The sequence below is a fragment of the Amycolatopsis sp. NPDC049252 genome (assembly GCF_043197175.1).
Classification (GTDB): Bacteria; Actinomycetota; Actinomycetes; order Mycobacteriales; family Pseudonocardiaceae; genus Amycolatopsis.
Genome location: NZ_JBICSQ010000050.1, coordinates 1 through 57,010, shown reverse-complemented (window position 1 = coordinate 57,010; position 57,010 = coordinate 1). Strand labels below are relative to the sequence as shown.

Genomic DNA, 57,010 nt, shown 5'->3' with positions numbered 1-57,010 from the left:
CGGCGGCCGGGAGGGTCAACGCGAGGCCGGGGACCTGGCCGGCCAGGGCGCGGAGCCCGGCCGCCAGCGTCATCCGGGCGACGCTGGCGCCGAGGCACCGGTGCGGGCCGTGACCGAACCTCAGGTGGGTTCCCGGCGTTCTGGCCGGGTCGAACCGGTCGGGATCCGGGAACGCCCGCGGGTCCCGGTTGGCCCCCTCCAGGCGGACGATCACCATGTCCCCCGCCGCGATGGTGTGACCGGCGAGCTCGACGTCCGCGCGGGCCCAGCGCGGGAAGGCCTCACCGCTGATCCCGGCCTGGTGCCGCAGTATCTCCTCGACGGCCCGGTCGATCAGCTGCTCGTCGTCGAGCCGGCCCAGTCCGCCCCCGAGCTCCAGGAGCTTGACGACACCGATGGCCAACGAGTTCACCGTGGTCACCTGGCCGCCCGCGAGCACGGCGGCGGCCGCCTGCACCAGCTCGCGGTCGTTGAACCTGCCGTCGTCCGCGTCGTGCACCGTGATCAGGGCGCTGAGCAGGTCGTCCCCCGGCACCGCCCGTTTGGCCTCGACCAGCTCGGTGAGGAACTGGAACAGCTCGCCCAGCCCCTGCATCACGTCTTCGGCGTTTTCGGCGTCATCGATGACGACCACCGACATCAGGTCGGCCCACCGGTAGAACCGCTCCCGGTCGTCCACCGGCACCCCGAGCAGCGTCGTGATCACCGCCAGGGTCAGCGGCCGGCACAGCATCGAGACCAGGTCGGCGGGCGGCCCGGCCCGGCGCATCGCGGCGACGAGCTCGCCGGCCAGCTCGTCGACGGCCGGGCGCAGGTTCGCGATCTCCCGCTGTCCGAGGCCACGTCCGATGATCCGGCGCAACCGCGCGTGGTGCTCACCGTCGCACATCAGCGACTCGGTGTTCACCACTTCGTCCTCACGGGTGATCGCGAAGCGGCGGTCGGACAGCACCCGCTGTGCCTCCGCCGCGCCGATCACGACCCACGCCGGTGTGCCCGCCGCGGTGGTGGTGCGGAAGACCGGCGACCCGCGACGCAGGTCGGCGTACGCCGGTGGTGGTGCCAGCTCGGAAACTCGTTCGAACGGCAGCGTGAACGACTGGACATCCATGGTTTCCTCGTCACCCCCGGCCGGACACGCCGTCGAGAAATCGGCGCACCGTCTCGTTGAACCGGTCCGGTTCCTCCATGTTGACCATGTGCCCGGTCCCGGGGAACACTTCCAGCTTCGCGTTGGGCACGGTGGACACGACCCGCTCGATCATCTGCAGGACGTCGGCGCAGTCGAGCTCGCCGGCGATGCCGAGCAGCGGAGTGTCCACATCGGACAACCGGTTCCAGGTGTCTTCGGCTTTGCCAGGCAGCACCGGGTCCGGCCTTGCGTGCTGGGTGGCGGTGTGGACCGCCATCTCGCGGCACCGCTCCCGGACGGCCGGATCGACCTGATCCGGCTCCCGGGCCGGGCCGTCCACCCAGAGGCGCAGGAACATCTCGATGTACCCCTCGGTGTCCTGGCGGAACGCGTGGTCCATCTGGCGTTTCAACAGGTCGACCACGAACGGGCTCTGCCAGTACTGCTCCGACGTGCCGCAGCCGCTGATCACCACCCCGTCGACCCGGTCCGGGTGGTCCAGGGCGGTGTCGAGCGCGCTCGTGCCGCCCATCGCCTGCCCCACCAGGAGGGCCGACGGCAGTTCGAGGTGGTCGAGCAGCGCGGTGACGTCGTCGCCGCGCCGGTACGGGGTCATCGGGGTGGACGACTCGCCGTGGCCGCGCGCGTCGAGGGAGAGCACCCGGTACCCGTCGAACGCGTTCAGCTGGCCTTCCCAGACCCGCCGGTCGAGGGTCCCGTCGTGCAGGAACAGGACCGGCGGGCCGGCACCGACGTCGTCGTAGGCGAGGTACCCGCCGGGGTACGCGGCGCGGTTCACGCCGCCCCTCCCGGTGTGCCCAGCAACCCGAGCAGGGCCGTGCGCACCTCGGGCCTGCTGGCCACGACCATGGTGAACAGGGACTCCCTGGCCAGCCGCTGCGCGTCGTGCGTGAGCAGGAGGGCCCGCCCGCCCTCGGCGGCCACGAAGGTGGTGCACGCCCGGACCGCCATCGCGGAGCAGGCGGCCCGCAGCGCGGGCATGGCGGGCGGATCGGCCAGCGCCGCGTCGAACCTGGTGCGCAGGTGCGCGGCCTCGGTCCGGAACTGCCCGGCCAGGTCCGCCCGGCCGGCCGCGTCCAGTCCCGCCGCCGCGCGGTGGACCAGTCCCAGTGCGAGCGAGCTGTCGACCCGGAGCCCGATCGCCAGGCCGCCCAGGTACTCCTCGCGGTTGACCCGGGTGGTCACCATTTCGTCGGCCAGCCGAAGGTCCTCGAACACGAGCCGCACGGTGTTGCTCGCCTGTGCGGCAACGAGGTTGAGCGGGTGGACCTCCGTGATGCCGTCACCCGGGCGCGCGTCGATGAGCCCGCTGACGACGTCGCCGCTCTCCTCGTGGAACGCCGAGACGTGCAGCACGTCGACGATGCCCCAGCCGCTGACGAACGCCACGTCGCCGGAGATCCGCCAGCCGTCGCCGTCCCGGGTCGCCCGCACCCTGGGCGGCACGGGGATGACGCCGGAGAACGCGCCGCCGCCGCGCACCTGCCCGCGCACCGCGCGGTCCAGGTACTTCTCGCGCAGGGCCGCGTTCTGGGTCATCGCCAGGCCCATCACCACACCGTGGTGCTGGAGCCAGGTGAACGCGGTGGTGAGGCAGGCGCTCGCCAGCGTCTCCACGGCCTGGAGGAAGACCGGGAAGTCGACGCCGGCGCCGCCGAACTCGGCCGGTGCGATGAGGCCGTAGAAGCCGTCCTCGGCGAGCCGCGCGAAGTGGCTGTCCGGGATCTTCCCGGTGCGGTCGACCTCGCTCGCGGCGGGCGAGAGCACCTCGTCGGCGATCCTGAGTGCTTTCTGGAGCATGTCGGTCATGCGGAACGGCTCCCTTTCGTCGTGACCGCCAACCTCGGTCACCGCGATCGCAGCGGCGTCAGCTCGAGCAGGTGCAGGTGCCATTCGGCGTCCGGGTCGTCCGCGCCCGCCACCAGGTCACCGGGAAACGCGTCGGCGAGGGCCTCGGGGATCTCGGTCAGCTCGATCCTCTTGAGCACGCGCAGCTCGTACCCGATGTCGTCGGCCAGGTCCCGCACCAGCGTGGGATTCCCCAGCGCCTCGCCGAACCAGAGGTAGACCCGGCCGTCGGGGGTGAGCAGGTCGAGCGCGTCGTGGAAGAAGCGCCGCAGCTTCGCGTACGCCGGGTCGAACATCGTCTCGTGCCAGATCGACGAGTCGACGACGTCCTCGGGTGCGTTGAGGAACGGCGGGTTCCAGTAGATCCCGTCGAACCGCTCGCCCGGCGCCACCGCCGAGTACAGGTCGCTCACCCGCGCGGTCACCCGGTCGGCCACCCCGTGGCGTCCGGCGTTCAGCTCCGTGTTGCGCACCGCGGCGGGGTTGATGTCGAGGCCGACCACCCGCTCCACGCCGGAGAGCGCCGCGAGCACCGACATGATGCCGGTACCGCACCCCATCTCCAGGAACGACGACATCTCCATGAACGGGATGAGGTCGGCGAACAGCTCGCCACCGGGAGAATAAGCCGGTGGCCACACGTCGTCCAGCAGATCCCAGTCACGACCGAGCAACTCGAACACGGCCGGTCTGGTCTCGTCCGAATGATATCTGTCGATGATGTTCTGGCCGATGAGCAGCTCGAAATCTCGCGCTTCCATGCCACTCCGTTCCGCACGTCGACACTTTTCACACCGCGCCGGAAATAATTTGACGGGCGGGAGGACCATCCGCATTTCGTGAATGCATTCAAACAGCGCTCATACGGCAGCGCAACATCGTCCGCCGAACGCCTGGCCGTGGTGACCGGCACCGGACTCAGCCGGCCCGTGGCGGCGACCACTCGACCATCGCGTCCATCGATCGGCGGGAGACCGCCTCGGGCAGGAACCCGCCGAGCCAGGTGCCCCCGTCACGGGCCGCCACCGCCACCGGCGAGGACGACTCGGCGAACCGGCCCATCCAGCGCGACAGCACGCTCAACCGCGACGTGCGCGACCGGCGGCTGCCGTCGTAGACGGCGAGACCCGAGCGCAGTCCCGGCCAGGAACGCGCGTCCGCCACCGCGTGCGCGAGCTCGACGGCGTCCTCCAGCGCCAGGTTGGCGGACCCGACGTTCGGCGTCATCGCGTGTGCCGCGTCCCCCACCAGAACCACCCGTCCGTCGAAGAAGCTGTCCACGGGACGGACGAGCTCCTCGATCTTGTCGAAGTACAGCTCCTCCGCGGACATCCGCCGCATCAGCTGGGGAACCGGGTCGTGCCACCGGCCGAACAGCGGTTCCGGCCCTCCTCCGGTCCCGGTCCGCCGCCGCGGCCCGGTCAGCTTGGCCAGTGCGGAGAAGTGCACCCGGTCGCCGGGCAGCGGCAGAACGGACAGGCGCAGCCCGGCGCCCCAGGTCTCGGCCGCGGACAGCGCCAGCCCGGCGGCCGGCACCACGCACCGCCAGCTCACCGAGCCGGTGTCGCGCAGCCCCGGGTGCCCGGGGTGCATCGCGGTGCGGAAGGCGGACCGGATGCCGTCGGCGGCGACGACCACGTCCGACTCCAGCACCTCGCCGCCCAGCCGGACCAGTGCCGATGACCGGCCGTCCTGGGCGGCGACCGGCAGGGCGGCCTCGTCGTAGTGGACCGTCCCGGCCGGGAGGGCGGCGTTCAGCAGGTCGACGAGGTCGAGCCGCAGCAACGCGCGGATCGGCTCGCCGTACCGCTCCTCGACGAACCGCAGTCCGCTCCTGGCGATCCACCGCCCGCTCGGTGCCCGCACCCCGCCTTCGCGCTGGACCACCGAGCGGGCGCGCACCGCGTCACCGACGCCGATCGCGTCCAGTGCCCGCATGCCGTTCGGGGTGAGGCCGATGCCGCCGCCGGTCGTGCGCAGCCCGGGGCTGCGTTCGAACACCCGCACCGACCAGCCCGCGCCCGCCAGCGCGACGGCCGTCGCCAGACCCGCGATCCCGCCGCCCACGATGTGTGCGGTGCGTGTCATGAGACCCTCCGTTCATTCGCGCGGAATTCCCCGACAATATCCACCATTGCTATCGTCCGGAATCATGCACGGGACCTCCCGAATCAAGGCCACATTCCTGACCCACCTCGAGGCGTGCCGTCCGGACACCGTGTTCTACGCGGGACTGGTCGGCTTGAGCGGCGCGATTCTCACCAGGCCGGACGCCGATTCCGGACGGCTCTTCCTGGCCTGGCTCGTGCCCACGCTCGCCTGGATCGCCTCCCTTTACGGCGGCGACTATTTCGACCGGGAATTGGACGCGCTGGCGAAACCGCACCGGCCGGTCCCCTCCGGGCGGATGAAGGCCGGCACGGCGCGGAACCTGATGGTGCTCCTCATCGGCGCCGGCACGGTGCTCGCCGTCCTGCTCAACCCGCTGACCGTGCTGCTCGCGATCCCCGCGGCGGTGTTCGGCATCGCCTACGCCGGCTGGCTCAAGGGAAAGGGGCTCTGGGGAAACGTCGCCCGGGGCCTGCCGACCGCGATGACCGTCCTCTTCGGCTCGATGGCCGTGCAGACGCTGCCCACCCTCGAGCTGGTGCCCCTGGCCGCGATGTTCTGGGTCCACGACTCCGGCTCGAACCTCCTGGGCGCGCTGTGCGACCGGGACAGCGACCGCCGGGGCGGGTACCTCACCTACCCGGTCGTGCGCGGCGACGACGCCACCGTCCGCGGGCTGCTCGGTTTCTACGCCGGCTGGCTTCTCCTCGCGGCAACGTGGCCGCTGTACGCCGGGCCCGTCGACCGCCTGATCTACTACACCGCGCTGCTCGTGATCGGCACCCTCGGCGGGGTGGCGGTGCTCGACGTCGCGCGCGCACCGCGCCCCATCGCCCGGGAGGTGGGCCTGCGCGCCCACGAGCTGGTGGTCGTGGAACGGATCGTCCTGGGGTGCTTCCTCGTCGCCGCGGCCGGGCGGGTGGAGCTCGCCCTGGCCGTCGGCGCTCCCTCGGTGACCCTCACCATCCTGGCCCGCCGCCTGATGCGCCGCCGGTACGAGCCGTCCACCCAGCGGTGAACGGCACCTAGACGTTCTTCAACGCGTTGCGCGGGTGGCCGCCCTTGTAGAGGCCGAGGACCAGCTCGTGCGAGTAGCCGAGCAGCTCCTGCAGCTCGGGCTGCAGCTCCGCCGCCTTCGCGGGCGGGACGCTGAGGGTGCCGTTCTCCACCTGACGCAGCCACGCGACCTGGAAGCCCATCGAGAAGATCTGCCGGACGTCGGACTCGGTGGTGTTCGCGCCGCCGGCGTGGAACAGGTCCGCGCGGAACAGCAGCGCGTCACCCTTGCTCATCTCGGCCTGCACCGCCTCGCTCCAGTCCGGCGCCGGCGCGGTCGGCGGCCCGCCGTGGCTGTCGAGCACCACCCACGTCGCGCCGTTGGCGGCCGTGAAGTCGTCCATCGCCGCCATCACCGTGAGCGCGACGGGGTTCTCCCCCGCTGGGACGTGCCGCCACGAGAAGGTGTCGCAGTGCAGCTCCTGGCGGAACGCACCCGGCTCCCGGGCCATGTACTCGGCGATGGTGAGCAGGATCGTGTCCGACAACGGGCTCAGTACCCGGCGCGCGCAGCCCACGAGGTCCTTCTGCAGCACCATGTCCGGCGCGGCGGGAATGACCCCCACCAGTCCGTGCAGGGTCGAGGTGGTGTCTCCCTGGAAGCCGCCGAGCACCGAGTTCGCCGCGTACTCCGCCTCCTCCGGGTTCTCCGCCAGGTGGGCACGGACCTGGGACAGGAACGTGTCGCACTGCTCGGTCGAATAAGCCGCGGACAGGATCGCGGCGCCGCGGTCGCGGACCGCGGCGTCCAGCGCCGCCTCGTCGTACGGCCTGGTGAAACGGGGAACGGTCTTTTCCATGCTCAGGCACCTTTCGGCTCGATCTGTTCTCTTGTCCGCTGGTCACCAGTCGACGGGCAGCCGCTCGATGCTCACGTCCATGGCGTCCGCCCGCCAGACCACCTCGTGCGGCGGGCCGGCCGGCCGCAGGCCCGGTATCCGGTCCAGCAGGGTGCCGAGGCCGACGGCCAGCTCCATCCGGGCGAGTGCGGCGCCGAGGCAGTGGTGGATCCCGTGTCCGAAGGCCAGGTGCGGGCTGCGCGTGGCCGACGCGATCCCGTCGGGGTCCGCGAACTCCGCGGGATCCCGGTTGGCTCCGGCCCGGGACGCGATCACCGTTTCGCCCGTCTTGATCCGCACGCCGCAGATGTCCACATCGGACTGGGCGATCCGCTGGATCCCCACCTCTTCGTCCTGCAGGCGGAGCAGTTCCTCCACCACCGCTTCGATCTCCAGCTCACCGGCACGCAGGCCGCGCAGCACCGGCGGGTTTTCGAACAGCCGCAGCAGACCGTGCGAGATCGCGGCGGCGGTCGTGATGTAGCCGGCCATCAGCAGGCCCATCGCCATCGACGCGAGCTCCAGCCGCTCCAGCCCGTCCGGCTCGCCGGACCGGCGCGCCAGGTCGCTGAGCAGGTCGTCGCCGTCGGGTTTCGACGCCACGAGCCGGACGACGAACTGCTGAAGGTCGGTGAACGCCGTGGCGACGTCGCCGCCCGAAGCCACGCCCGCGCCCAGCACGATGTCCGCCCAGCCGCGGAAGCGGTCCCGGTCGACGGCGGGAACGCCCAGCAGTTCCGAGATGATCGCGATCGGCAGCGGGTAGGCGAACACCTCCTGGAGGTCGGCGACCGGCCCGTTGGCGAGCATCGCGTCGACCAGGCCGGCGGAGATCGCCTGCGCGCGTTCCCGCAGGTTGGCGATCCGGCGCGAGGTGAACGCCCTGGCCACGCTGCGGCGCAGCCTGGTGTGGTCCGGCGGGTCCTTCAGGAACATGAACCCGGCCGCGAGGTTGTTCTCGTCCACGGCGGGCATGACGCCCGGGTACTGGGTGCCGAACGCCGGGTGCCCCAGCACCGTCCGCACGTCCTGGTACCGGGTCACGAGCCACGCCTCGCCACCCCCGGCCGTGGTCACCTTGTGGATCGGGGCCGCGGCGCGCAGCCGCGCCAGCTCGGGCGAGGGCTCGATGACCGAGTCACGCGCGAACGGGTAGCCGGTCAGCGGCGTCGTCAGTTGGTCCTGCGACACGACGTTTCCCTTCCTGTGGTCGGGCTCTTCAGGGACAGGCGGCTTCGACGGCGTCGGCGAACTCCCCGCCGCCACGGCCGCCCCGCAGCTTCCGCCGGAACTCCGCGAGCCGTTCCGCCATCGCCGTGTCGTGGGCGACCTGCTTGATCAGGTCGGCCACCTCGGCCGCGGTGAACGGCTCACGCAGCCGCACGCCGAGCTCGAGGGCCTCGACCCGGTCCGCGACGGCGTGCTGCTCGCCGATCTGCGGCGCGACGAGCACCGGGACGCCCTGCGCGAGCGCCTCGATCGTGCTCGTCAGGCCGCCGTGGGAGATCGCGACCGACGCGTGGCGCAGGCTGTCGATCATCGGCAGGCTGCGGCGCAGCAGCACCCGGTCCGAGACCGGCCCGACGTCCGCCGGCGTGACCTTGTCCCCCAGTGCCGCCGCGGCGTGCCAGCCGAGCCGCTCGACACCCTCGAGGCAGGTCCGGAAGAAGCCGATCTTCTCGTTGAAGACCGTGCCGAGCGAAACCACCGCAAGCGGCTGGGAAGCACGCAGCCAGCCGAGCTCCGCCGACTCCTCGGCCGGGCGGATGCACGGGGTGATGAACGTGAACCGGGAGTCGAACGTCTCCCCGCGTGGCTGCATCTCGCGCGGAAACAGCGCGATGTTGCGGTCGGCCTCGTTGTCGAAGAACTGCTCCGGCCGCACCTCCGGCACCCCTGTCTCGGCCAGGAACTCCGTCACCGCACCGAAGAACTCCGCCATCGACTCCTCGGTGTCCGGACGGGACTCGTAGTCCTGGTGCAGCGAGAACTCGGAGTTCGACGCGAACACCGGCCAGGTGCGGACCAGCGGGATGCCGAAGGCCTGGCCGAGCAGCCAGCCCGACGTGGCCAGCACGTCGGAGACGATGACGTCGGGCCGCTCCTCGCGCACCAGCTTTTCGAGCACCGCGTAGGACGTCCTCGTCTCCTCGAGCATGAGCGACAGCACGTTCCCCATGTCGGCGAGCTCGGCCCGCGCGGAGTCCATCGGGGACTCGTACGGCACGACGTCCACGGACCGGCCGACCTCCTGGGCGAACCCGGTCGCCGCCACGCAGCGCACCCGGTGCCCGCGCGCGGCCAGCTCGGTGAGCCCCGCCATCACGGGGTAGATGTGCCCCCAGGCCGGAATCGACGCGAACAGCACGTACTTCCCCATCACACCCGCCCGTTCCTCGTGGCCACGCCGACCGTCATCCGTTCCGGGAACCGGTCGCCGAGCATGTTCACCTTCCACGGCACGGCCTTCCAGTCCTCCAGCATGCGGAAATCCCGGTCGCACTCGACCAGTGCGTCGAGGGCGACCTGCAGTTCCAGCCGCGCCAGGTTCGCGCCGACGCAGCGGTGGATCCCGAACCCGAACGCGAGGTGGCGGGCCGGTCCCGGCCGCCGCGGGTCGAACGTGTCGGGACGCTCGAACAGCTCGTCGTCCCGGTTGGCCGCCACCAGCGGCGCGACCACCGTGTCGCCCTTGCGGATCGTGCGGTCGCCGAGCCGGACGTCGGTCGTGGCGAACCGCGGCATCGACTCGCCGTTGTCCCCGGACTGGATCCGCAGGACCTCCTCGACGAAACCCTTGCGCAGCCCCGGATCGCCGGGCGGCTCGGCGCGCAGCTCGCCGAGCCACCCGAACTCCAGCAGGTAGCGCACGGCGACGGCGATCGCGTTGGCCGTGCTGACGTACCCGGCCACGGGCAGGCCGAGCACCATCGTGGCCAGCTCGACGTCGTCGACCGCACCGTCGTCCTCCTGCGCCCGGATCATGTGCGCGAGCAGGTCGCCGCCGTCCCGGCCGCCCGTGCGGCGGCGCTGCGCGATCAGGTCGCGCACGTAGTCGTTCAGCTGTTTCCAGCCCTCGAGCGCCACCACGCCCTGTGCCTCGGACAGCGGCACGAGCAGCTGGTCGGACAGCCGCTGGAACATCCCGCGGTCCGGCTCCGGCACCCCGACGACCTCGGCGATGACGTTCATCGTCAGCGGTTTCGCGAAGTCCGCCATGACGTCCGCCTGCCCGCTCGGGGCGCCCATGGCCTCGAGCAGGGCGTCGGCCTTGCGCCGGATCGCGTCGCGGTACCGTCCGACGTACCCGACCGCGAACGGGCCGGCGACCAGGCCGCGCAGCCGGGTGTGCTCCGGCGGGTCCTGGAAGATCGACTCGTTCGCCTCGGCCGTGCCGCTGCCCCGGCCGGGGTCGATCGGCGACACGCTGAACTCCTGGCCGCCCAGCACCCTGCGGATGTCGCCGTAGCGGCTGACCAGCCAGACGCCGGCGCCGTCCGCGGTCGTGGCCCGCGAGACCGGGCAGGTCGCGCGCAGCTCACGCCAGTCCAGCCCGTCGATGTCCGTCGGCCGGAACCGCTCCACCGGCGGCGGCTCCCGTGAGGTGACCGCGGCACCGGGACCTTCTGGTGATGTCACGGCTTCTTCCCTCCCTCTTCGGTCAGCATCAGCCGTGCCGGGCCACGCATGAGCGTGCCGGCCTTCCAGGTGATCCCGGACTCGTCCGGGACGAGCCGCAGCCCGGGCGCGGCGGCGGTCAGGACCTCCAGTGCCACCCGCAGTTCCAGCCGCGCGAGCGGGGCGCCGAGGCAGAAGTGCGCACCGAGCCCGAAGCCGAGGTGGGGGTTGGGGGCGCGGGCGAGGTCCAGCCGGTCCGGATCGGCGAAGACGCGGGGGTCGCGGTTGGCGATCACGGACGCGGCGACCACGGGCGACCCGGCCTCGACGAGGACGCCGCTCAATTCGACGTCCTCAAGGGCGTACCGCGGCGTCGTGCCGTTCGCCTCCAGCGGCACGTACCGCATCAGCTCCTCGACCGCCGTCGGGACGAGGGACGGATCGGCCACCAGGGCGCGGAACCGCGAGAGGTCGTCCAGCAGCACGTACACGAAGTTCGGCAGCTGGGTGGACGTGGTCTCGTAGCCCGCGACGAGGATGGTCATCACGACGATCACCAGCTCGTCGTCGGTCACCGTGCCGGACTCCCCCTGGACTGCCAGCATGGCCGAGATCAGGTCGTCCTGCGGCCGTTCGCGCCGCTTCGCCAGCAGTCCCGCGACGTAGTCCCACATCTGCCCGGTCGCGGCCCAGCGCTCGTCCTCGGAGATGGACGTGGTCGCGAGGCCGGCCTCGGCCCAGTGCCGGAACTGCTCGCGTTCCTCGTAGGGCACGCCCAGCAGGTCGCAGATCACCTTCAGCGTGAACGGCAGCGCGAAGTCCTCGACCCCGTCGAACGCCTCCTCCGCGAGCGCGTCCTTGACCAGCTCCGTGGCGATCGCGGTGGCGCGTTCGCGCAGCCGGGCCACGGTCCGGGCGGTGAACGCGTGCCGGCACACCGAACGGACCCTCGTGTGCTCCGGCGGGTCCATCGCGACGATCCCACCGCTGAAGTTCTCCTCGGTGACGCGGGGGACGTCCCGCTCGAGCGAGGCGGCGCGGGAGAACCGCGGATCCGTGAGGACCGTGCGGACGTCGGTGTACCGGGTGACCAGCCACGCCTCTTCGCCGTAGGGGAACCGGACCCGGCTCACCGGTTCCTGCTGCTGCAACCGGGAGTACTCCGGTTCCAGGTCCAGACGGGGCGTCCGCGGGAACGGAAACGACCGGACCGGCATGTCCCACCTCACCTTCGCTCCGGTGACGGGGCCGTCAGCCGGTTGTGCACCACGACCACCTCCGCGCCGCGCCGGGGAACCAGCATCGGTCCCTTCGGGACCACCCGTTCCGGCGCCGGCCGGCGCACACCCAGCCGGACGTGGCGCAGGATCGTGCTGATGACGGTGCGCATCTCGACGATCGCCAGCGACGCGCCGAGGCACCGGTGGTTCCCGCCGCCGAACGGCAGGAAGTGCGCGCTCGGTGGTTCGGTGGGGTGGAACCGCTCGATCGAGTAGGTCTCGGGGTCCTCGTGCAGGTCCTCGGACAGGTGCAGCAGGCCCAGCGAGACCGCGAACATGGTCCCCGCCGGGAAGACGTAGCCGTCCGACTCCCACGGGCCGACGGCGATCCGGCCGATGTCCAGCGTCGTCGGCCGGACGCGGATCGACTCGTGGATCGCGGCGTCGAGCACCTTCCAGTCCTCGTCCCGGACGGCGTCCCGCACCTGCGCGAGGGCGCCCGGCGTGCGGAGCACCCGCTCGAAGAACCAGGCCAGCTGCGTGGCCGCCGTCTCCTGCCCGACCGCCAGCAGCGTGACCAGGTGGTCGCGCACCTCCCGGTCGGTGGCCGGGACCCGGTCCTGCCCGGCCAGCAGGTGTGACAGCACGTCGGGACCGCGGCCGCCCGGGTTGGCGGCCAGAGCGGCCCGGCGTTCCCGGATCTCCGCGAAGATGATTTCGTCGACCTCGCGCAGGATCCGCTGGAAGGCCACCCACGGACCGAACCCGCCGAACGAGCGGCGCATCGCCGGCAGCAGGATGATCAGCGGGTTGAGGTCCAGCAGCCGCGGCACCAGCACCCGCAGCCGGTCCAGCCGGGCGGAGTCGGTGATCCCGAACACCGCCCGGATCATCACCTCGATGGTCACCCGCTGGAAGCAGTCGAGCAGCCGGACCGTCGAGCCTTCCGGCCAGCGCCGGACCTCCTGCTCCACGATGGACACCATCACCTCGACGTAGGCCGCGACGTTTTCGCCGTGGAGCGGCCGCATCAGCGCCCGGCGCCGATCGGTGTGCGCCGCCCCGTCGGACATCAGCAACGAGTGCTCGCCGACCACGAACCGGATGGACTCGTTGGCGGCCGCCGCGTCGAAGTTGCCCGCGTCGTCCCGCAGGATGCGGCGGATGCCCTCCGGGGTACTGATGTAGACGACGGTGCCGAAGCCCAGGATCCGCGTGGTGAACAGCGGCCCGTACCGCCGCAGGCAGACCTTGCCGAACCGCGCGGGGGCCGCCGCCCACAGCACGGTCTGGAGCAGCGCCGGCAGCCGCGGACCGGGCGGCAAACCCGGTCCACCCGGCCGCACCGCCGACCGGAACCACCGCGCCGGTACGGCGGTCACCGGTCCTCCCCGCGGCCGGTCATCAGCTTCAGCCACCGGCCGAGGGCGCGCAGCGCGAAAGTGTGGGCGATCAGGTCGTCGGTGTAGCACAGGTCGTCGAAGTACAACCCGACGTTGCTCGGGCGCCACGTGCCCCGGTCGTCCTGACGGTCCACCAGCCATTCCACGGCTCGCAGGATGGCCCCGGCGCGGGGGTCCTCACCACCCTTGAGCAACGCGAACAGCGCCCACGCCGTCTCCTCCGCCGTGCTGCCCTCCGGTGGCAGTTCGTGCCGCAGCGGCCAGCCGCCGTCCGCCGCCTGGTTGGCCAGCAGCCACTTCCTGGCCGCCCCGGCCTCCGGCGTGCCGCCTCGCCCGCAGTCCGTCAGCACCTCGAGCAGGCGGGACGTGCCGTGGGTGTTGTCCCGGAACCACACCGACGCGATGGCGCCGTCGGCTTCCTGGTGCTCGGCCAGGTAGCCCAGTCCCCTGGCGATCGCCCCCGCCGAGCTCGGGACACCGAACCGCCGCAGCGCCATGATGACGTGGGCGGTCACGCCGGGGCACGGCCGGTCGTTCATGATGGTGGTGTTCCGGACCCATTCCGACCACGAACCGTCCCGGTTCTGCATGGTCAGCAGCCAGTGGATGCCGAGCTGGACGGCCGGGTGGGAGCGCGGCACGCCGAGGTCGGCGAGCACGCCGAGCACCACGGCGGTGTCCTCGGACTCCGGCCAGCCGGAGGGGTTGGCCCACCCCCAGCCCCCGGCCGGGATGTCGAACTGGCTGAACGGCTTGTTCCACTGGTTGCGCAGCAACCACTCCCGGGTGCCCCGCAACAGCGGTTCGCCCGCAACCTCCTGGAACTCGCCCAGCGCCATGACCGAGTAGGCGGTGACGGAGATCTCCAGGTCCCGGTCGATGGCCCACGACCCGTCCGCACGCTGGGTTTCCAGCAGGTAGCGCAGGGAGGCGAGCTGCAGGTCCGTCCCGACCCCGGCCTCCCGCAGCCCGAGGTAGACGAACCCGGCGATCATGGGGCACTCCTCGATACCGCCGTTGGTGCCGGAGATCTCCCTCAGCCAGTCCAGGGCCCGCGGTTCGGCGATCCGGCCGAGAAGCCGCCGCGCCAGGCCGCGGTTGATCGTCCGGCTCTGCATGACGCCGAGCGCGAGGATGGCGGGCAGCGCGATCGACACCTTGTTGCGCCAGCGCCGCGGCACGAGGATCGCCTCCACGGGCATGTCGGGCTGCTGGTCGAAGTCCCGCAGCCCGGTGAGCGCCCAGATCGTCGGCAGTGCCGCCGGCCACGTCTTCGGCGCCTCGCCGGTGAGGCCGGGGATGACGTTCATCCCGTCGTTCTCGTCGATGAACGTCCGAGCCCGTTCGATGGCGTCGTGGGAGCTCTCGCGGTCCGTCTCGTGCAACGCGGCGAGCCCGAACGCGGTCATGCCCGGGCTGCTGGGCCATTCGGCGTCCGCCATGGCCCAGCCCCCGTCGTCGCGCTGGTTCGCCCGCAGCCACCGCACCGCGGACTCGACGCGCTCCCGGTGGGCCTGGGGATCGGCGCGGTTGAGGGAAAGCAGGCCGAGCGCGGTGGCGATCGTCGACGACGAGAGCCGGTCCACCCAGGACCCGTCCTCCCGCTGCCGGTCGTACAGGTGGGTGATCGCGCGTTCGGCGGCCTTCTCCGCCCGCGTCCGAAGCTGATCGAGGTTCACTGCCCCGCCTTCCCGTGTCGACAGAGTGCGCTGCTGCGAAAGGGGCTTCGTTTCACCCGGCGACGGCGACGATCCGATAGGTGTTGCCGCCTCGCCGGCGTCTGATCACCTGGTGCAGGAGCAGGTCCAGCACGAGGGCGAGACCGAGGAGCGGGCCGGCGAGGATCATCGCGGCCGCCCTGAGCAGCCGGCCGGCCGGTCCTCCCGGCCGGCGCAGCCACGGCCACGGTCTCGCCGGGGGCAGGAAGTAGTTCAGTGCGGTCAGCAGCGCGGCCAGGTTGTCGAAGGGCTTGTTCGCCGCGCCCAGCTCCACACACGACACGACGAAGCCGGTTTCCTCCAGCAGCTCGCACATGTTGTGCCAGGGCATCAGGTGCAGGTTCTGCGGTGCCATCCAGCAGTACCAGAACCGGCCGTGCAGCCGCGCGTACCGGCTCCGCGGGTTGACCAGCTCGATCAGCACGACCCCGCCGGGACGCAGCACCCGGCGCACGGCGCTCAGCTCCTGGCGAGGCGACGTCGTGCGTTCCAGGTAGTGGATCAGGCTGACGACGTCGAACCCGGCGAGGTGGTCCCCGGCGAACTCGATCAGCGGGGTGCTCTCCGCGGCGTCCACCCAGCCCCGGTCCCGCGCACGCAGGATCTCCTCGCTGGGATCCAGCGCGTGGAACGTGGTGCCCGGGAGCGAAACCCGGGCCTCGCGGCAGAAGTGACCGTGCCGCGCCCCGACGTCGAGCCAGTGCTCCGGCCGCGGCCGGCCGCCGAGCAGCCGCAGGCGCCTGCGGTACGCCGGCCGGCTGCGCTCGGCGATCGAGGCGTAGTGCTCGCGGCCCAGCCCGTCGTAGACGTCGCGGCAGTAGTACGCCAGCCCGGTGTCGGTCAGGCGGGGGTTCTGGAAGACGTGGCCGCACGAGGAACACTCGTCCATGTCGAACGTCCCGGGCTTGCACTGCCGGGTGTCCGCCACCCGGATCCGGAACCGGATCTCCCGGGCCCCGCACCACGGGCACGACTCCGTCCTCGGGTGGAAGAAGTTCCCGCGGTTGCGCTCGTGTTCGTACTCCGCCCGGCGGCGCCGGAATTCGGCGTCACCGGATGCCGGCCTCCGTCCGGTCGACACCATTTCCCAACCTTCCATCGGATGGACCACGGTTTGCTGGACTCGCGCCGGTACCGGTCACGAAGGTAGCCGTCCGCCTTCCGGCCGGGCAAATGTTCGCCCGCCGACGCCGCGATCACGCATGAACGAGCCGATGGTGCGCCGCAGACCGTCCGAAAAGGACACCCGGTTGCGGAAACCGAGGGCGGTCAGCTTGGGGGCCGCGCAGTGCTGCCGGCGCAGGACACTGGGCGAACCGGCGCCGCTGATCACCTCGTAGCCGTTGGCCGCGATGGCGTTCGCGCGCTCCCGGTCGGACGGTTCACAGGCGCGCGAGGCCTCGTCGATCAGCTCCTCGACCAGCTCCAGCGTCGTCCGGTGCGCGGCAGGCGCCATGTTGAACACCTCACCGCGCGCGGCTCTCTCGAACGCGAGCGTCTCCAGCGCCCGGACGACGTCGGAGACGTAGACGTAGTCCCGGCCGTGCCCCAGCGAGTCCTCGTAGATCACCGGGGGCAACGCCCCGGCCGGGGCGAACAGCCGGTCCAGCGTCCGTGGCACGATCCGGGAGCCGGTGTTCGGATCGCCGGGCCCGAAGACGTTGCACAGCCGGATGGTCGTCACCGGCAGGCCGAACTCGTAGCCGTACAGCCGCACCAGGTTGTCGGCGGACAGCTTGCCCACGTCGTAGGCCCCGCGGGCCTCCAGCGCCGAGGTCTCGACGTACGCCTCTCCGGACAGCTCTCCGTAGACCTTGTCCGTGGACGCCAGCACGAACCGCCGCAGGTCCGTGCAGCTCGTCCTGGCGGCCTCGAGCATGTTCATCGTGCCGCCGATGTTGACGGCCAGCGACCCGCGCGGGTCGCGGAAGGCCGAGTCGATCGTCGACGACGCGGCCAGGTGGAAGATGATGCCGGGGTTCACCGCGCTGACGACCTTGACGCAGTCGTCGAAGTCGGTCACGTCGATCTGCACGGAGTCGACCAGCTCGTCCGGCCACCGGACCCGGTCGACGACGGTGACCCGGAACCCTTGCATCGTCAGGCTTCCGGCCAGGTGCGAGCCGATGAAACCGCAGCCGCCGGTGATCATCACCACGGGGCGTGGCGCGACGTCGCCCATACCGTTACCCGGCCCCCTCGGTCGGCAGCGGGTCCGCGTCGAGGGTGGCGACGCGATCGCCGAGCTCGGCCCAGTACTTCGCGTTGTGCTGTGCCAGCGCGGCGATCGCGCTCAAGCAGTGCATCGGGACGTCCCCCAGCGGGGGCGGCGCCTGGCCGGCGACGTTGTGCTTGTCCAGCCAGCGAAGCAGGGCCCGGCCGGCCTCGTTGAACCTCAGCGACGGGTCCTGCCGCAGGGTCCGCATGATCGCGTCGGGCGGCAGGTCGAGCGTGGCGCGGGAACCGCCCTGACGCCGTGGCGCACCCGGGTCCCGTCCCGTTCCGCTCGCCTTCACCGGGTTCTCCCGGCGGGCGGGCACGGCGTCCGCGCCGCGGCTGAGCCGGTTGCGCACGTCCAGCACGGTGGACGGTGCGATACCCACGGCGCGCGCTATGTCCCGGAGTGACCGATTCGGGTTGGAGCGCATCAGTTCGCCGGCCAGCCTGCGCCCCTCGGAGCTGTCGAGCGGCCGGGTCCTGCCGTCCAAGCCGACCCGTTTGTTCGACTGCGTGTCGCTGACACTCGAACACTTGCGCAGCGCACCCACCGTGGTCGCGGCGAGCCCGGCGACCGAGGCGATCCACCGGTCCGATCGCGCCGGGTGGGTGACGATGATCCGCGCGGCCGCCGCCTTGCGGTCCTCGACCGACAGCGCCAGGCCGTTGGCCGTGTTCGCCTCGACCGCGAGCACGAAGGCGTCGTCCTCGTCACCGTCGAAGAACCGCACCTCGATGTGCCGGCGGGCGCGCAGCTCCGCGGCCCGCAGCCGGTGCGCACCGTCGATCACGCGCATGGTGGGCCGGTGCACGATGATCGGCGGCAGCTCCTCATCCATTGTGGCCAGTGTGTGGACGTGCTCCCTGCTCGTTCCCCCCGTGCGCGGAGACGTGCCCGGCCGGAGCAGGTCGATCGGAACGGTTTCCGGTGGTGTGCCCGCCGACTGGTGAACCCGCAGCAACGACGGTGCGTCACCGTCGCCACCCGCGGAGAGAGGCGATGCTTCGCCACGGTCCTGACGGTCCATTGAGCCACCCTTCGGTCCGTCGATGGTGATCATTCTCCGGCGCCCCGTGCACACGGAGCCGCACATTGCGTGCATACAGCCGAAGCCGTACGGTGGGGCCCACTGGGAGGTTCGGGGATGCAGTCGAATCATGGGCTGGAGTTCCAGCTGCTGGGGCCGGTCGCGGTCAACCTCCGGGGGCAGGCACTTCCCTTGGGCGGGCCGAAGCAGCGAGCCGTTCTGGTGGCACTCTTGTTGCGTGCCAACAACGTCGTGCCGACGAGCCAGCTCCTTCAGCTGGTCTGGTCGGACGTCCCGAACTCGGCCGAGTCCAATTTGCGCACGTACCTGACCAGGTTGCGGCGGCTCCTGCGAGTGCCGGGCGAGGAGCAGTCCCGGCTGCTGACCCAGCAGGGCGGCCACCTGGTGGTCGTCCACGACGGCGAGCTGGACGTGTCCGGTTTCGAAGAGCTGGCCAAGAAGGGCGAAAAGGCCGGCGACGATTCCGTTGCCCGCCAGTACTTCGAGCGCGCGCTGGGCGTGTGGCGGGGAAAAGCGCTGGACAACGTGCCCCTGGGCCCGCCGCTGGCCGCCGAGACGGCCCGGCTGGAGGCGCGGCGCGAGCACGTCCACGAGCAGTACCTGCAGGCCAGGCTGGCGCTGGGGGAACACGGCGAGCTGCTGCCCGAGCTACGCGCGCTGGTGTTGTGCCACCCGTTGCGGGAGCGGCTGACCTGCATGCTGATGGTGGCCTTGCACCGGTCCGGCCAGCGGGCCGAGGCCCTGAACGTGTTCCGCCAGGCCAGAACCCGTCTCGTCGAAGAGCTCGGTGTGGAGCCCGGCGCCGAGCTGCGTGAGCTGCACCAGAGCCTGCTCGCGGACGAGGATCCCGACACGGGCGGTCCCCGGCCGGCCAGCGGGCCTGCCACGAAGGCCGAGCCGAGCCGGTCCACGACCGCCGCCGATCCGGCACGGTCCGGCGGTGTGCCGGGCACGAACGGACATGGGCGACCGCACCGGTTCCGGCTGCCGCGGCCGGCCAGGAAGGCCGTGCTCGTCCGGCCCGCCGTGGCCCTCCCCCGGCGCGGCCTCGACCGGCCGGCCCAGGTGCCGGTCGACCTGACGACCTTCACCGGACGGACCGCGGAGCTGGCCCAGCTCGTCGGGCCGCAACCCGCTCCCGCGCCCCACCAGAGCCTGATCACCGCCGTCGACGGCATGGCCGGCGTGGGCAAGACCACGCTGGTGGTCCACGCCGCGCACCAGCTCATGACGAGTTACCCCGGCGGGCACCTCTACCTCGACCTGCACGGCTTCACCAGCGGGGTCGAGCCGCTGACCCCCCATGAGGCCCTCCACCGGATGCTGCGCGCCCTGGACGTCCCGGCCGGCGAGGTCCCGGCAGGCACCGAGGAGCGCGCCAGCCTGTACCGGTCACTCCTCGCCTCCCGCAGGATGCTCGTGGTCCTCGACAACGCGCACGACGAGGCCCAGGTCGGCCCGCTGCTGCCCGGGGCCGGCGACCACCGGACGCTGATCACCAGCCGGAAGCGGCTGACCGGGCTGCCGCAGGCGCAGTCGCTGTCGCTCGAAGTACCGCCACTCACCGAGGCGATCGCCCTGTTCATGCGGCTCAGCACGGCGAACCGGCTGCCGGGCGAACCGCCGGAGCTGATCGAGGAGATCGTCGAGCTGTGCGGCCGGCTGCCACTGGCCCTCCGGATCGCCGCGGCACGCCTGTCCCACCGTCCTTCGTGGAACCTCCGCTATCTGCGGGAACGCCTGGCCGACGAGAGGCTGCGGCTGGGGGAACTGAGCACGGGCGACTACGGTGTCGGCACCGCGTTCGCCCGTTCGATCACCGATCTCGGCCCGGAAGACCAGCGGATGCTCACCGTCCTGGGCCTGGTGCCGGGAAGCGACATCGAACTCCACGCCGCCGCGGCGCTGGCCGGGCTGAGTGTCCCGGCCGCGGATCGCCGCCTCGAGGAGCTCGTCGACGCGCACCTGCTCCGGCACACGGCTCCCGGCCGGTACGAGTTCCACAAGCTGGTGCACACGCTGGTGGCCGAACGCACACGCACCGCGGAGCCGTCCGAAGTGCGCGGTGCGTTGCGACGCGTTCTCGACTACTACCTGCACACCGCGGACGCGGCAGATCGGCTGATCCACTGGGAACGTCCCCGCAAGGAGCTCGGACCGCCGGATCCGCCGGTGACTCCGTTGCCCTTCGGCGATGCCGACGAGGCGCTCTCGTGGTTCGATCGCGCGGAGCCCACCCTGCTCCACCTGATCCGCACCGCCGAGGAGAACGACCTGCTGACCCACGCGTGGCAGATTTCCCTGCGGCTGGAGGGATATTTCGACACCAGGCAGCGCTGGGCGGACGGCATCGCCGCCTATGAGGTCGCCCTCAAAGCGGTACGCCGGCTCGGCAACCGCTTCGCCGAGTGCGAGCTGCTCCTGGGCGTCGCGTTCGGCTGGACACAACTCGGGCAGCACCGGAAGGCCATCGCCCACTACGCGTCGGCCCTGTCGCTCTGCCGGAAGATCGGCCACCACTGCGCCGAGGCGTTCTCGGCGATGGGCCTGGCCGAGGTCTACGGCCGTCAGCACCGGCTCGACGAGGCGATCCGTTACCACCAAAGCGCTCTGGACGTGTACCACCGCGTCGACGACATTCACGGGTTCCTGGTCGCCCTGGATTACCTGGGGAGCGCCTACCGCGAACACGGCGTGCACACCACGGCGATCGAGCGCTACCGGCAGGCGGCCGAGGACAGCGAGCGGGCCGGCAACGACCCGGACGTCCTGCGCTATCTGATCCACCTCGGGGAGACCCACCGGATACTCGGCCGGCACGACGAAGCCGTCGAAATAATCATGCGGGCGCTGGACCTTCGGACCACGGCCGGCGACCGCCGCGTCGTGTCCTACGCCCAAGCCGTGCTGGGCATGCCGAAGAGCACAACCGGCGGCGCGGAGCTGGTCGGACCGCACGGCGCACGGTGAACCCGCGCGGTCACGAGGCGACGTGCGCGCGGACGGTCGTGACCACCTCCCGCAGGCGGTCCGGCAGGGAGAAGTGGTCACCGGTGAACACCGTCAGCCGGAATGGGCCCGTCGTGTGGGCCTCCCAGTCCTTGGCCTCGGCGACCGTGACCGCGAGGTCGGCGTCGACGACCAGGGCGGTCACCGGACAGCGCAGCGGCTCGCCCGGGGTGTGCCGGTAGGTCTCCGCCGCGTGGTAACCGGCTCGCAGCGCGGGTAAAACCGTGCGCGCGAGGTCGTCGTCGAGAAGGACGTCGCCCAATTCCGACAGGCACCGCGCCTCGGCGAGCAGCTGGTCGTCGTCGAGCTGGTGCATCCGTTCGTCCCGGAACGTCGTGGGGCCGCGCCTGCCGGACACGATCAGCGCGGTCACCGCGACACCGGCGGCTTCCAGCCGGCGCGCGGTCTCGTAGGCGATCGTGGCCCCCAGGCCGTGACCGAAGAGGATCAGGCGCCCGCCGGTCCAGGGCTCCAACGCCGTCGCGATCCGGTCGGCGAACGCCGCCACCGTGTCCAGGCACGGTTCGCCGCTGCGGTCCTGCCGACCCGGGTACTGCAGGCACACCACGTCGACCTCGGGCCCCATGGCCCGGGAGAGCGGATAGAGGTAGCTCGCGGACCCGCCGGCGGGCGGGAAGCAGACCAGCCGGGCGGCCGGCTGCGCGGCGGGGTGGAACCGCCGCACCCACACCCCGGTCTCCCGGACGACCACCATCGCTGTCCCCTCGGCGAGGACGAGCCGGTCCGGCCCGCCGGCCGTCCTCGGCGGCGCCACCCGGGCACCGTCGATCGCCATCCCGCCCACCGCGGCGGTGGGCGGGATGGCGGGCAGGCGGTTGCTGTCCTGGAATCCAGGACAGCGGAACGCCGCGCGGGGGGCAACGCTTTTCCCGTCGGCGCCAGCCTGGGGACGACCTTTTCCCGGAGAGGAAATCGACTCGTCAGTAGCCTGTCGGCCGGCCGGCGAAGAGAGCGATCCCGAGGCTCGTCGCCTGGTGCACAACGGACTTGCCGCGGCGTGCGCTGCTGACGAGCCCCGAGGTGGAAAGCACGCCGGCCTGCTTGCTGGCCGCGCCGAGGGAGACGCCCAGCCGTTCGGCCAGTTCCGTCGTGGTGAGCGGAACGAGCAGCAGCCGCAAGCACTCGGCGCGCGTGCGACCGAGCAGCGGGACCAGGTGCGAGGGGAGCTTCAGCCCGTCCGCCCGGACGGCACGATCGCCGGGCGCCTGGTACACCAGCACGGGCGGGAGACCCGGGTCGATCCAGGTCACCGGGCTGCCCCAGCAGAAGTGTGACGGCAGGAGCACCAGCCCCCGGCCGGCGAGATGGACGGTCTTCTCGAGCGGGTAGCTGGTGCGCAGCACACGACCGTCCCAGCTCAGCACGCCCGGCAGGCTGCCGAGCACCCCGCCGACCCCCTGTTCCGCCAGGTTTCGCGTCTGCCGCGACCATTCGTGCGTGACCAGCTCCGTGACCTGCGGCCAGTAGGGACTGATCAGCGCCTCGTACATCGTGTGTATCGCGTTGGCGGTGGCGTGGACGTGCCGGCGCTCCCCGCGTGCCAGCCCCTGCACCCACGACGACGGTGTCCGGTCGGCGAACGTCACGGCGAGGTCGCCCGACAGCCGGTCCGGCGGCGTGGCCAGGAAGGTGTCACATCCCTCGGCTATGCTCGACACGCGCTGGAACGGGGTGAGGAAGTCGGGAAATCCCCCGGTCGCGCGGACCATGGTCTGCAGCAGCCGCAGCGATTCCACGCTCCGCCCGCTGACCCTGCCTGCGATTTCCTGCCGCCAACCGGCAAAGGGTGCAGGCAATTCGTCCGTTTGCGCCTTTTGCAGACCGAGTACCAGTTCCCACATCGGATCGGCCTGGCCGGCTAACCGAACGCGCTGCACATCTTCGCGCTCGAATACCACTTTCAACATGTGAGTCCCCAGGAATTATGTTCCCCCCACGCGCCGAAGCGTACCGATCTTCCACCCGGCAGGCAAACCGGTACGCGCGACGCCCTCCCGCGCACGGACCCGAGGAGAAACCCGCAGGTCACGGCCACGCTGTGACAACTCGCCAGATATTGTCCACCCCGGAATCGGCGGTCGCCCGGATTACAATATGTCAGCTTCTCGGCAATCGACCGGACCGGCGTGGTACGCCCGACTCACAGGCAAACAGATGCGGCGAAGCTTCCCCACGTCAAAGGATTTCGAACAATGACAGGACCCGGCGCGGAGTGTCCGGCCGGGTGACTACCCCTCACGGCGCACCCGGCGGCCGCCGCTGGACCGAACGCGGTCACCTGCGCCAGGAAACCCGGCAGACCCGGCGCTGAGCCCTGGCGGCGCTTGATCGCGGTGCCCGGGGAGCGCCCCTCCTCGACACCACCGACCCGGCCGCCGGCCTACGCGAGGCGGGGACGATCCCGACCGGCATCGTCTCCGCTCCGGGGGCGGCCGCGGTGGCTCAACCGCGCCGAGTAGCACTTCGGCGCCCGAGGGCGATCCCACCACTGGACGGTGCACATCACGCCAAGGCGCCGACGGTTGTCGCGCCGAGAACGCTCAGGGGGAGCCGGTGAACACCGAGGGGTTGTTGCGCATCCATTTCACGGCCGAGGACCAGGGCAGGCTGCGGCTGGCCACGGCCACGGACTGGATGTGGGAAGTGGTGCTGAGCCTGCACTTGCTGCAATCCGAGGGGCCGGACCTGGTGTTCGACCCCTGGCGGCAGCGGCTGGCGGAACTCCGGTCGCCCGATTTGGAGGCGGTGGTGGATTTCCTCACCGTCATCAATCCCAGCGCGCGCTACTTTCCGGACTTCCTCACCCCGGTAACCGGAACGGGGGAAATCGCCACCGGCATCGACGCGGTGCGGTGCACGCCCAAAACGCAGTTTTCGGTCCAGCTCACCCGGGTGGCCCACGCGCGATTCCTCCCACCGCGAGCACGATTGCTGGCCACCGGCGACAAGGACGCGGTCGCGCACGTCTGCCGCGCGTTGCGTACCTATTACGATGCCGCGATCGCCCCCTTCCGGACGCTGATCGACCTGCGGCTGGCGGACGTGCGCCGGGAGTACGCCCGCATCACGACCACCAGGGGCAGCGAGGCGCTGCTGCGGTCGCTCGGTCCCGGCTGCGCCTGGCAGCCACCGTTGCTGCTGGTCCGCTACCCCTACGACCGCGACCTGCACCTCGGCGGCCGGGGACTGCTGCTCGTCCCGTCCTTCTGCTGCGTCCGCCGCCCGGTGACTCTGTTCGACCGCGACCTCGCGCCGGTGCTGGTCCTGCCGATCCGGCACGATCCCCGCTGGCTGTCGGCGAGCGGCCGGTGCGCGGCGGACGGGAAAACGCTCGGGGATCTGCTCGGCGACACCAGAGCCAGGATTCTCGACCTCGCCGGAAACGGCGCGCTCGCCACCGGCGCGCTCGCCGGCCGATTGCGGATCTCGGCGCAGACGATCAGTTATCACACGAAAATCCTGCGCGACGCCGGCCTCATCACCAGCAATCGCGAGGGCGCTTCGGTGGTGCACCACCTCACGGCCACGGGCGTCGCCTTGGTGAACGGCCGGCCGACCCCGGTCGGGCAATGGTGACCGCGGGGACTTCGAACCTGGTCGAAAAGTGTGGCGGAAAACGCGAACGGCGCGAGGATCGAGCCGTCCGGTTCTGACCACCACGACGATGGGGAGAAGTCCATGGTGAAATGTCGGCCGATCACCGTATTACTGAGTATGGCCGCCGGTCTGCTGCTGGCGGTGGGGCTGGTGGCACCCGCGTCCGCGACGACCACCGCGAGTTTCGGGGCCGCCGCATCCGCCCGCCAGGCCTGCACGATCCAGGCGACGGCGTACGAGCAGCAGGGGAACACGAACGTCGTCACCGCGGCACGCACCCGGTGCGGGCCGGCCACCCTGGCGGCACCGGACACGGTGGCCGCCAACGTGCACGTCGGCTACGGGTGCCGTGACAGCAACTTCGAAGGAACCTGCTGGTGGTTCGACGTCGCGAGCCCAGGCTGCTCGGGCGGCCGGACCTGGACGTGGAGCACCATCGTCCAGAACAACGTCCTGTCGTCCTGGGAGGGCGTCGGGACGTGCAGCCACGGCACGCTCTACGACCTGCCCGGCCCCGGCGGCGCCAGCATCACCTGCTACACGTGCTACGGGCTCGGCAGCATGAACGACAAGGCCTCGGCGTTGCGGGTCTACCCGTAAGCCCGGGGCCGTAGCTCCGGCTGCGACGGCGACAGCCTTGACGTAGTCGCCGTCGCAGCCGGACTTCGCGAGCTTCGAGCCCAGCGCGTAGCACTCGTCGGCGTCGACGAAGTCCATCCGCGGCGCGATTTCCTCGAGGCAGGCGATGCGCACGCCGGTGGGATTCTCCAGCACCCGCACGAGGTTGCGGACGGCTCAGGTTCGGTCAGGTCAGGTTGGGTCTCCGGCCGCTCCTGTCCCTCACCCGGCCGGGCCCGCCGCACGTGGGACGGGCCGGATCAGCCGCGGTCCAGCGCGGAGACCACTTCGGACACCGGGCGCAGGTGCTGGTTCAGGACGCCCAGCGCCTCCTCGGCGTCGTGGCGGTCGATCGCCGCGACCAGGGCGCGGTGCTCGGCGTCGATCACCGGCAGCCGCTCCGGCCGGGCCTCCAGCGCCCGCACGGCGACGCGCTGCTGGCGCGACCGGAGTGTGTCGTACAACTCCGTCAGCACCGTGTTGCCCGCCGCGTTGACGATCGCGCGGTGGAAGGCGCGGTCGAGACCGGACACGGCGAACCAGTCCCGTGCCCTCCCGGCCCGGTCCATGTCCTCGATCAGGCCGGCCATCTCCGCCGGCGCCCCGGCGCGGGCCGCGCAGACCTCGGTGATCGCGTGGCCCTCGATCAGCCGGCGGCTCTGGTAGACCTCCTCCAGTTCGCGGGCGGTCACCGTGCGGACCTGCGCGCCCTTGCGCGGCAGCAGGCTGATGAAGCGCTCGGCCTCCAGGCGGTGGAACGCCTCGCGGACCGGCGTCCGGGAGACCCCGGTTTCGCCGGAAACCCAGTGCTCGTCGAGGAACCGGCCGCCTTCGAGCGTCCCGGCGATGATCCCGTCGCGCAGCCAGGCGTACACGCGGTCCCGGGCCGGGCCCGGCGGGCCGTCCACGCTGATGGTCATGCCACTCCCCTCGTCCGTACCGGCCACCTTAGCGTCTGGACCCGACGATATCCATCGTGTATACACGGTGCACACAACGACGGGAGTTACCGTCACCTGTGCCGAGGAGGTCCACCGATGTCCCCAGTCCCCGCCGACCGGCGTTACGCCGTCTGGCTCTCCGACCCCGGGTTCGCCGCGGCCGAGATCGCCCGCGGCATCGGCTACGGCGCCGCGGTGCTCGACATCGAGCACGGTGCCTTCGACCTGGCCGACCTCGAGCGGTTCGTCCCGTTCCTGCGGGCCCTCGGCCTCGAGGTGCTCGCCAAGGTCCTCGGCCCGGAGCGCGGCCCGATCCAGCAGGCCCTCGACTTCGGCGCCGACGCCGTCGTCATCCCGCACGTCGAGAACGCGGCGCACGCCAAGGCCGTCACGGCGTTCGCGAAGTTTCCGCCGCTGGGCGACCGCAGCTTCGCGGGCGGGCGCACCACCGGCTACGGCGGCTTCACCGACGAGTGGGTGACGCAGCAGGACCGTGGCACCCGGTGCCTGCCGATGATCGAGGACGCCGGCGCACTGGCGGACGTCGCCGAGATCCTCGCACTGGACACAGTGGACGGTGTGTTCGTCGGCCCGTCCGACCTGTCGCTGCGCCGCGAGCGGGGCGCCTACACCCGCGAGCCGGGCGACTTCGCCGACCTGAAGCGGGTCGCCGACGCCGCCCGCGCGGCCGGGAAGCCGTGGGTCCTGCCCGCGTGGAGCCGTGCGGAGAAGGAGTTCGCCCTCGCCCACGGTGCCGGGCAGCTCGCGCTGACCATGCAGCACGGCGCCCTCGCCGCCGGGCTCACCGCGGCGTTCGAGGAGACCACCACGCTCGCGAAGCAGGCGCGATGACGACCGCGGAGCGCACCAGGACGCGCACCATCGGACGCGCCCGCTGGACGATCGCCGGGGTGCTCGGCGTCGGGTCGTTCGTCAACTACGTCGACCGTGTCAACCTGTCCATCGCCGGGCCGGAGATGATGCGGGAGTTCCACCTCAGCGCCGCGCAGCTCGGCGTCGTCGCGTCGGCGTTCCTCTGGACGTACGCGGTGCTGCAGCTGCCGATCGGCGCGATCATCGACCGGATCGGCGTCCGCTGGGTCAACCGCACGGCCGCGCTGCTGTGGGCGATCGCGTCGTTCCTGACCGCCGCGTCGGGCGGGCTCGGCCTGCTGATGGCGTCGCGGCTGATCCTCGGATTCGGTGAGGCACCGACGATCCCGGCGGGCTGGAAGGCGATCGGGCAGTGGTTCCCGCGGTCCGAGCGCGGCCGCGCGACCGCGATCTTCGACGGCTGCGCCAAGATCTCGAACGTCCTCGGCATCCCGGTGATGGCGTTCCTGGTGACGGCCTTCAGCTGGCACGCGGCGTTCGTCTTCACCGGGATCCTCAGTCTCGGTTACCTGCTCGTCTGGTGGCTGCTGTACCTGACGCCGAAGCAGGCCCTGGCCCGCGGCCGTCTTTCCCCCGAGGAGTTCGCCCACCTGCGGGACGGCGGCGCGGACGACGAACACGCGCCCACGCCGAGTTCGCTGACCGGGCTGGGGCACCTGCTGCGCCGCCGCAAGACGTGGGGCCTCGCGCTCGGGTACGCGTCCTACACCTACGCGTACTACGTCCTGCTCACCTGGCTGCCCGGCTACCTCGAGAAGCAGTTCGGCGTGAAGATCCTGGCCGGCGGGCTCTACACGATGATCCCGTGGCTGGTCGCGGTGCTCGCGCAGTTCCTGGTCGGCGGGATCGTCCTCGATCGCCTGATCGCCCGCACGGGCAACGAAACCAGGGCCCGGCGGATCGTGCTCGTCACGAGCATGCTCGTTTCCCTGTCGGTCGCCGGCGCCGCCTACGCCGGGTCGGTCGCGGTGGCGCTGGTGTTCCTGTCCGTCGGCGCCGCCGGGCTGGCCGTGTCGGTGCCGGCCGGCTCCAGCATCGTCGCCGTCATCGCGCCCGAAGGCTGTTCGGGCACCCTGGGCGGGCTGGTGAACTTCGTCGCCAACATGATCGGCATCGCCGCACCGATCGTGACCGGCGCCGTCGTCGACGTCACCGGCTCGTTCGCCGGTGCGTTCCTCGTCACCGGCGTCGTGCTGCTCGCCGGGATCTTCTGCTACACCGCCGTGCTCGGCAAACTCGACCGCATGCCCGCCGTCCCGCGGAAGGAACTCCCATGACGCAGGTGGCCCTGGCGCAGTTCGCGCCCGGCGACGACAAGACCGCCAACCTCGCGGTCGTGACCCGTCTCGTCGAAGACGCGGTCGCCCGCGGCGCCCGGCTGGTCGTGCTGCCCGAGTACACGATGTTCACGGTCCCGGCGATGGACCGCCGGTTCGTCGAGTCCGCCGAGGACCTCGACGGCGAGTTCGTCACGGGCCTGCGCGCGCTGGCGAAGGACCGGGACGTCGCGGTGGTGGCCGGGATGAACGAACGCCTCGACGGCGCGCGGATCTCCAACACGCTCGTCGCGGCCGGCCCCGACGGATCGGTGGCGGCGCTCTACCGCAAGATCCACCTCTACGACGCGTTCGGCTTCCGCGAATCCGACGTCGTCCAGCCCGGCGAGATCACCGAGCCGGAGACGTTCGAGGTCGACGGCGTCCGGTTCGGCCTCCAGACCTGTTACGACCTGCGGTTCCCCGAGGTGACGCGGCGGCTCGCCGACGCGGGCGCCCACGCCGTGCTGCTGCCCGCCGAATGGGTGCCGGGGCCCCTGAAGGAGTACCACTGGAGCACGCTGGTGCGGGCCCGCGCGATCGAGAACACGCTCTACGTCGCCGCGGCGGGCCAGGCCGCGCCGACCGGGTCCGGGACGAGCCTGCTCGTCGACCCGATGGGGGTCGTGGTGACGTCGCTCGGGGAGCAGACGGGCGTGGCCGTCGGTGAGGTGTCGCCGGACCGGATCACCGAGGTGCGGGCGAAGAACCCCGCCCTGGAGCTGCGGCGGTTCACGGTCGTACCCCGCTGATCGTCTCGCCGGCCACCGGCGGGCACGTCAGCAAGCGGTGCGCCGCGGGGTCGCCCAGGCCCGGGTCGAGCAAGGAAGCCAGCAGCCGGACCGCCGCCCGGCCCATCTCGCGGCGGGGCACCTCGAAGCCGCTGATCTCGGGACCCGGCGGGGTGCCGGGCGGGCGGCCGAGGACCGCCAGGGAGACGTCGTCCGGGACCGAGATCCCCGCCGAGCGCAACGCCCGCTGCGTCGCGTGGAACACCGCGCCCGTGTCCGTCTCCTCGACCACCAGCGCTGTCACGCCTTCCGCGCGCCAGGCGGCCAGCGTTGCCGCCGTGAGGTCGGTGCCGTCCGTGCGCACCACGAGGTCGGCGACGGGCAGGCCCGCGTCGGCCGCCGCGGTGCGGACGCCGCGCTCGCGGTCGTCCGACGACGGGGCCTCGTCCGGCTCGCGCAGGTACCGCAGGTGCCGGTGGCCCGCGCCGACCAGCCGGGCCACCACCTCGGCCGACGCCGACACGTAATCCCCGCCCACGTAGGGGATCGTGCCGTCGAGCTCGGTGCGTCGTCCGATGTAGACGATCGGGAAGCCGCTCGCGAGCAGCTCGCCGACCGCGTCCACCGGCACGTGCCGGCCGAGGAACAGGCAGCCGTCGGCGAGGCGCGTCCGGCGGATCCGGGTGTGGTCTCCGGCGGCACTGGACCCGGTGAACATGATCAGGTCCTGGCCGAGCCCGGCCGCCTCCACCTCGATCCCGGCCAGGATCGGGTAGTAGGAGTCGGCGACGTCGATGGGGAACGCCGGGGTGAAGGTGTAGACGCCGAGCAGGTTGTTGCGGGCCGAGGCCAGCCGCGTCGCCACCGGGTCCGGCACGTACCCCAGCCGTTCGGCGGCCTCCAGCACCCGCAGGCGCGTCCGCTCCGAGAGCCGGACGCCGGTGCGGTTCCCGCCCAGCACCACCGAGACCGTCGCCTGCGAAACCCCGGCGACGCGCGCGATGTCGGCCTGCCTCGGCGTCCGCCGCGCCCTGCTCATCGGGTACCTCGCTCGGGTCGCCACCTTTGGTCAGCTGACTCGGTTCAGTCGTCAGGGTGAAGCCCGCCCCAGGACCCGTCAACCGGTTTGCCCGAAACTCCAGGCATTCTGTCCCGACCGTACTAATACGTATTACTCCATTGACTTCGTCGTTCAGCGCGTGCCACCGTCGCCGAAACGCGAAGACTTCGAAGACGAAGGAGCGGCTCATGTCCCTCACCCGACGCGGCCTGCTGGCCGGGACCGCCGCGCTCGGCGCGGGCGCCTTCCTGCCGATGACGGCGAGCGCGGCACCGGCCGGTTTCCCCGACTACCGCTACCAGCGGCTCGCGCTGGTGAAGAGCAAGCTCGAGTACAACCCGACGGGCGAGCTGATCTTCCCCTGCATCCGGGGCACGGCGGGCCGGATCCCGAACGCGCTCGGGGCGTACTACCTCTACTACGCCCCGCACGACGCGCCGGGCGGGATCTGCCTGGCCTACGCGAACACCCTGGACGAGGAGTTCACCGAGTACGCGGGCAACCCGATCATCAAGAACTCGTGGCCCGGCGAATACTCGGTCAGCCACGTCTCGTCTCCGCACGCGCTGTGGAACGACGACGTCAAGCGGATCTACCTGTACTTCCACGGCGAGAACACGGTGACCCGGCTCGCCAGCTCGGCCGACGGCATCCACTTCGGCTACGAGAAGGAGGTCCTGTCCACCCGGCTGCAGCCCGCCGGCACGACCGAGACGTCCTACGCGCGGGTGTTCCGCCAGGACCTGCCGTCGAAGAACGCGCGGTACGTCATGGTCTTCATGATCAACAACACCACGAACCACCGTGACATCGGCTGGGGCTGGTCACCGGACGCGCTCGACTGGACGTTCTCGCAGACCCCGCTCGTCAAGCACACCGACGTCGGCGCCAACGACATCGGCGGCCCGCACCTGCTGTCGCGCAACAACAGCACGTACGTCGTCTACAACACCGACATCGCGCACGGCGGCAACCTGATGATCACCGAGGTGGGCAACGACTTCTCGAAGCGCAACCACCTCGGCGTGTTCCACGATTCGCTCAGCGGCGCCCCGGACAACGGCCGGAGCGCGGCGCCGAGCTTCGGCACCTACCAGGGGCACGAGTACATGATCTACGAGGCGGGCGAACGGCTGGCGGGCAACATCGCCATCGCCCGCGCGATCTGACCCGGGCCGGCGTGGCTCAGCGGATGTACTCGGGACGCACCCGCGGCGGCCACTGGCCGATGCCGAGAATGCCCATCGAATAGCCCTTGGACACCAGGGCCGGCCGGTTGGTCACCTTGAGCTTCCGGAGCAGCGTCGTGACGTGGTACTCGACCCCGCCGCGGGACAGGAAGAGCTTCGCGGCCAGCTGGACGGTCGACTCCCCCGCCGCGACGCCCTCGAGGATGCGCGCGTCCACCGGCGAGAGCAGCTTCTGGTGGCCGGCGGCCAGCTTCGGCGCGGTCTCGGCGCGGTCCGGGTGCACCAGCACGAGCAGGGTGTCGACGCGGCCGGCGCGGCCGCGGACGCCGATGCCGGTCAGCTCACCGGCGAAGGCGGCCTCCTTCGCGCCGACCGCGACCATCTGCTCGGCGAAGCGCGGGTGCCGGCCTTCGGCGAGGCGGGTCAGCTGGTGCTGCACGCGGCCCTGGACGCTCGGGTGGAGGAACTCGCAGAAGCTCTTGCCGCGCACGTGCTGGGAACTGCAGCCGAACTGGCGCGTGAAGTACTGGTTGGCCTCGACCACCCGCAGTCCCAGATCGAGGTTCGCCATGCACATCCCGGACTGTTCGAACAGCGACCAGTAGATGTCGCGGTATTCGCTCGAAACGCGGCCGGGCGACGCTTTCTCGTCGATGACGGTGCTCGCATTCATGGCTTTCGACCATTCCTCTCAGGTCACGCGAAGCGGAATTCCGCCCGGGATCTGACGCGCCGATGTGCTTTTCCCCGGTGCCCCGCCGGGAAACGGCGAGGCTTTGTTACCTGTAGTCTATGGAGCGAAAAACAACCAAGTCAACAGTGCGGCGGCGTGCGCCTTAAGCCTGCGGTGCCCGCACGAACCGGTACGGTACGGTGCGGTCCGTTGTGGTTCGGTACCCGCTGAACTGGGGAAACGCCCCCGCAACCGGTCACGGCCAACCACGGCGTCCGGACCGGTCCGACAGGACCACTCTGGGTGAGCTCCCACGCGAACCCACACATACCCACATCGGACCACGAGCCCTTCAATCTCGACCGGAAAACCGCGGGAAAGGTCCGCACCAACCGCCCCCGCAAACCTGAAACAAGTTCATAAGAGGGCGCTGCGAGATAATGCGAGCGAGGTAACCTGCGGACTTGAGAAACATTTAGGGAGCCCGTCGGCTGAGCTTCGCATCGAGGCGGCTCGCGGCGGCGGCCGGTCTCAGCGCGTGCCGGACCCGGCACCCAGCGCGCCCGCGAGGTCGGGACGGCCTTCGATCCGCAACTTACGGTAAGAACTCGTGAGGTGCTTCTCGACCGCCCGGCGGCTGATCCGCAGTTCGACGGCGATCTGGGAGTTGGTGCGGCCCTGGGCCGCGAGCTCGGCCACGGTGGCTTCGCCGCGGGTCAGTTCGGGGCGCCGGGCCGGCACGCGAGTCCGTTCGGCGGGCAGGAACAGCCCGTCCCCGTGGTCGGCGAGCCAGGCCGCGCCGCATTGTTCGGCCAGCCGGTGCCCCCGGGCGAGGAGCCGGTCCGCTTCCCCGGGTTCCGTTTCCCGGAGCCGTTCCCCCAGTTCGAGACAAGACTTGGCCAGTTCGAAACCGTTTTGCGCACGGTCGAGCAGTGCGACGGATTCTCGCAGCCGGCGGATTCCGGGCTCGCCTTCGGTCACGAAAGCCTGAATGCGCAGCGCGCGGCCCAGCAGCGCGGGAGAGCCCCACGCCACGGCCCGCTGGTGGTACTCCCCGGCCAGCCGCACGGCCTCGTCGTGGCGGCCCAGCCGGGCCGACAGGACCGCCGCCGCGGGCCGCCACGGGTACAGCACCGGGTTCTGCCAGCCGGCCCGGTCGAGCCGCCGGCCGCAGTCGAGGAACTGGGCGAGGGCGGCCTCGACGTCCCCGCGCCCGGCGGCCAGCATGCCGCGCAGGGACCGGCGGACAGCGAACAGCGAAAGGTCGCCCGCCCCGGCGGTGGCCTCCAGGACGCGCACCGCCAAGACCTTGTCCCGCGCCGAGAAAGCCACCGAACCGAGGGCCGTCGCGGGCAGCACGAGCGTGTCCTGCCGGCCCGGGTCGGCCGCTTCGAACGCCCGCACGGCGTACTCCCGGGCGGCCTTCAGGTCACCGCGGGAAAGCAGGCCCAGCGCCTGCTGCGCGTCGACCTGCGCCAGGGCCGCCGGGGACCCGGCGCGGCCGGCGTGCTCGCGGGCGGCGGCCAGCCACGGCCGGGCGACGTCGTCCCGTTCGGCCACGGCCAGCAGCAGCGGCACGATCCGCAGCACCGACCACGCCCGCCCCGAGTGCGCGGGTTCGTGGTCGAGGATCTCGGTGGCGTGCCGGACGATATCGGCGGCGTCCGCCCGGCCGGTCAGCATGCCGGCCAGCAGCAGCACCGACCGCAGCTCCCGCTCGGCCGCGCCGGGACCGAACGGCCCGCTGCGCAGCTCGGCGAGACGGCGGTGGGCGTCCGCGAGCCGGCCGGGATCGTCCAGGCCCCCGTACCGGGTCCGGGCTTCGAGCCGCAGGGCCAGTTCGCGGTCGTAGCCGTCGAGCGAGCCGGCCGGGCCGAGGTGCTCGGCGACGTCGCGGACGAGCTCCGAGACCAGGGGCCCGCTCGCCGCGACGGCGAGCGGGATCCACGACACCGCCGCGGCGCGGTCGCGCACCGTCGGCAGCAGCGGGGCGGCCTGGGCCAGGTGCCGGACGGCCGAGCCCGGGTCGAGGTCCAGCTCCGCCGCCGCCAGCTCGACGAGCAGCCGGGCGCGCCCGGCAGTGCCCGGCGGCAGGTCCAGCAGGGCCCGCCGGAGGTACCGGGCCGCCGCGTCCGGAGCGCCACGGAGGCGCGCGGCGACGGCGGCCGAGCGCAGCTGCTCGATCTCCCGGCCGTCGCGCAGGGTGTCGACCTGCAGCAGCTGCCCGGCGACGTCCTCGGGCGGGAAGCCGCACTCGGTCAGCAGCTCGGCCGCGGCCCGGTGCGCGGCGGCCGCCTCGGCCGCGGTCATCGACTCCTCGACGACGCGCACGAGCCCGGGTTCGGGCACGACCGTGCGCTCCGGGGTCACCGTCACCCAGGTGCCTTCGAGGGCCGCGTGCGCCGCGGCGCACCCACCGGGGTCGATCCCGCTCAGCCGCCCGGCCAGGTTCAGCCGGGCGTGGGCGCCGAGCACCACGACGGCCCGGCCGAACGCCTCGACCGCGGGGTCGCGCCGGAACAGGAACCGCAGCCGTTCCTGCCGGAACGACCCGCCGAGCGCGTGCACCCGCTCGCACTCCGCCGCCCGGCCGCCGAGGCGGTGGGAGAACGCCCGGCCGAGCAGGGTGCGCAGTTCCTTCGGGCTGCCGCCGGTGATCTCGTGGCACGCCTCGGCGAACTCCGGATCGTACCCGGAACCGAACTGGGCGCCGACGAGTTTCCCCGCCGCCGCAACGGAAAGCGGCTCGGCGCGCACGCGGTACCGGGCGGCGCGCACGATCTCCTGGACGAGCGGGTCGCGGGTGCCCGCGCCGTCCTGCAGCACCACACCGAGCAGCACGCGCATCCCGCGCAGCCGGGCCGCGAGGAAGGCCAGCGCGCGCAGCGAAAGCTCGTCGGCCCAGTGCAGGTCGTCGACGAGCAGGACCACGGTCCGGGCTTCGCCGAGTCCCACCAGCAGCGTGTGCAGGCCGTGGAGCACGGTCGCGGTCGCCGGTGTCGCGGGCGGCGGGTCCTGCGCGGACCCGCCCAGCAGCGCGCCGAGCATCTTGCGGGCGACGGCCGGGATGTCGCCGTCGTCGGGCGCGGCGAGCAGCGGCAGGGTCAGCTGCCGGACGACCCCCAGCGGGAACCCGCGTTCGAGCTGGGCGCCGCCGGCCCGCAGCACGCGGGCCCCGTGCCGGCCGCCGACGATCGCGAGGTGCCGCAGCAAGGCCGTGCCGCCCGCGCCGGCGGCCCCGTCGATCAGCAGCAGCGCGCCGGTTCCCGAGTCCACTTCGGACACGGCCGTCTCCAGCGCGGCGAGTTCGGCTTCGCGTTCCAGGAGCACGCGATCACCCCTCCCGCCGGGTGGCCGGGCTCGCCCAGCGGTGAGCGAGCCCGGACCGGCCCTTGACGCCGAGCTTGCGGTAGACCTTCGTCAGCCGCAGTTCGACCGTGCGCAGGGCGATCGACAGCCGCTCCGCGATCTCGCGGTTGGCCAGCCCGTCCGCGGCCAAGGCGGCGACGTCCCGTTCGCCCGGGGACAGCCCGTCGGCGCTGGGCGTGCCCGGGCTCCGCACCGGCTCGGCCGGGCGGCTCACCTGGGCCGGGACGCCGAGCCCGGCGTCGGCCAGCGCCTGTTCGCGGACGGCTTCGAGCACGTCCCCGGTCCCCCAGCGGCCGGCGATCGCCAGTTCTTCGCCGAAGAGCGTCTCGGCGGCGTCCGGCTCGCCCAGCTGCCACAGCGCGATCCCGGCCATCGTCCGCCACGGCACGAGCATCGGGTTGACCCAGTGCCGGGACCGCAGCATCCGGCCGCACTCCCGCAACGCGGAGAGAGCGCTTTCCGGCTCACCGGTGGCGCGCCAGAGCTCGGCGCGCGCGTAAAGCAGGAACGCCCAACCCACCCCGTTTTCCGCCCCGTGGGGCACCGGCGCGGCGGCCAGGTTCCGGGCCTCGTCGAGCCGGCCGAGCCGGACCAGCGCGGTCAGCTCCCCCGCGATCCGGCGCGAGACGAGCGACGGGTGCCAGCTACCCGGCGGCAGCTCCCGCCCGGCCGCGGCAAGATCGAGCACGGCGTCCTCCGGCCGGCCCCCGTGGACCGCCGCGACCGCCCGGTAGAGCAACGCCTGCGCGGCCACCGGACGCGCCTCCCGGCGGCGGGCGTCGGTGACCAGCTCGGTCAACCCGGAGGTCGCCTCGTCGAGGTCATGACAGCAGATCAACGCCCGGCACGCGGCGACCCGCGGCATCATCGGCGCGTCATCGCGAGCGGCCAGCGCGGTCCGCGCCAGCTCCCGGACGCGCTCCCGGTGCTCGGCGCGAGTGGCCAGCCGCCAGGCGGCGACCCCTGCTTGCGCCGGTCCTGGCGCGGGTTCGGGCAGAGGGGTCACCGGAAGTTCGGGTTCGGCCGATGCCTCCTCCTGCGCCAGCCAGCCGAGGGCGCTCAAGGCGGCCACCGCAGCGCGCGGCAGCGGCGAAGCGATTCGGCGGGTCGTCTCGGCATCACCCCGGGCAAGCAGGGGGTCAGCCGCCGTGGGCAGCGAACCCACCGCCACCGTCGTGCAAAGCTCTGAAGCGGCCTGCCGCGTCGTCTCCGCGTCACCCCGGGCCAGCAGCAGATCCGCCGCGGTCACCACCGAAGGCAGCGACCGCAGCTCCGGCGACGTGAGGATCTGCCGCAGCCGCCCGTCGCTCGCCTCCGGGGCCGTGGACACCTCGATCGCCGCCAGGCGGGTCAGCACCGCGCCGCGGTCGCCCGGTTCCATCGGCTCGGCCAAGGCCCGTCGCAGCGCCTCCGCCGCCGGGCCGGGACGGCCCTGCCGGAACCGCTGCGCCGACGCCTCGGTCAAGACCGCCGCCGCCCACGAGTGGCCTACCGGGGGCGCCGCGCACAGCAGGTCGGCGACGGCCGGCGCGCCGGCTCCCGCGCGACGGCCCAGCTCCGCCGCTCGCAGGAACAGCTCGGCGCGCGCGTCCGGGTCCATCGCGGCCAGGACGTCGCCGCCGAGGTGCGGGTCGGCCAGCCGCGGTGAGTCGGACGCCGTCACCAGGCCGCTCGCGACCAGGTGGGCCAGCGCGTCCGGCAGGCTTTCCGGTCGAAGGCGCGCCAGCGAACCGGCGACCTCGAAGCTCAGCTCCGTCCCGCAGGCGGCGAGCACACGCAGCAGCTCGAGCGAGCCGGCGGGCAGGCCGCGGACCACCCGCGCGGCCCGTTCGGTGGTGACCGCCCTGGCGAGCGTCACCAGTTCCGGGATCTGCTCGGGACCGGGCGGCAGGCCGCGCTCGGTGAACCGGTCGGCCAGCTCGCGCAGCACGGCCGGGCGGCCGCGGGTGACTCCGAGCACCGCGGCGGCGAACGCCTCGCCGGCCGGCCCGCCCAGCGCGGCTTCGAGCAGCTCGGTGGTTTCCGTGGCGCCGAGCGGGCTCAGGGCCAGCTCGTGCACCGGGGAAGGCAGGTCCAGGTACCGGGAAAGCCGGTCGTGGGCGGCCGAGACGAGCAGCACCGGGGCCTCGTGGGCGCACCGGGCCATCGCGTCGAACCAGGCGAGCGACCAGGAGTCCGCCCACTGCAGGTCGTCGGCCGCGAGGACCACCGGGCGCTCCCGGGCCAGCTCGGTGAACGCGTCGCAGAGCAGGGCGACCGGGGTCGCGCAGTCGACGCCGAAACACGCCGTCGCCAGCTCCGCGAACCGGGCCGGCGGGTAGAGCCCGGCGATCAGCTGGGACACCGCGCCGTACGGGATCTCCGCCTCGACCGGCGAGCAGGACGCGACGGCGGCGGCCACGCCACGCGCGTGCGCCGCGCCCACCACGCGGTGGACGAGGGTGCTGCGGCCGACGCCGGAAACCCCCGACAGCGCCAGCCGGGCCGAACGTCCGGCGGCGACGTCGCCGACCAGTTCGGTGATGACCCGCAGTTCACGGTCGCGCCCGATCACCCGGACGTCCGAGCCGTCGACCGCCGACCCGATGACGCAGCGTGTCTGGAGGTCGGGCATCGGCGACCTCCCACCGTCTCGATCGGTGACGCTCAGACGAGCGATTCTGCACCGAAGGTTACAACTCGGACCCGAAGCCCGCCGACGGGAGCGCAGCGCGCCGGTGAATCTCTGCCCGCACGACCAGTCCGGGGAGCAAAGGCGGGCAAGCGTCACCTTCGGTAGCCATCACCCGTCCGTGACCGGTCACCACGAGCGCAGTGCCTGTGCCAGCTCCCCGCGGCCCTTGATGCCCAGCTTCCGGTAGACGCTCGTGAGGTGCAGCTCGACCGTGCGCTGGGTCAGGAACAGCGACTCCGCGATCTCGCGGTTGGTCACGCCCTCCACCGCTCGTTCGGCCACGCGACGTTCGCTGCCGCTCAGCGCGTCGGCCGGCGACGCCGTGCCGCTGCGCATCCGCCCGCCCGCCTCGGCGAGCGCGGGCAGCGCCAGGCCGAGCAGCTGCTTGTCCCGGCTGAGCACGGAAAGGTCGATCGAGCGGCGCAGCCGTTCCCGCGCGCCCTCGGCGTCACCCCGCCGCAGCAGCCGCCGGCCGAGCAGGTACTCGGCCTTGGCGTGCTCCAGCTTCGCCGGTGAGCCCGCCAGCAGCTCCACGGCCTCTTCGAGCAGCTCGACGCTCGCGTCGCCGTCGGTCACCAGAGCCCGCGCGGTCCGGGCCATGCCGGCCGCCCGCGCGGTACCCCACCGGGCTACCGCCTCTTCGACGGCCTCGAGCGTGGCCACGCCCTCGCTCACCCGGCCGAGACCGGCGAGCAGCTCGGTCGTGTCGTACCACCACGGCGCCATCACCGGGTTCTCGATCCCAGCGTCGGCGAGGCTGTCCCCGCACCGGCGCAGGTACACCAGCGCGCCCTCCGGGTCGTCGAGCGCCGCCCGCGCGCGGGCCCTGGCCATCAGGAACCAGTGGTACTCCAGGGTGAAGTTCTCCAGCCGCGGCCGGACGACCGTGTCCAGCACCTCCTCCGCGCGGACCGGGTCGCCCTGGCGCACGAGCATCGCGCCGAGCGCGGCCTGCGGCATGGTCACCCCGGGCGCCCAGCGTTCCTGCGTCACGACGTCGAAGGAGAACTGCGCGTCCGCCAGTGCCTCGGGCAGGTTGCCGGTGAACTGGTGGATGAGCGCGCGGGTGCTGGCCCCGAGGGTGTACGTCCAGGCCTCGCCGCGGCGCTGGGCGTGCTCCAGCAGCTCGTTGATCGCGCCCAGCGCCGGCCCGACGTGGTCGGCGAGGTACAGCGCGAGCACGGCTCCGAGCACCGCCCAGCCGCCGGGCGCGACGTCCCCGATCCGCAGCACCTGCCCGGCCTGGGCGGCCACCTCGGCGGCGGGACGGCCCTGCAGGCTGCCCAGCGACGCGAGCATGCCCAGCAGCTGCCGTTCCTCGGCGGTGTCGCCGTCCGGCGGGACGACGTCGCGGAAGCGCGCGCCGACCTGGCCGACCGTGGACTTCTCGTCCATGCCGGAGATCAGCAGCACCGACTCGGCGAGCGTGCGCAGCGACCTGTCCGCCGGTGACGGGTCCGGCCCCAGCTCCGCCTCCAGCGCGTCGAGCACCTCACCGGCGAGCGCGAAAGCGCGCAGGGAGTTCTGCGACGTCAGCGAAATCAGGGCGTAGAGCACCACGATCGGCACCCGGCGGCGCGGGTCGGCGACCAGGTCGAGGGCGTGCTCGAGGTGCCGCAGCGACGACTTCGGGTCGACCTGCCCCTGCACCCGGGCCAGCTGCACCAGCACCTGGACGCTGTCCTCGTCGGCCTGCAGCGCCCGGGCCAGGTACCGCGCGGCCGCGGCGGGCGCGCCCCGGCTCTCCGCGGCGACCGCCGCGTCGCGCAGCACGTTGACCATCCACGGCTGCGGCACCGATTCCAGCTGCAGCAGCAGGATCGCGACGTCCTCGGCAGGACGGCCGCTGTCGTTCAGCAAGGTCGCCGCGCGTTCCCGCAACGCCGTCAGCTCGGCGGGCGGCACGGCCGCCAGCACCGCCGAACGGATCAGGTCGTGGGCGTAGTCGAGCCGGTCGGGCTGCAGCAGCTCGTTCTCCCGCAGCGCCCGCACGGCGCCACCCGCCGGGCCGGGCTGGGTGCCCGCGAGCGCGGCGATCGTCTCGAGCTTTTCCCCGCCCAGCACGGCGATCGCGCGCGCCACCGCGAACGCGTCGGCCGGCAGCCGGTCCAGCAGCGAGCGCGCGACGACTTCGCGCCCGAGCTCCTCGAGCGTCCCCAGGTGCGTGGCGTCCGGCACGACCCGGCCGCGCAGCCGCGCCACCACGCGGTCGAGCAGGAACGGGTTGCCGCCGGTGACCTCGGCGCACTTGGCCACGAACCCCGGGTCCGGGGCCACGCCGAAGCGCTCGCGCAGGACGTCCGCGACGGCTTCGGCGGGCAGCGGCGCGAGGTCGACGGTCAGGCAGCTCAGCGTCGCGCCGATCTCGCCCAGCACCTCGGGGCTGGGTTCGTCGGGCCCGGTGCGCTGGGTCATCAGTACCAGCAACGGCAGGTTCTCCGCGCGGCGCAACAGGAAACCCAGCCAGCGCAAGGACGTCTCGTCGCACCAGTGGACGTCGTCGACGGCCAGCACGACGAGGCCCTGGGCGGCCAGGCCCGCGGTGAGCCAGTGCAGGCCGTACATGACGGAGTAGGTGTCGGCGCCGGCGGAGGCGTCGTGCTCGGGCACCAGCGCGGGCAGCGCCAGCCGGGCGCTGCCGGTGAGCAGCCCGTCCGGATCGTCGCCGTCGAGCCGCAGGGGTTCGAACAGCGCGCGGACGGCTTCGTAGGCTGCGGAACCGCTTTCCGGGCAGCCGACCGTGAGCACGGTCGGGGCAACGCCGTCGAGTTCGTCGAGCGCGGCGGCCAGGAGCTTGGTCTTCCCGATCCCGGCCGGGCCGCGCAACAGCACCGCCTGCCCCTCGCCGAGCGCCGCGGCGCGGGCCCGGTCGACGAGCAGTTGCAGCTCCCAGTCCCGGCCGGCCAGTTCCGTCGCGGGCACCGCCCGCAGGCCACTCCGCAGAGCCACCGTGTCTCCCGTCCTCGCTCCCGGACCGGCCCCAGCGCGGCCCGGTCCGCGCCCACCCTGCCAGGGCGGCGGCGGCCTGGCCCGGCGGAGTCCCGGGGAGCGGGAACCGCGACGTCAGACCGCGAGCACCCGGGTGCCGGCCCGACGGATCTCGTCGGCGGCCACGAGGTCGACGCGGTCGTCGGTGATCAGGGTGTCGACGTCCTCGACGTCCCCGAACCGGGCGAAATGGTCGTTTCCCACCTTACTGTGGTCGGCCAGCACGACCGTGCGCCGCGCGGCCGCGATCGCCGCGCGCTTGACCATCGCCTCCGACGAGTCCGGGGTCGTCAGGCCCCGCGCCACGGAAATGCCGTCGGTCGCCATGAACGCGACGTCGACGTAGGTGTCGCCCAGCGCCCGCAGCGCCCAGTTGTCGACCGCGGCGAGGGTGCGGCCCCTGACCCGGCCGCCGACGAGCATCACGGTCACCTTGCCGCGCCCGGACAGGGCCAGCGCGATCGTCACGGCGTTGGTCACGACCGTCAGCTCGCGGTCCACCGGGAGGATGTCGGCCAGCTCGCCGACCGTGCTGCCGGCGTCCAGCAGGATCGCGCCTTCACCGGGTACGAGGTCGAGGGCCGCGCGGGCGATCCGGCGCTTCTCGACGGCCATCGCGGGATCCCGGTGGGGCAGCACGAAGTCCGTGGCACCGGCGTCGACCGGAATGGCCCCGCCGTGGACGCGGCGCAGCACCCCGCGCCGTTCGAGGGCGGTCAGGTCGCGCCGGACGGTTTCGGTGGTGATCGCGAACCGCGTCGCCAGGGCCGCGACGTCCACCCGGCCGTTCGTGCGGGCCATGTCCAGGATGGCCTGATGGCGCTCCTCGGCGTACATCGTCGCACGTCTCCCTCGCGGTTTCCCGAGGTCCGCACGCTACCCACCGCCCGCGCTCGGCCACAACGGTTTCCCGCCGTTACCCGGGACTTCCCGGTTTTCCGGTGCTCGCGCTGCCCGGCACGCCCCGGGTGCGGGATCATCCGGTGGCGCCGGGTGACCCGGGTTGCCGGCCGGCGTCACCGCGTCAGGGGCAGCGCGGTCATCCCGCGCAGCGCCGGGTTCGGGCGGCGCCGCACCTCGCCGCCGATCGCCAGCGACGGGAACCGCTTGCCGATCTGTTCCAAGAGGACGGTCATCTCCAGCCGGGCCAGCGCCGCACCCAGGCAGAGGTGCAGGCCGTGGCCGAAGAACAGGCCCCGGCCGCCGTCGCGGGTGATGTCGAAGCGGTCCGGATCGGCGAACCGCGCCGGGTCCCGGTTGGCCGCTCCGATGAGCACCACGATCGCCTCTCCCGCCGGCAGCTCGACACCACCAACCACCGACGGCCGGACGGCCGCGCGCTGGCTCATCTGCGCGGCGCCGTCCCAGCGCAGCATCTCCTCGGCCGCCCCGGCGGCCAGCCCGGGATCCCCGGTGAGCCGGGCGAACTGCTCGGGGTGGGTCAGCAGGGCGTGGATCCCGTTGCCCAGCGCACCGGCCGTGGTCTCGTAGCCGCCGCCGAACAGCACGACCAGCGACTTGAGCACGTCCTCGGCGTCGGCGTCCGGCCCGGCGAGCAACGCGGACGTCAGGTCGTCACGCGGCTCCGCGCGCCGCTGCTCGATGAGGCCGCCGAAGTAGGCACGGTACTCGACGGCGGCCGCGTCGACCTCGGCGCGCAGGTCGGCCGACATCGCCGGGTTCACCTGCTTGCCGATCAGGTCGGTGACCCGGCGGAGCTCGTCGTGGTCGGCTTCGGGCACCCCGACCAGGTCGCCGATCACCGCCATGCCGAGCGGGTACAGCACGGTGCCGACGAACTCGGCGGCGCTCCCGTCCGCCGTCGCGTCGGCGAACCGGTCGAGCACCTGGTCGACGGCCCGGCGGACCGCGGGTTCCAGCGCCTGGACGCGCCGGACCGTGAAGTCGCGCATGAGCAGGCGGCGTTCGCGGGTGTGCTCCGGCGGGTTCTTCCACGGCAGCAGCTCGGCCAGCAGCACCATCGCCGGGTTGTCGCGCCAGCCCGGCGAGTGCTCGTCGCGCCACTGCGCGTCCAGCACCAGGAAGTTCGTGCCGTCGGCGAGCAGCGGCTGGCAGTCGGCGAACCGGCTGATCACCCAGCCGCCGAAGACCTCGCTGCGGAAGACCGGTGTCTCTTCGCGCAGCTTCGCGTAGACGGGGTACGGATCGGCGAGCCCGGCCGGGGTGGCCAGGGACAGCAGGGCTTCGTCGGCAGCTGCGGACACGGGGGATCCCTCCAGTCGCGGTTCGGTGCCCGCAGTGTTCTCCCCCGCGTCCGCGCGGGGGCAGGGTCCGGGCCCCGGCTTCACCCGGATGGCAGGATGCGGAAATGCCTCCACTGCCCCTCGACGGCGTCACCGTCGTGTCCTGCGAACAGGCGGTCGCCGCGCCGCTGGCCACCCGGCACCTCGCCGACCTCGGGGCGCGGGTGCTCAAGATCGAACGGCCCGGCGGCGGCGACTTCGCCCGCGCCTACGACGAAACCGTGCACGGCCTCTCCAGCCACTTCGTCTGGCTGAACCGCTCCAAGGAGAGCGTCACGCTCGACCTGAAGAGTGACGCCGCGCCCGCGATCATGGCCCGGCTGCTCGACGAGGCCGACGTGTTCGTGCAGAACTTCGCGCCCGGCGTGGCCGAACGGCTCGGCCTCGGTGCATCCGAGATCCGCGCGACGCGGCCACGGCTGATCACCTGTTCGGTGTCGGGTTACGGCTCCAGCGGGCCCTACCGCGACGCCAAGGCGTACGACCTGCTCATCCAGTCGGAGGCCGGGCTGGTGTCGGTGACCGGCACCGAGGCCGAGCCGGCCAAGAGCGGGATCCCGGCCGCGGACATCGGCGCCGGGATGTACGCCTTCTCCGGCATCCTTTCCGCGCTCTACGACCGCGAACGCACCGGCGTGGGCACCGAGCTCGAAGTGAGCCTGTTCGACTCGCTGGTCGAGTGGATGGGCTTCCCGCTGTACTACGCCGGGTACGGCGGCACCCCGCCGCCGCGGACCGGCACCAGCCACGCGGCCATCGCGCCCTACGGCACCTTCACCGCGGGCGACGGCACGGAACTCGTGCTGGCCGTGCAGAACGACCGCGAGTGGGCGGCGTTCTGCGAGCACGCCGTCGAACGGCCCGCCTGGGTGCGCGACGAGCGGTTCGCCACCGGCAGCGCGCGGGTCGCGCACCGCGCCGAGCTGGAGGCGGAGATCGGGACGATCTTCGCCTCGCTGACCGGACCCCAGCTGGAAGAACGCCTGACGACCGGCCGGATCGCCCACGCGCGCCGCCGCGAGCTGCCGGACGTCCTGGCGCACCCGCAGCTCACCGCGCGGGACCGGTTCGCCGAGGTCGGCACGCCCGCCGGGCCGATCCGCGCGACCCTCCCGCCGATCACCGTGCCGGGCCGGGCGCCGCGGATGGACGCCGTGCCGGGCCTCGGTGAGCACACCGACACCGTGCTCACCGAGTTCGGGTTCGACGCGGAAGCGTTGCGGCGTCAGGGCGCGGTGTAGCGCATCGCGATCTTGTGCGGCCGGGGCCGGCCGGTCTCGCGGAAGCCGAGCCGCTCGTAGAAGGCCTTCGCACGCGTGTTGACGTCGAGGACCTCGAGGACGACGTCCTGGCCACGCGAAGCGGCTTCGGCGGTCAGCGCTTGGACGACGTACCCGCCGATGCCGCGGCCCTGGTGGTGCGGCTCGAGTTCGATCAGGCCGAGGACGACGTCGGTCCCGGTGTCGTCGACGACCAGCGCGCCGGCGTCGTGGCCGTCGACGGTGATGATCTGCGTGCGCGCCGCGTCGAAGTGCTGCTCGTAGCGGGCGCGCTGCGCCGGCTCGTCCCAGCCCCAGATCGCCTCGACGTACTCGCCGAGGGCGGCGCGGTGCAGCTGGAAGCAGAACTCGTCATCACCCGATCGGGGCTGGCGCAGCCCGACCTGCCGCGTCTTCCGGGCCATCGGCTACTCCCCCAGGATCCGGCGGGCCCTGGCCAGCACCGGCTGGTCGACCATCTTACCGTCCACAGTAGACACCGAATCGCCCGCCGTGACGACCCGGCGGGCCCACACCAGCTCGGCCTCCGTCGGCGCGAACCCGGCCCGTACCGGCTCGATCTGCTTCGGGTGCACACAAAGCTTGCCCGCGAAGCCCATGCGACGGGCGTAGCGGACGTCGGCGGCCAGGCGTTCCTCGTCGGTCAGATCCGTCGTGACGCCGTCCACCGGGGGCGCGAGCCCGGCCGCCGCCGACGCCACGACCAGGCGCGAGCGCGCGTAGGCGAACGGCTCCGGGTCTTCGGGCGCGACGCCCAGTTCGGCGGCGAGGTCGACGCTGCCGAACGCCAGGCGCGTCACCGACGGCACGGCGGCCAGCTCACCCGCGCGTTCGACGCCGAGTGCGGTTTCGACCAGCGCCACCACCACGCCGAACCCGGCGAGCACGTCCGGCGTCTCCGCCTTGGGCACCAGCACCGGCACACCGCGCTCGGCCACCAGGGCGGCGTCGGCGTCGAACCAGCGGGTGCCCGCGGCGTTGATCCGCACCATCGCCCGCCCGCCGCCGGCCAGCCACTCCGCGACCGCGGTCCGGGCGTCGTCCTTGTCCGCCGGCGCCACCGCGTCTTCGAGGTCGAGGAGCACGACGTCGGCACCGCTCGCGACGGCCTTGCCGAAGCGATCCGGCCGGTCGCCCGGCACGAACAGGAACGTGGTCGCGGCCACCGGCGCCTCTCCTGTCGGGCGCAGTCCGGCGAAACTGGCGAAAGCACCGGACCGGCCGTGATTCACTGGTCGTGACGACGATATCCCGACCGCGGAGGACGGACGACTTGCGCAGCGACGACGGCGGCACGGCGGCCTGGGTCCGCCGGTTCCACGACGCCACCGGCAGCACCACCCGCCTGGTGTGCTTCCCGTACGCCGGCGGGTCGGCGAGCTTCTTCCACCCGGTTTCCGCGCGCTTCTCCCCCGGCACCGAGGTCGTGGCGCTGCAGTACCCGGGCCGGCAGGACCGGCGTCGCGAGCCGTGTATCACCGACCTCGGCAAGCTCGCCGACGAGATCGCCGGCAAGCTCGCCACGCTGAGCGCCAAACCGACCGTGTTCTTCGGGCACAGCATGGGCGCGGTGCTCGCGTTCGAGACCGCCTACCGGCTGGAACAGGCCGGCACCAACGCGCCGGCCACCGTCGTCGCGTCGGGCAGGCGGGCGCCCTCGACCCGCCGTGAAGATCGCGTCCACGAGCGGGACGACGAGGGCCTGATCGCCGAGCTGCGGCTGCTCAACGGCACGGACTCGGCCGTCTTCGGCGACGACGAGCTGCTGCAGCTGGCGCTGCCGTCGATCCGCGGCGACTACACCGCGATCGAGACCTACCGCTGCGAGCCCGGGCGCCGGATCGCGGCCCCGATCGCCGTGCTGACCGGCGACAGCGACCCGAAGACGACGCTGGCCGAAGCCGAGGCGTGGCGCGAGCACACCGAGGGCGCCTTCACGATCCGCGTGTTCGCGGGCGGGCACTTCTTCCTCGCCGACCACCAGGCCGACGTCACCGCGGAGATCGCCGGGCACCTCGGCGCCGTCGGCTGAACCCTGGGGTTTTCCCGAGCCGCGTGGTGCGACGGTGGCTGTCACGGACACCGCGAAGCACCAGGAGGCGCCATGGCCCTGCTGACCCGGCTGACCAGCAAGTCCACTGTGGAGGATGTGAGCGAGGTACTCGACCGGGACGGCGTGGTGGTCGTCGAGGACCTCGTCGGCGACCCGACCCTCGACGGCCTGTGGACGGACCTCGGCCCGGCGCTCGACGACGTCGTCTACGGCGACAACATCTTCTCCGGCCAGCGGACGAAACGGCTGTGCTCGTTGTTCGCGCGGAGCCGTCACACGGCCGACGTCGTGACGCACCCGCTGTTCCTCGGCGCGGCCCGCCGGCAGATCTCACGGCCGTCACCGGAGTGGTTCAGCACCAACCTCGCGGGCGTGGCGCCGAGCGTCCAGGTGAGCAGCACCCAGGTGGTCCAGATCCGGCCGGGCGAGACCGCGCAGCCCGCGCACCGGGACGACGTCGCGCACCTGCTGCGCAGCACCGGGCACCCGAGCCGGGTGCAGCTCATGGTGGCGCTGGACGACTTCACCGCGGACAACGGCGCCACGGTCTGCTGGCCGGGCAGCCACCGGTGGGAGCCGGACCGTGAACCGCGGCCGAACGAAGCGGCGGCCGCGGAGATGACCCCGGGTTCGGCGGCGATCTGGGTGGGCGGTCTCCTCCACGGCGGCGGCGCGAACCGCACCGACGAGGCGCGCACCGGCCTGACGATCGCGTTGACCCGCGCGAACCTGCGGCAGGAGGAGAACCAGTACCTCGCGGTGCCACCGGAGATCGTGCGCGAGTACCCGGAGGAGGTCCAGCGTCTGCTGGGCTACGACCTCTGCCCGCCGTTCCTCGGCTGGTACGAACACCACGACCCGCGTTCGGTGCTGGAGCGGCCGCGCGTCTGAACCGCTCGCGGCGTGATACCCCGCGGGCATCACAGCGGACGGAAAGGGTCTTGGACGCGGGAGCGGGCCTCGCGGAGAGTCGGAGGGGAACCACCCCGACCACGAAAGGTCCCACGATGAAGGTCTTCCTCACCGGCGGCTCCGGCTACGTCGGCCGCCCGACGGTCCGGGCGCTCGTCCGGCACGGTCACGAGGTGAGCGCCCTGGCCCGCAGCGACGCGGCGGCGTCCGTCCTCTCCGGACTGGGCGCACGCCCGGTGCCCGGCGGCCTGACCGACCCGGACGTCCTCCGCGCGGCGGCCGCCGAAGCCGACGGCGTCATCCACCTCGGCCAGCACTACGGCCCCGACACGGCGGAGGTGGACCGCGCCGCGGCCGACGCCCTGCAGGACGGCCTCGGCGACCGCGGAACGTACGTCCACACCGGCGGCGTCTGGGTCTACGGCGACACCGAAGGCGTCGTCGACGAGGACGCCCCGCAGCGCCCGCCGGCGATCACGGCGTGGCGCCGCGCGAACGAGGAGCGCGTCCTCTCCCGCGGCGGCAACCCGGTCCTGGTGATGCCCGGCCTGGTCTACGGCCACGGCGGCGGCCTCGCCGAGACGTTCTTCGTCGCGCCGGGCCGCGAAGAGGGTTCGGTCCCCCTCATCGGCGACGGCGCCAACCACTGGGCCCTGGTGCACGCCGACGACATCGCGGAGCTGTACGCGCTCGCCCTGCAGGCGCCGCCGAAGTCGGTGTACGCCGGGGTGAGCGGGCAGAACGTCCCGCTCGCGGAGGTCGTCGCCGCCCTTACCCACGCGGCGGGCTGCCCGGGCCAGGTCACCCGTCTGACGTACGCCGAGGCGGTGGCGCGGATGGGCCCGATCGCGGAGGCGTTCGCGCTGGACCAGCAGCTGACCCCGGCCCGCGCGCACCGCGAACTCGGCTGGACGCCCCGGCACCTGGACGCGGTGACCGAGTTGCGGGGGTAAGGGCTCTTCCGTTCGGAAGTGCGTGAACGTCCGATGCGGCGGCGGTGGCCTCAGGCCGAACGTGGACTCCGACGAAAGAAGGAGACCATGCGAGGCGACTGGATGTACGACTGGGTGCGGGTGGAGATGGACTACCGCGCCGGCCCGCGGCCGGTGTCCCCCCGGCGGCCGGAGCGCAAGCCGGCCCGGCACTGGCGGGCGCTGTGGGCGGGGTTGTTCGCGGGACAGCACCGGGTCGGGATGCCGCACGGGAGTTCGGCGTCTTAAGGCTTTGCGCTGGCGCCCGGCCGGGCACGTGCTTGAGCCCGGGTAGGCCGTGACCCGCGCATCGAAGTGCGCTTTCCGCCGCCGCCAACCTGGGCGGGCGCAGCGCGCGTGGCTCAGGGGGCGAGGAGGCCGGTCAGGGCGCGGTCCAGGTGGTCGCGCATCTCGGCCTCCGCGCTCGCCGGGTTTCCGGAGGCCACCGCCTTCAGGAGCCGGCGGTGCTCGACGGCCAGCTCGGCCGGGTCCGGGTAGGAGTCACGCAGACGGGCGAGGCAGAGCTGCATCTCCTCCTGCAGCGGCGGGTAGATCCGGCTCAGCCGGGTACTGCCCGCCGCTTCCACGAGGGCCAGGTGGAACGCCGTGTGGGCCTCGACGCGATCACTCCAGGACGCCTTCGCGGGCAACGACTCCAGCGCGGCCAGCTCCGCTTCGACCCCTTCGAGCGGCCGGCCCTGCGCGACGATCAGCCGCACCGCCATCACCTCGAGCGGCAGCCGGACGTGGAACAGGTCCCGGACGTCGTCGTCGGTGAGCACGGGCACCCGCAGCGAACGACCGTCGGACCGCTCCACCAGGTGCCGCGCGACCAGTTCCTGCAACGCGGACCGCACGGTCGGCCGGGCCACGCCGAACATCGTCGCGAGACCCTGCTCGGTCAACGACGTGCCCGGCTCGAGCTCACCGCTCAGAATCCGCCGGCGCACCTCGGTGACCAGCGCGTCCCGGGTGTTCGTCGTCTGCAGCACGGTCATCGTGCCCCTTCACCGATAGGCAGCCTTACGGCCAGACAGTATGGCGGACTGACGGTCATACCGTCCGGCTGGCCGTCTATCGAGCTGCGGCGTGGACCTGGTCGACGACCGGGACCAGGCCGGCGAGTCCGGGCAGCACGGCGTCGGCGACGGCCGGGTCGTGCGGTTCGGCGTGCCGGTTGATCCAGACCCTCGGGATGTCGAGCGCCCGCGCCGGGACCATGTCGTGGAAGTGGCTCTGCGCGACGTGCACCCAGTTTTCGCGGGTGGCGCCGAACGACGCGGCGAACCGTGCGAAGTGGGCGTGGCCGGGTTTGTAGGAGCCGACGTCCTCCGCGGTCACCACGGCGTCGATCGGTACTTCGAGCCGCCGCTGGGTCTCGCCGATGAGGTCGCGGTCGCAGTTCGTCAGCAGGGCGAGCCGCCAGCCCGCCTCGCGCAGGGCCGTCAGCGCGGCGCGGGTGTCCGGGAACACCGGCCAGTACGGCAGCCCGGTACCGAGGACGGACGCGTCGTCGGCAACCAGTTCCAGTCCCGCCTCGGCCGCCGTCCGCCGCAACGACTCCGCGAGGACCTCCCGGTACCGGCGCACCGGCACCTCGGCCTGCACCTGCGGTTCGATCCGGTTGTAGACCTCCAGCAGCTCGGCGCCGCGGCCCGGGTACAGCAGCTCGATCCCGGTGGCGATGCCGTGGCGCCAGTCCACGAGCGTGCCGAAGCAGTCGAAGGTCGCCCAGCGCATCCTCACCCGTCCCGTCGGTCAGACAGCCTCTCGGTTATACCGTCAGTCTGACATACGGTTATACCGAATACCAGCCGTTCAGTCAGACGGAATGCGCGTCGCGAAGATCTCCGCGAACTCGTAGACGAGGCGCGAGCGCCTGGCCGCGATCCAGGCGAGGCACACCTCGTTGGGCGGCAGGTCCTCGACCGGCACGTGCGCGACGTCGGCGCGGGTGTAGTACTCCGAAGTGGACAGGGGGATGACCGCGATCCCGCGCCCCGCCGCGACGTGCTCGAGCTTCTCCTCCACGCTCCCGAACCCGCGCCGCGGCCGAGGGACGCCTTCGCGGAACTCGACCGCGATGTCGCGCCACTCCGGTACCGCGTCCGGGTTGTTGAGGAGGTGCTCGTCGGCCAGGTCGCCGACCAGGACCGCGTCCTTCCCGGCCAGCCGGTGCCCGGCCGGCAGCACCGCGACCCGCGGCTCCCGGAACAGCGGCCGCACGGTCAGCCCGCGCCGGTCGACGGGCAGCCGGACCACGCTGACGTCGGCGCGGCCGTCGTGGAGAACGTCGACCTGGTCGTCCCAGGTGGTGCGGATCAGCTCGACGGCGAGGCCGGGGTGCCGCGCGGTCAGTTCGCGGACGGCGTCGGTGACCGTGATGCCCGGCATGAACCCGACGGTGAAGGTCGCGCTCCCCCGCGCCGCCGTGGCGACGCGCCGCCGCATGGCTTCGGCCGACGCCAGCAGCGGGCGAGCGTCCTCGAGCAGCTGCCGGCCGGCGTCGGTGAGTTCGGTGGATCGCCTGTCCCGCCGGAACAACTGCGCCCGCAGCTCACCTTCGAGCGCCCGGATCTGCCGCGACAGCACGGGCTGCGCGATGTGCAGCCGAGCAGCCGCACGCCCGAAGTGCAGCTCTTCGGCCACGGCGACGAAGTACCGCACTTTCCGCAGATCCACATCCACCGGCGGCCTCCCGAAGTCTGAGACCTTCAGGGTATTACGGCCCGCCTACGCGCGAGCCCTCAACAACCGCACCAAGTGCGGGTTCACCTCATCCGCGTGGGTGTAGCTCAAGAAATGCGCCCCGCCCTCGGCGACCACCGGCTCCTCCGCCCCCGGCAACGCCGCCGCCAGCTCGGCCGTTCCGGGCAGGACGAGCGCCGGGCACGTGATCTCCGGAACCCGGTCCAGGGCCGTCATCGACTGGGCCAGCTGATCGGGCGCCACCGACGCCCAGCACTGCTTCCACTCCCCGCCCTCGAACGCGCCGAAGCGGATCGTCGCCACTCCGTCGAGGACCTCCGGTGGGGCGCCGCCGCCGCCGGGTCCTCCGCCGCGGCCGACACCCGGGAAGGCGCCGGCAGCAGCGCGACCAAACCGCCCTGGCTCGTGCCGATCACCGCGGCGCGGGACACGCCAAGGTGATCCAGCACATGCGGCCGCCCACCAGGAAGCTGTGCGGCAGTCAGCCGGCGAACCGGCCCACGGCGACGAACGCCGCCAGCACCAGCAGCACGACGTTCATCGGCAGCGCCTTGGTCTCCTTGCGGCGCGCGTGCACGATGATCGCCCCGATCTGGACGATCACCAGCCCGGCCGCGGCCAGCGGGGTGAGCACCCGCGCGATGTCGAGCGCCCAGGGCAGGATCAAGCCGATCGCGCCGACGATCTCGATCGCGCCGATCCCCTTGATCGCCGCCGCGGAGAAGTCCGCCGTCCACCCCATGTTGGGGTTTTCGAGGAGCTTCTCCCGCGGGGTCACGAGTTTCATGCCCCCGGCGCCGAGGTACAGCGCGGCCAGCACGATGGCGGCGATCCACAGGGCGATGTTCACGGTCACTCCCAGGTCCGGAAAGGTGCCAGAAAAGATGATTGAACACTACATCTTTTTCCGGAGAGTAGACCTCAACTTGGTGTGACCGTGACCGACCCGCCGGGCGGCAGGGTGACGACCCGCTTCCAGGCCCCGGCGCGCACCTCGGTCCGCGTCCCGCCGACGCTGCGGATCACCGCCCGGGTCACCTTGCCGTCGCGCCACGCGACGTCGACCTCGAAGCCGCCGCGCGCGCCGATCCCGGTCACGCTCCCCGAGCGGGCCCACGCCGACGGCAGGGCGGGCAGCAGTTCCAGCACGCCCGGCCGGGAGTACAGCAGCATCTCGAGCATCGCCGTGGGCGCCCCGAGGTTCGCGTCGATCTGGAAGATCGTGTAGCTGCCCTGGCTGTACATGTCGAAGAAGTTCGGCGCGGTCCCGTTCCCGTTGTCGACCGACGGCCGCATGACCGTGAGCAGCAGCTGGTACGCCTTGTCCGCGTCCTTCAGCCGTGCCCAGCACGCCGACCGCCAAGCGGTCGCCCAGCCGAAGCTCTCCATCCCCCGCGCGATCAGCAGGGCGCGCACCCCGCCGAGCAGCTCGGCGGGCGACGTGTCCGTCGCGATCCGGTCGCCGGGGAAGAACCCGATCAGCGGTGAGAGGTGCCGGTGCGTGGTCTCGCCGAGGTTGTCCGGCGACATCCACTCCTCCAGCCAGCCGGTCGCCGGGCTCACCTTCGGCAGGTACAGCTTCCGCTGCAGCCCGGCGATCCGGTCGCCGTACGCGCGGTCGCGGCCCAGGGTCGTGACGGCCGCGCGGTAGTGCTCGAACAGGTCCCAGACGATCTCCTGGCTGTAGGTGTTCCCGAGCGTGTCCTGCGGGCCGTGCTCGGGTGACCAGTCGTGGTCGTCGACCAGCACCTCGCGGCCGTCGACGGTCGTCGTGACGAGCCGCGCCTCCCAGAACTCGGCGGCTCCCTTGAGCAGCGGGTAGATGCGCGCGAGGTAGGCCTGGTCCTGGGTGAACGCGTAGTGGTCCCACAGCGAGTTGCACAGCCACGCGTTGCCGGCGGGGTGCCACCACCAGCCGGAGCCGCCGTAGATGTTGGTGGAGAACGCGATCGCCCAGCCGCCGATCTTGCCGCTGGTGTTACGGAAGCGGTTTCTCGGGTCGTTGAACAGCTTCTTGGTGGTGTCCGTCCACACGGGAAGCTGCGAGAGGCAGTAGTCGGCCAGCGCGGTGAAGCTGCCCGGCAGGGCCGCGCGGTCGGCCAGCCAGTAGTTCATCTGGACGTTGATGTCGGTGTGGTAGTCGCTCATCCAGTCGGGCGTGTTGTTGTTCTGCCACAGGCCCTGCAGGCCCATCGGCAGGCCGTCGCGCGAGCCGGTGATCGTCAGGTACCGGCCGAACTGGAGGTAGGACGCCTCCAGCTCCGGGTCGGGCGTGGCCGGGTCGTCGTGGCGCGCCACGAGCCGCGACCACGAGTCGAGCGACCGCTTGGACGCCGGGGACGTACCCAGGTCGAGGGTCAGCCGGTCGTAGAGCCGCCGGTAGTCGGCGACGTGCGTGGCCAGCAACGCGCCACCGCCGGCCCGCAGCGCGCGGGACGCCTTCTGCTTCGACAGCGCCAGCGGGTCGGCCGAAGCGTCGAGGAACTTCCGCGCCGCGTCGGGCACGTAGTTCGTCCCACCCGAAAACACGATGACGACCTCGCGACAGCCCGTGAACACCACGTTCTTCCCCTGCTGCGAAACCTGCCCGCCCTGGCTCGACGCCGCGGCCGCGCACGCGTACTTCAGCCCGTTGGCGAAGGACGCCGCGAACGCGGGCCCGCTCAGGACCTCGTCCCGCGTCGGCTCCAAGGCGACCGTCCCAGTCAGCGTTCCCCGGCCTTCACTGGTCAGCCGGACGACCACGACGTCGTCGGGGTGGCTCGCGTAGACCTCGCGGCGGTACCGCGTGCCCTGGCCGGTGTAGGTGACGGTCACCAGGCCGTTGCTCAGGTCGAGCGTCCGCCGGTAGTTCGTGACGCCGGTGTGCGCGGGCACCGAGATCCGCGCCTTCGCCAGCAGCCCGAGGGTGCCGAACTTCTCGCGTTCGTACGGGAACTGACCGTCGTCTTCGAGCACGTTGTTGGCACCGCCGGTCCAGAGGGAAGCATCGGCGAGGTACAGGAAGTCGGCGGCCGGGTCACCGCCGACGAGGGCACCGATCCGACCATTGCCGATCGGCAGGCCTTGTTCGATGATCTTGTCCTCGGCTGCGGGCGCCGGGTACCACAGCGTCGTCGCCCGGCCGTCCGGAACGAGGTCCGCGGCAGCCGGGCGCACGACGTCTGCGCTTGCGACAAAAGGACGAACGCCACTCAGGGCGATCCCGGCGCCGACCGCGCCACCAAGCTTGAGGAAGGTGCGGCGCGAGGGCGGGAGGGAAGGGTTCGACATGTCGGATCCGTTCGGCGTTGAAGGCGGGGACCGGCTTGCAGCCCGCCAAACATATGACCTATCCGGATCCGAGGTCAAGATTCTTCGTAATTAATCCGATAATATGAACAGCTCAGCAGTTCGACGGCGCCGGCTTCCCGGCCAGCCGGTCGTGGACGTAGGCGAGGGCCCCCGGCGCACCCTGGACCGCGACGGTGACGTGGTCACCGATCGGGATCCGGTGGTACTGGATGGTCACGCCCTCGGCGCAGTACTTGCGCACCAGCGCGTCCACCGGCGGCGTGAGCGCCAGTTCGTCGAAGATCCCTTGGTAGAAGTACGTCGGCGAGCCCGGTTTCCGGGTGCCCATGACGTTCTCGGCGATCACCTTCCGCACCGACGGCACGTCGAGCAGCTCCGGCACGGTCGTGTACTCGCTCATCCGATGAAACGCCTGGCTCACGCTGAACTGGGCGATGCACTGCTTGCCGACGTCCTCGAACGCCTGCTTGCCCCGCGCGTTGAGCAGCGTGGCCGTGTCGATCTCCGGGTACGCGCGGCTCAGCCCGACCGCCGCGCCGATGTAGATCCCGGCGAACACGCCGCCGTCGATGCGGCGGGCGACGTACTCGATGTCCGCGGGCACCCCGCCGGCGGCGACCCCGGCGAACTTCAGCTCCGGCGCGTACGTCGGCTGGACCTCGTTGGCCCACTGGCTGGCCAGCGCGCCGCCCGAGTAGCCCATCAGCGCCGTCGGCGTCGCGGGCCCGGACAGCCCGGCGGGCGCGAACGACTGGGCCGCGCGGATGCCGTCGATGACGCCGTGGGCGGTGGTGAGCCCGGCCGTCCACTCCGACCGGGGGCCTTCGTAGTCGGCGGTCACGACGGTGTGGCCCGCGGCGAGCAGCGGCACCATGAGCGCCAGCTCCTCGGCGGGCAGCGCGGTGCCGGTCGCCAGCACGTACGACGGCGCGCAGTCGAGACTGAGGCCGTCCTGCGCCGTCTGGTACGAGACCAGCGTCTTCGAGGCCGGCGACACCGGTTGCATGATCGTCGCGACGTCGGCGATCGCGCCGCCGCGGGTGTCCGACGAGCGGTACTTGACCTGCCAAGCCCGGATCGGCACGGGCAGGGTGAGCGCCCGGATCGTCACCGGGCGGGAGTCGAGGACGGTGCCCGGCGCGACGTCGGGGAACGGCGACGGCTGGGCGTAGAACGGATCGGCGGCGGGGTTCGGCGGCAGGCCGGCCGCGTCGGCGGCGGGCGTGGCGACCAGGGCAGCCGCGGCGAGGACCGCGACGGTGAGGATGCGGCGGATGTCGGCGTTGACAACGGACACGGGACCTCCCGGTTTCGATACCGACCGGTATCGTGTGTCCGATTTACCAGATGACCTGCGTCACAGTCAACGAAGGACGCCCAGGTGAGGGAGGCGGTAGCGTTGCGCTCCATGACCGCACCCCGCCGCCGCCCGACCCGCGCCGAGACCCGGCGGCGGATCATCGACGCGGCCACCGCGGTGTTCGCGCGCCAGGGCATCGCCGCGACGTCGCTCAACGATGTCGCGGCCGAAGCCGGCCTCACCAAGGGCGCGGTCTACTCCAGCTTCGCCGGCCGGGACGACCTGGTGCTGACGATCATGGAAGAGCACGTCGTCGAGCGCATGGAGGGGGCGACCACGGCGTTCGCCGAGCTGGCGGACCTCGACGAGGCCACCACCGAGGCCGGGGCGCGGCTGCTGTCCGGGATCGACTCGGACGCCACCTGGCACCGGCTGCTGCTGGAGTACTGGGGCCTGGCCATGCGCAACCCGGCCGTCCACAAAGGACTCGCCGAGCGCCGCGCCCGGCTGCGGGAGGCGATCACCGCGGCCATCCGCAAGGCCGCCGCCCAGCACGGCGTCGAGCTGCCTCTCGCGCCCGAGCACCTCGCGGTCGTCGTGCTGGCGCTGTCCAACGGCCTCGCGGTCGAACGCGGCGTCGACCCGGACGCGGTGCCGCCCGGGCTCTTCAGCGACGTCCTCAAGCTGCTCGTGACCCCACGCTGACCACCGACGAAAGGCTGCCACCGGTGCCGACCAACCCCTTCCTCGAAGGCGCCTTCGCCCCGATCGGCCAGGAGCACACCCTCACCGAGCTCGAGGTGACCGGGACGATCCCCGAGTTCCTCGACGGCCGCTACCTGCGCAACGGGCCCAACCCGCTGTCCGAAGTGGACCCGGCGGCCTACCACTGGTTCATGGGCGACGGCATGGTCCA

The 57,010-nt window shown here is 72.2% G+C and carries 49 protein-coding genes and 1 pseudogene (1 of these 50 cut by a window edge); 15 read left to right on the top strand and 35 right to left on the bottom strand.

Annotation, left to right across the window (positions count from 1 at the left end):
• The 5 genes from ACGFMK_RS34380 to ACGFMK_RS34360 all read right to left on the bottom strand — a co-directional run.
• Positions 1 to 1,111, bottom strand: partial view of a cytochrome P450 gene (locus tag ACGFMK_RS34380; RefSeq protein ID WP_392772241.1) — the 5' portion only. It extends 62 nt beyond the left edge of the window; 1,111 of the gene's 1,173 nt are visible here — the first part of the coding sequence; the start codon lies at positions 1,109 to 1,111; its stop codon lies off the left edge, out of view.
• 10 nt (positions 1,112 to 1,121) lie between these two features.
• Positions 1,122 to 1,931 (bottom strand): alpha/beta fold hydrolase, encoded by an 810-nt coding sequence (locus ACGFMK_RS34375; RefSeq protein WP_392772238.1) that lies wholly within the window; start codon positions 1,929 to 1,931, stop codon positions 1,122 to 1,124.
• Positions 1,928 to 2,962 (bottom strand): acyl-CoA dehydrogenase family protein, encoded by a 1,035-nt coding sequence (locus ACGFMK_RS34370; protein ID WP_392772235.1) that lies wholly within the window; start codon positions 2,960 to 2,962, stop codon positions 1,928 to 1,930. The genes ACGFMK_RS34375 and ACGFMK_RS34370 overlap by 4 nt, the downstream gene beginning before the upstream one ends.
• A gap of 38 nt (positions 2,963 to 3,000) precedes the next feature.
• Positions 3,001 to 3,762: a methyltransferase gene (locus ACGFMK_RS34365; RefSeq protein WP_392772232.1), complete on the bottom strand. Its 762-nt coding sequence runs from the start codon at positions 3,760 to 3,762 to the stop codon at positions 3,001 to 3,003.
• Between the two features lie 157 nt (positions 3,763 to 3,919).
• Positions 3,920 to 5,089 carry an FAD-dependent oxidoreductase gene (locus tag ACGFMK_RS34360; protein ID WP_392772229.1) on the bottom strand — a complete coding sequence of 390 codons (1,170 nt, stop codon included), beginning with the start codon at positions 5,087 to 5,089 and terminating at the stop codon, positions 3,920 to 3,922.
• A 64-nt stretch (positions 5,090 to 5,153) separates the two neighbouring features.
• Here ACGFMK_RS34360 and ACGFMK_RS34355 point away from each other — a divergent pair, with 64 nt between their 5' ends.
• Positions 5,154 to 6,128 (top strand): UbiA family prenyltransferase, encoded by a 975-nt coding sequence (locus ACGFMK_RS34355; RefSeq protein ID WP_392772226.1) that lies wholly within the window; start codon positions 5,154 to 5,156, stop codon positions 6,126 to 6,128.
• Between the two features lie 7 nt (positions 6,129 to 6,135).
• Here ACGFMK_RS34355 and ACGFMK_RS34350 read toward each other — a convergent pair whose 3' ends face one another.
• Genes ACGFMK_RS34350 through ACGFMK_RS34305 form a run of 10 tightly spaced genes read right to left on the bottom strand, consistent with a single transcriptional unit; the run spans position 6,136 to position 18,020 of the window.
• The gene (locus ACGFMK_RS34350) at positions 6,136 to 6,966 is read right to left on the bottom strand and encodes a phytanoyl-CoA dioxygenase family protein (RefSeq protein WP_392772223.1); all 831 of its coding nucleotides are present in this window, start codon (positions 6,964 to 6,966) and stop codon (positions 6,136 to 6,138) included.
• A gap of 42 nt (positions 6,967 to 7,008) precedes the next feature.
• Positions 7,009 to 8,196: a cytochrome P450 gene (locus ACGFMK_RS34345; RefSeq protein WP_392772221.1), complete on the bottom strand. Its 1,188-nt coding sequence runs from the start codon at positions 8,194 to 8,196 to the stop codon at positions 7,009 to 7,011.
• Positions 8,197 to 8,224: 28 nt separating this feature from the next.
• Positions 8,225 to 9,385, bottom strand: coding sequence for a macrolide family glycosyltransferase (locus ACGFMK_RS34340; RefSeq protein WP_392772218.1), 1,161 nt, complete (start codon positions 9,383 to 9,385; stop codon positions 8,225 to 8,227).
• Positions 9,385 to 10,644: a cytochrome P450 gene (locus ACGFMK_RS34335; RefSeq protein ID WP_392772215.1), complete on the bottom strand. Its 1,260-nt coding sequence runs from the start codon at positions 10,642 to 10,644 to the stop codon at positions 9,385 to 9,387. Before ACGFMK_RS34335 ends, ACGFMK_RS34340 begins: the two co-directional genes overlap by 1 nt.
• Entirely contained in the window at positions 10,641 to 11,840 is a 1,200-nt protein-coding gene (locus ACGFMK_RS34330) for a cytochrome P450 (protein WP_392772212.1), read from the bottom strand. The genes ACGFMK_RS34335 and ACGFMK_RS34330 overlap by 4 nt, the downstream gene beginning before the upstream one ends.
• 8 nt (positions 11,841 to 11,848) lie before the next feature.
• Positions 11,849 to 13,225, bottom strand: a complete 1,377-nt coding sequence (locus tag ACGFMK_RS34325) for a cytochrome P450 (protein WP_392772209.1) — start codon at positions 13,223 to 13,225, stop codon at positions 11,849 to 11,851.
• Positions 13,222 to 14,925, bottom strand: a complete 1,704-nt coding sequence (locus ACGFMK_RS34320) for a prenyltransferase/squalene oxidase repeat-containing protein (protein ID WP_392772206.1) — start codon at positions 14,923 to 14,925, stop codon at positions 13,222 to 13,224. The genes ACGFMK_RS34325 and ACGFMK_RS34320 overlap by 4 nt, the downstream gene beginning before the upstream one ends.
• 52 nt (positions 14,926 to 14,977) lie before the next feature.
• The gene (locus ACGFMK_RS34315) at positions 14,978 to 16,048 is read right to left on the bottom strand and encodes a class I SAM-dependent methyltransferase (RefSeq protein ID WP_392772203.1); all 1,071 of its coding nucleotides are present in this window, start codon (positions 16,046 to 16,048) and stop codon (positions 14,978 to 14,980) included.
• 54 nt (positions 16,049 to 16,102) lie between these two features.
• Entirely contained in the window at positions 16,103 to 17,146 is a 1,044-nt protein-coding gene (locus tag ACGFMK_RS34310; protein ID WP_392772200.1) for an NAD-dependent epimerase/dehydratase family protein, read from the bottom strand.
• Between the two features lie 4 nt (positions 17,147 to 17,150).
• The gene (locus ACGFMK_RS34305; RefSeq protein ID WP_392772197.1) at positions 17,151 to 18,020 is read right to left on the bottom strand and encodes a ParB/RepB/Spo0J family partition protein; all 870 of its coding nucleotides are present in this window, start codon (positions 18,018 to 18,020) and stop codon (positions 17,151 to 17,153) included.
• A gap of 306 nt (positions 18,021 to 18,326) precedes the next feature.
• Between ACGFMK_RS34305 and ACGFMK_RS34300 the strand changes: the two genes are divergently transcribed.
• Entirely contained in the window at positions 18,327 to 21,200 is a 2,874-nt protein-coding gene (locus ACGFMK_RS34300; protein WP_392772194.1) for a BTAD domain-containing putative transcriptional regulator, read from the top strand.
• Positions 21,201 to 21,210: 10 nt separating this feature from the next.
• Here ACGFMK_RS34300 and ACGFMK_RS34295 read toward each other — a convergent pair whose 3' ends face one another.
• The gene (locus ACGFMK_RS34295) at positions 21,211 to 22,035 is read right to left on the bottom strand and encodes a thioesterase II family protein (protein WP_392772191.1); all 825 of its coding nucleotides are present in this window, start codon (positions 22,033 to 22,035) and stop codon (positions 21,211 to 21,213) included.
• 145 nt (positions 22,036 to 22,180) lie between these two features.
• On the bottom strand, positions 22,181 to 23,167 hold the full coding sequence (locus ACGFMK_RS34290) for a winged helix-turn-helix domain-containing protein (protein ID WP_392772188.1): 987 nt from the start codon (positions 23,165 to 23,167) through the stop codon (positions 22,181 to 22,183).
• Between the two features lie 646 nt (positions 23,168 to 23,813).
• On the opposite strand from ACGFMK_RS34290, the gene ACGFMK_RS34285 reads away from it, so the two are divergent.
• Both ACGFMK_RS34285 and ACGFMK_RS34280 read left to right on the top strand, forming a co-directional pair.
• The gene (locus ACGFMK_RS34285) at positions 23,814 to 24,836 is read left to right on the top strand and encodes an ArsR/SmtB family transcription factor (protein WP_392772187.1); all 1,023 of its coding nucleotides are present in this window, start codon (positions 23,814 to 23,816) and stop codon (positions 24,834 to 24,836) included.
• A gap of 138 nt (positions 24,837 to 24,974) precedes the next feature.
• Complete coding sequence (locus ACGFMK_RS34280) at positions 24,975 to 25,457, top strand: hypothetical protein (protein ID WP_392772254.1); 483 nt, start codon at positions 24,975 to 24,977, stop codon at positions 25,455 to 25,457.
• 6 nt (positions 25,458 to 25,463) lie between these two features.
• Here ACGFMK_RS34280 and ACGFMK_RS34275 read toward each other — a convergent pair.
• A pseudogene (locus ACGFMK_RS34275) lies at positions 25,464 to 25,637 on the bottom strand (glucose-1-phosphate thymidylyltransferase); the annotation flags it as partial.
• Between the two features lie 98 nt (positions 25,638 to 25,735).
• Positions 25,736 to 26,395 (bottom strand): GntR family transcriptional regulator, encoded by a 660-nt coding sequence (locus ACGFMK_RS34270; RefSeq protein ID WP_392772184.1) that lies wholly within the window; start codon positions 26,393 to 26,395, stop codon positions 25,736 to 25,738.
• A gap of 117 nt (positions 26,396 to 26,512) precedes the next feature.
• On the opposite strand from ACGFMK_RS34270, the gene ACGFMK_RS34265 reads away from it, so the two are divergent.
• From ACGFMK_RS34265 to ACGFMK_RS34255, 3 genes are read left to right on the top strand one after another with little or no spacing between them, the layout of a single operon-like run.
• Positions 26,513 to 27,268: an HpcH/HpaI aldolase/citrate lyase family protein gene (locus ACGFMK_RS34265; RefSeq protein ID WP_392772181.1), complete on the top strand. Its 756-nt coding sequence runs from the start codon at positions 26,513 to 26,515 to the stop codon at positions 27,266 to 27,268.
• Positions 27,265 to 28,587, top strand: a complete 1,323-nt coding sequence (locus tag ACGFMK_RS34260; protein WP_392772178.1) for an MFS transporter — start codon at positions 27,265 to 27,267, stop codon at positions 28,585 to 28,587. The genes ACGFMK_RS34265 and ACGFMK_RS34260 overlap by 4 nt, the downstream gene beginning before the upstream one ends.
• Positions 28,584 to 29,378 carry a carbon-nitrogen hydrolase family protein gene (locus ACGFMK_RS34255; protein ID WP_392772176.1) on the top strand — a complete coding sequence of 265 codons (795 nt, stop codon included), beginning with the start codon at positions 28,584 to 28,586 and terminating at the stop codon, positions 29,376 to 29,378. The genes ACGFMK_RS34260 and ACGFMK_RS34255 overlap by 4 nt, the downstream gene beginning before the upstream one ends.
• Here ACGFMK_RS34255 and ACGFMK_RS34250 read toward each other — a convergent pair.
• Positions 29,359 to 30,396, bottom strand: coding sequence for a LacI family DNA-binding transcriptional regulator (locus ACGFMK_RS34250; protein ID WP_392772173.1), 1,038 nt, complete (start codon positions 30,394 to 30,396; stop codon positions 29,359 to 29,361). The genes ACGFMK_RS34255 and ACGFMK_RS34250 overlap by 20 nt on opposite strands.
• Before the next feature lie 209 nt (positions 30,397 to 30,605).
• On the opposite strand from ACGFMK_RS34250, the gene ACGFMK_RS34245 reads away from it, so the two are divergent.
• Positions 30,606 to 31,586 carry a hypothetical protein gene (locus ACGFMK_RS34245; protein WP_392772170.1) on the top strand — a complete coding sequence of 327 codons (981 nt, stop codon included), beginning with the start codon at positions 30,606 to 30,608 and terminating at the stop codon, positions 31,584 to 31,586.
• A gap of 16 nt (positions 31,587 to 31,602) precedes the next feature.
• Here the strand turns inward: ACGFMK_RS34245 and ACGFMK_RS34240 are convergent, their stop codons facing one another.
• The 6 genes from ACGFMK_RS34240 to ACGFMK_RS34215 all read right to left on the bottom strand — a co-directional run bounded on the left by ACGFMK_RS34240 (position 31,603) and on the right by ACGFMK_RS34215 (position 43,536).
• Entirely contained in the window at positions 31,603 to 32,280 is a 678-nt protein-coding gene (locus ACGFMK_RS34240) for a PAS domain-containing protein (protein WP_392772167.1), read from the bottom strand.
• A gap of 531 nt (positions 32,281 to 32,811) precedes the next feature.
• Complete coding sequence (locus ACGFMK_RS34235; protein WP_392772164.1) at positions 32,812 to 35,610, bottom strand: AAA family ATPase; 2,799 nt, start codon at positions 35,608 to 35,610, stop codon at positions 32,812 to 32,814.
• A 4-nt stretch (positions 35,611 to 35,614) separates the two neighbouring features.
• Positions 35,615 to 38,263, bottom strand: a complete 2,649-nt coding sequence (locus ACGFMK_RS34230; RefSeq protein ID WP_392772162.1) for an AAA family ATPase — start codon at positions 38,261 to 38,263, stop codon at positions 35,615 to 35,617.
• Positions 38,264 to 38,449: 186 nt separating this feature from the next.
• The gene (locus ACGFMK_RS34225; RefSeq protein ID WP_392772159.1) at positions 38,450 to 41,272 is read right to left on the bottom strand and encodes an ATP-binding protein; all 2,823 of its coding nucleotides are present in this window, start codon (positions 41,270 to 41,272) and stop codon (positions 38,450 to 38,452) included.
• A 114-nt stretch (positions 41,273 to 41,386) separates the two neighbouring features.
• A complete protein-coding gene (locus ACGFMK_RS34220; protein ID WP_392772156.1) occupies positions 41,387 to 42,148 on the bottom strand; it encodes a DeoR/GlpR family DNA-binding transcription regulator in 762 nt (253 codons plus the stop codon).
• Between the two features lie 179 nt (positions 42,149 to 42,327).
• Complete coding sequence (locus ACGFMK_RS34215) at positions 42,328 to 43,536, bottom strand: cytochrome P450 (RefSeq protein WP_392772154.1); 1,209 nt, start codon at positions 43,534 to 43,536, stop codon at positions 42,328 to 42,330.
• A 104-nt stretch (positions 43,537 to 43,640) separates the two neighbouring features.
• Here ACGFMK_RS34215 and ACGFMK_RS34210 point away from each other — a divergent pair, with 104 nt between their 5' ends.
• Positions 43,641 to 44,816, top strand: a complete 1,176-nt coding sequence (locus ACGFMK_RS34210; protein ID WP_392772152.1) for a CaiB/BaiF CoA transferase family protein — start codon at positions 43,641 to 43,643, stop codon at positions 44,814 to 44,816.
• On the opposite strand, the gene ACGFMK_RS34205 is transcribed toward ACGFMK_RS34210, so the two are convergent.
• Together ACGFMK_RS34205 and ACGFMK_RS34200 are read right to left on the bottom strand one after the other, a co-directional pair.
• Positions 44,801 to 45,259, bottom strand: coding sequence for a GNAT family N-acetyltransferase (locus ACGFMK_RS34205; RefSeq protein ID WP_392772149.1), 459 nt, complete (start codon positions 45,257 to 45,259; stop codon positions 44,801 to 44,803). The two genes, ACGFMK_RS34210 and ACGFMK_RS34205, sit on opposite strands and share 16 nt — an antisense overlap.
• 3 nt (positions 45,260 to 45,262) lie before the next feature.
• Positions 45,263 to 46,021 carry an HpcH/HpaI aldolase/citrate lyase family protein gene (locus ACGFMK_RS34200; protein WP_392772146.1) on the bottom strand — a complete coding sequence of 253 codons (759 nt, stop codon included), beginning with the start codon at positions 46,019 to 46,021 and terminating at the stop codon, positions 45,263 to 45,265.
• Between the two features lie 107 nt (positions 46,022 to 46,128).
• Here ACGFMK_RS34200 and ACGFMK_RS34195 point away from each other — a divergent pair, with 107 nt between their 5' ends.
• The 4 genes from ACGFMK_RS34195 to ACGFMK_RS34180 all read left to right on the top strand — a co-directional run bounded on the left by ACGFMK_RS34195 (position 46,129) and on the right by ACGFMK_RS34180 (position 49,040).
• A complete protein-coding gene (locus tag ACGFMK_RS34195) occupies positions 46,129 to 46,887 on the top strand; it encodes a thioesterase II family protein (protein ID WP_392772144.1) in 759 nt (252 codons plus the stop codon).
• A gap of 72 nt (positions 46,888 to 46,959) precedes the next feature.
• Positions 46,960 to 47,799 (top strand): phytanoyl-CoA dioxygenase family protein, encoded by an 840-nt coding sequence (locus ACGFMK_RS34190; RefSeq protein WP_392772141.1) that lies wholly within the window; start codon positions 46,960 to 46,962, stop codon positions 47,797 to 47,799.
• A 116-nt stretch (positions 47,800 to 47,915) separates the two neighbouring features.
• Entirely contained in the window at positions 47,916 to 48,773 is an 858-nt protein-coding gene (locus tag ACGFMK_RS34185) for an NAD-dependent epimerase/dehydratase family protein (protein WP_392772138.1), read from the top strand.
• Positions 48,774 to 48,860: 87 nt separating this feature from the next.
• Positions 48,861 to 49,040: a hypothetical protein gene (locus ACGFMK_RS34180; protein WP_392772136.1), complete on the top strand. Its 180-nt coding sequence runs from the start codon at positions 48,861 to 48,863 to the stop codon at positions 49,038 to 49,040.
• A gap of 113 nt (positions 49,041 to 49,153) precedes the next feature.
• Here ACGFMK_RS34180 and ACGFMK_RS34175 read toward each other — a convergent pair whose 3' ends face one another.
• The 7 genes from ACGFMK_RS34175 to ACGFMK_RS34145 form a co-directional block, all read right to left on the bottom strand.
• Positions 49,154 to 49,789 carry a GntR family transcriptional regulator gene (locus ACGFMK_RS34175; protein ID WP_392772134.1) on the bottom strand — a complete coding sequence of 212 codons (636 nt, stop codon included), beginning with the start codon at positions 49,787 to 49,789 and terminating at the stop codon, positions 49,154 to 49,156.
• A 76-nt stretch (positions 49,790 to 49,865) separates the two neighbouring features.
• Positions 49,866 to 50,531, bottom strand: coding sequence for an HAD family hydrolase (locus ACGFMK_RS34170; protein ID WP_392772132.1), 666 nt, complete (start codon positions 50,529 to 50,531; stop codon positions 49,866 to 49,868).
• Between the two features lie 78 nt (positions 50,532 to 50,609).
• A complete protein-coding gene (locus ACGFMK_RS34165; RefSeq protein ID WP_392772131.1) occupies positions 50,610 to 51,479 on the bottom strand; it encodes a LysR family transcriptional regulator in 870 nt (289 codons plus the stop codon).
• Positions 51,480 to 51,524: 45 nt separating this feature from the next.
• Positions 51,525 to 51,803 carry an alpha/beta fold hydrolase gene (locus ACGFMK_RS34160; RefSeq protein ID WP_392772129.1) on the bottom strand — a complete coding sequence of 93 codons (279 nt, stop codon included), beginning with the start codon at positions 51,801 to 51,803 and terminating at the stop codon, positions 51,525 to 51,527.
• Between the two features lie 178 nt (positions 51,804 to 51,981).
• Positions 51,982 to 52,350 (bottom strand): DoxX family protein, encoded by a 369-nt coding sequence (locus tag ACGFMK_RS34155; protein ID WP_392772127.1) that lies wholly within the window; start codon positions 52,348 to 52,350, stop codon positions 51,982 to 51,984.
• Between the two features lie 71 nt (positions 52,351 to 52,421).
• The gene (locus tag ACGFMK_RS34150; RefSeq protein WP_392772125.1) at positions 52,422 to 54,773 is read right to left on the bottom strand and encodes a glycoside hydrolase N-terminal domain-containing protein; all 2,352 of its coding nucleotides are present in this window, start codon (positions 54,771 to 54,773) and stop codon (positions 52,422 to 52,424) included.
• A 112-nt stretch (positions 54,774 to 54,885) separates the two neighbouring features.
• Complete coding sequence (locus tag ACGFMK_RS34145; protein ID WP_392772123.1) at positions 54,886 to 56,091, bottom strand: lipase family protein; 1,206 nt, start codon at positions 56,089 to 56,091, stop codon at positions 54,886 to 54,888.
• Positions 56,092 to 56,202: 111 nt separating this feature from the next.
• Between ACGFMK_RS34145 and ACGFMK_RS34140 the strand changes: the two genes are divergently transcribed.
• Both ACGFMK_RS34140 and ACGFMK_RS34135 read left to right on the top strand, forming a co-directional pair.
• The gene (locus ACGFMK_RS34140) at positions 56,203 to 56,799 is read left to right on the top strand and encodes a TetR/AcrR family transcriptional regulator (protein WP_392772121.1); all 597 of its coding nucleotides are present in this window, start codon (positions 56,203 to 56,205) and stop codon (positions 56,797 to 56,799) included.
• Positions 56,800 to 56,822: 23 nt separating this feature from the next.
• The coding region (locus ACGFMK_RS34135; RefSeq protein WP_392772118.1) for a carotenoid oxygenase family protein at positions 56,823 to 57,010 on the top strand (188 nt) is incomplete at its 3' end.

Coding starts and splice junctions, on each gene's coding strand:
- ACGFMK_RS34370 (WP_392772235.1), bottom strand. CDS start 2,962: ATGACCGACATGCTCCAGAAAGCACTCAGGATCGCCGACGAGGTGCTC.
- ACGFMK_RS34365 (WP_392772232.1), bottom strand. CDS start 3,762: ATGGAAGCGCGAGATTTCGAGCTGCTCATCGGCCAGAACATCATCGAC.
- ACGFMK_RS34360 (WP_392772229.1), bottom strand. CDS start 5,089: ATGACACGCACCGCACACATCGTGGGCGGCGGGATCGCGGGTCTGGCG.
- ACGFMK_RS34355 (WP_392772226.1), top strand. CDS start 5,154: ATGCACGGGACCTCCCGAATCAAGGCCACATTCCTGACCCACCTCGAG.
- ACGFMK_RS34350 (WP_392772223.1), bottom strand. CDS start 6,966: ATGGAAAAGACCGTTCCCCGTTTCACCAGGCCGTACGACGAGGCGGCG.
- ACGFMK_RS34340 (WP_392772218.1), bottom strand. CDS start 9,385: ATGGGGAAGTACGTGCTGTTCGCGTCGATTCCGGCCTGGGGGCACATC.
- ACGFMK_RS34330 (WP_392772212.1), bottom strand. CDS start 11,840: ATGCCGGTCCGGTCGTTTCCGTTCCCGCGGACGCCCCGTCTGGACCTG.
- ACGFMK_RS34315 (WP_392772203.1), bottom strand. CDS start 16,048: ATGGTGTCGACCGGACGGAGGCCGGCATCCGGTGACGCCGAATTCCGG.
- ACGFMK_RS34310 (WP_392772200.1), bottom strand. CDS start 17,146: ATGGGCGACGTCGCGCCACGCCCCGTGGTGATGATCACCGGCGGCTGC.
- ACGFMK_RS34305 (WP_392772197.1), bottom strand. CDS start 18,020: ATGGATGAGGAGCTGCCGCCGATCATCGTGCACCGGCCCACCATGCGC.
- ACGFMK_RS34300 (WP_392772194.1), top strand. CDS start 18,327: ATGCAGTCGAATCATGGGCTGGAGTTCCAGCTGCTGGGGCCGGTCGCG.
- ACGFMK_RS34295 (WP_392772191.1), bottom strand. CDS start 22,035: ATGGCGATCGACGGTGCCCGGGTGGCGCCGCCGAGGACGGCCGGCGGG.
- ACGFMK_RS34290 (WP_392772188.1), bottom strand. CDS start 23,167: ATGTTGAAAGTGGTATTCGAGCGCGAAGATGTGCAGCGCGTTCGGTTA.
- ACGFMK_RS34280 (WP_392772254.1), top strand. CDS start 24,975: ATGGCCGCCGGTCTGCTGCTGGCGGTGGGGCTGGTGGCACCCGCGTCC.
- ACGFMK_RS34270 (WP_392772184.1), bottom strand. CDS start 26,395: ATGACCATCAGCGTGGACGGCCCGCCGGGCCCGGCCCGGGACCGCGTG.
- ACGFMK_RS34265 (WP_392772181.1), top strand. CDS start 26,513: ATGTCCCCAGTCCCCGCCGACCGGCGTTACGCCGTCTGGCTCTCCGAC.
- ACGFMK_RS34260 (WP_392772178.1), top strand. CDS start 27,265: ATGACGACCGCGGAGCGCACCAGGACGCGCACCATCGGACGCGCCCGC.
- ACGFMK_RS34255 (WP_392772176.1), top strand. CDS start 28,584: ATGACGCAGGTGGCCCTGGCGCAGTTCGCGCCCGGCGACGACAAGACC.
- ACGFMK_RS34250 (WP_392772173.1), bottom strand. CDS start 30,396: ATGAGCAGGGCGCGGCGGACGCCGAGGCAGGCCGACATCGCGCGCGTC.
- ACGFMK_RS34245 (WP_392772170.1), top strand. CDS start 30,606: ATGTCCCTCACCCGACGCGGCCTGCTGGCCGGGACCGCCGCGCTCGGC.
- ACGFMK_RS34240 (WP_392772167.1), bottom strand. CDS start 32,280: ATGAATGCGAGCACCGTCATCGACGAGAAAGCGTCGCCCGGCCGCGTT.
- ACGFMK_RS34230 (WP_392772162.1), bottom strand. CDS start 38,263: ATGCCCGACCTCCAGACACGCTGCGTCATCGGGTCGGCGGTCGACGGC.
- ACGFMK_RS34220 (WP_392772156.1), bottom strand. CDS start 42,148: ATGTACGCCGAGGAGCGCCATCAGGCCATCCTGGACATGGCCCGCACG.
- ACGFMK_RS34210 (WP_392772152.1), top strand. CDS start 43,641: ATGCCTCCACTGCCCCTCGACGGCGTCACCGTCGTGTCCTGCGAACAG.
- ACGFMK_RS34205 (WP_392772149.1), bottom strand. CDS start 45,259: ATGGCCCGGAAGACGCGGCAGGTCGGGCTGCGCCAGCCCCGATCGGGT.
- ACGFMK_RS34190 (WP_392772141.1), top strand. CDS start 46,960: ATGGCCCTGCTGACCCGGCTGACCAGCAAGTCCACTGTGGAGGATGTG.
- ACGFMK_RS34185 (WP_392772138.1), top strand. CDS start 47,916: ATGAAGGTCTTCCTCACCGGCGGCTCCGGCTACGTCGGCCGCCCGACG.
- ACGFMK_RS34180 (WP_392772136.1), top strand. CDS start 48,861: ATGCGAGGCGACTGGATGTACGACTGGGTGCGGGTGGAGATGGACTAC.
- ACGFMK_RS34175 (WP_392772134.1), bottom strand. CDS start 49,789: ATGACCGTGCTGCAGACGACGAACACCCGGGACGCGCTGGTCACCGAG.
- ACGFMK_RS34170 (WP_392772132.1), bottom strand. CDS start 50,531: ATGCGCTGGGCGACCTTCGACTGCTTCGGCACGCTCGTGGACTGGCGC.
- ACGFMK_RS34150 (WP_392772125.1), bottom strand. CDS start 54,773: ATGTCGAACCCTTCCCTCCCGCCCTCGCGCCGCACCTTCCTCAAGCTT.
- ACGFMK_RS34140 (WP_392772121.1), top strand. CDS start 56,203: ATGACCGCACCCCGCCGCCGCCCGACCCGCGCCGAGACCCGGCGGCGG.